This is a genomic window from Flavobacterium glaciei, from assembly GCF_003350545.1.
Classification (GTDB): domain Bacteria; phylum Bacteroidota; class Bacteroidia; order Flavobacteriales; family Flavobacteriaceae; genus Flavobacterium; species Flavobacterium glaciei.
This window is the reverse complement of sequence record NZ_QQBA01000006.1, coordinates 1-57,671: the sequence shown is the minus strand read 5'-3', so window position 1 is coordinate 57,671 and position 57,671 is coordinate 1. Positions and strand designations below refer to the sequence as shown.

Genomic DNA, 57,671 nt, shown 5'->3' with positions numbered 1-57,671 from the left:
TTCAGTCAAAATGGTTTTACAGCCGTTCGTTTTTGTGAAATGAACGAAAATTACGATCATCAACATCAAAACGTTCGAAAAGAAAATAACATACAATACGGTGATTTGGCTGAGTTTATGGACTTTGAATACATGAAGAAAGTAACCTGCTCTAATTTGGCTACATTCAGCAACTTAGCTTGGTCTCCTAAAGCACCTACAAACGTAGGGATTGAAGTAAAGGATTTGACTAATTTCTCTACTTTAGTTTGGACCGCTCCTGAAGGGAAATCAGTTTATGGATATAACATTCTGATTCGAGAAACGTCATCACAACATTGGGAAAAAACAATTTTTGTAAAAGATACAAAAGCTGAAATCCCATATTCTAAAGACAACTTTTTCTTCGCCGTACAAGCTGTAGATGCATTAGGACATTCTAGTTTACCAGTTTTTCCAGTGCCTATTCGTTAAATAGTAGAAGATTTTTAAACCATTCAGAAAAAGAGTTTTACTTATTGAATTTTAATCTAGGATAGGTTTTACAAACATCAAACAAAAAAGCGTTTGCCGAGGCAAACGCTTTTTTTTTGGTTACGATTTACTAATTAAGTATTAATTGTAAACACTTTCTTTTTTAAAATGAACGGCTAGTAAGTAGTAAATTACTGCTCTATATTTATTCCTATTAGAACGACCGTATTTTTCAATAACGGCATCTATTGCAGCATCTAATTCCGGTCCGTCGCTAAGTCCTAATTTCTTGATTAGGAAATTGTTTTTTACCGTGTCTAATTCGGATTGCTGACTTCCTGCTACCGTTGCTGAATCAGCATTATAAATTGACGGTCCACAACCAATAGTTACTTTTGTCAACAAATCCATATCTGGATTTACGCCACATTTTTCTGTTAAATCAGCAGCATACTTTACAATTAATTCTTCTCTTGCACTCATAAATTAAGGTTTTGTTATTGATTAATAGGTTTTTATTTAACCAAATTTAAACATTAATTCATCTCGTTTTACGAATTTGAAAAAAATATTAGACTAATTCTTTAAAATATTGCAGTAAAATGCTGTCATTTTTTAATGTAGGTGTAAAAACCTCCAAAATACTTGGTTTCTCATTTTGAGCATACAATGCAGCCAAACTTGTTGCTAAACTTGCTTCATCGCTCGCAATACTATATTCGAAACCATACATTTTAGCCAAATGTTCCGCCGTTAAACAATGAGAAGTTTCAAAAAATGTATTAAAAACAGGGCTTTCTTCGTGTCCTGGTAAAATCCTAAAAATTCCGCCACCTCCGTTATTGATTAGAATAATCTTGAAGTTTTTCGGGATATAATTGTTCCATAATGCATTGCTATCGTACAAAAATCCAATATCACCTGTTATAAAAACAGTTTGTTTATTATCTCGTCCTAAAGACGAGACAGCCGCGCCAATTGCCGTAGAAGTGCTTCCATCGATTCCGCTGGTACCGCGATTGCAATACACTTCAATGGAAGGATGTACGTCTATTAATTGGGCATATCGAATCGCTGAACTATTACTGATTTGCAATTGACTGTTGATGGGCAAACTCTGCATCACTTTTTCGAAAACTTTAAAATCCGAAAAAGGAATTTTGGCTAAATAAATATCGCTTTTCTGCTTTCGTAAGACTTTTACAGCGTCTAATTGATTAAAATAATTACTTTCTATTGCATTTGTAAGTGGCAAAAAAGTGTCAAAAAATACATTTGGATCAACTTCAAAATGTTTAGTCAAAGCACCAAAAGTATCATAAGCTCTCCAAGAATCAATATGCCAATGGTGTTTTGGTTTGTATTTTCTTAAAAAAGCCTTGATTCGCTTTGAAACGACCATCCCGCCAAAAGTGACTAAAATTTCCGGTCTAAAATTTTCAAAATCTTCATTCGTAAAAGGCGTAATTATCGTGTCTATATTATTAATAAAAGTATCATGATGCAAGTTAGAAGTAGTTTCGGTCAGCACTACAACCGACTCATCTTTGGCGAAAGCCTCAATTATATTTTCGTTAATGACATTCGGTTCATTCACACCAACCAGAATCATTTTTTTGGTGGAATTGTTCCAAATCGTTGCAAATTCCGAAACATCTTCAATTGAAATCGTCTGAGTAGCATTTGCGAAAGCGATAGTATTTACTTTGATTGAAAGTTCCGAAACAGTTTCGTACAAAGGTTCTTCAAAAGGCGCATTGATGTGAACGGGGCCTTTTTGAGTGATTGCAGCATTGATGGCTTCATTGATTTTTAAATCATTCTCGATTGAAACATCCTCAAGCAAATTAGCATTGTAAAGCGAATGATTTTCGAAAACATTTTCCTGCCGAATCGTTTGTCCGTCGCCAATATCAATTTTGCTTTGCGGTCTGTCTGCCGAAATCACAATCATAGGAATCTGGCTGTAAAATGCTTCCGCAAAAGCCGGATAATAATTCAATAATGCAGAACCAGAAGTACAGACCAATGCCACTGGCTGCTTGGTTTGTTGTGCGATTCCCAATGCAAAAAATGCAGCCGAACGCTCATCAGCAATACTGTAACATTGAAAGGCGGGATTGTTTACAAAACCAATTGTAAGCGGGGCATTTCGAGAACCCGGAGAAATAATTATGGTGGTGATTCCTTTGGCCAAACAAATTTCAATAATGCTTTGCGCTAAAGGTATTTTGGGGTAAATCATTGTGTAAATTTTCTGAAATACAAAGTTACAAACTTGCAACCCTTTTTCCTTTATTTTTAACGGTTATTTCTTAATTTTGAAGCAAATAAACAACACATGGAAATTAGATTAAGAGCTTACAAAACGGAAGATACACAGGCGATTTTGGACATCATTAATTACAATATTTTGCATTCCACAGCGCTATATGATTACAACATCCGAACATTTGAGCAACAAAAAGCCATACTCGAAGAAAAAATTGGAAAAGACTTCCCGGTGATTGTAGCGGAATTAGAAGGAACAGTTGTTGGTTTTGGAATGTATAGTGAGTTTCGCTTTCGGGAAGCCTATAAATTTACGGTGGAACATTCTGTTTATGTCAACCAAGACCACCATGGAAAAGGTATTGGAAAAATTCTTTTACAAGAACTAATCCGTTTGGCAAAAAATCAAAAATTACATACGATGATTGCTGTAATTGACGCTGAAAATCAAAGTAGTGTAGAGTTTCATGAAAAATTTGGTTTTAAAACTGTGGGAATCATCAAGGAATCCGGTTATAAATTTGATCGTTGGTTGCACTCTGTTTTCATGCAATTGATTTTAGAGTAAAACGAATTTTATTCTCTTGTAGCTCATTTTGTGCTATGTTCTGACTTTATGAATTTTATAACTTTAAGACTTGCTACTTTATAGTATATTTGCGCAACTAAAAATTTCATGGACTACACCTTACTATCCTCGCCTTTACAGGGATTTACCGACTTTCGTTTTAGAAATGCCCAAAACAAATTATTTGGAGGAATTGACACTTTTTATTCGCCTTACATTCGCTTAAACGGAAAAATGGTTATCAAACCGTCCTACGAACGCGACCTGCTTCCGGAGAATAATCTTGATTTAGAGGTAATTCCGCAAGTGATAACAAACGATGCCGATGAATTTTTATTTGTGGCCAAATATGTTCGAGAATTGGGGTATAAAGAACTCAACTGGAACTTAGGCTGCCCTTATCCGATGGTAACTAAATCTGGTATGGGATCTGGTTTGATTAGTAACACCGAAAAAATCAATCATATTCTAGAAAGAGCTCACACGGAATCAGATATTCTTGTCTCGATGAAAATGCGTTTGGGTTATGAAACGCCTCAAGAAATTATAGATGTACTCCCTATTCTTGACAAATATCCTTTGAAAAACATAGCTATTCACGCTCGTTTAGGAAAACAATTATACAAAGGCGGTGTAGATTTAGACGGCTTTCAAAAATGCATTGACACTACAAAGCACAAATTGTATTATAACGGAGATATAACATCTGTAGCAAAGTTTCATGAAATGCAAGAACGCTATCCTACTATTGACCATTGGATGATTGGCCGAGGATTAATTTCGGATCCATTTTTACCAAGCATGATAAAAAACAATTCCTTAGAATATCCTGCAAACAAAATGGAACTGTTCAGTGCGTTTCACGATACTTTATATGCTATTTATAGCGAATCTCTTTCTGGTTCAACTCATATTTTATTGAAGATGTACCATTTATGGGAATACTTTTCGGCTACTTTTTCAAATCCACATAAGGTTTTGAAAAAAATAAAAAAAGCCCAAAGTATTCGGAATTACGAAGCTGCTGTAGCTGAAATTTTCAAGAACGAAAAAATTTAATTTAAAATAAAACCATTAAGAAATTAAGGTTCATTAAGAATCGCTTAATGTTTCTTAATTTCTTAATGGTTAATTTTTATTTTACTCTTAAAAAAAAGAGATTTTCATTTGACTGAAAATCTCTTTTAAAATATTTTATTTTCTGAAATCAGAAATTATGCTTTAATCCAATTCAATACTTCTGGATCTGTTACTAAAGTCCTTGGAGCAATTACTTTTTCTAATTCTCCTTTTTCGTTGATTAGATATTTTTGAAAATTCCATTCAACAGTTGAATCTTGTAAACCGTTTTTTGATTTCTGAGTCAAAAACTGATAAATAGCCGCCATATCATCCCCTTTTACAGAAACTTTATCCATCATAGGGAAAGTTACTCCGTAGTTCATTTGACAAAAAGAAGCAATTTCTTCATTTGTTCCTGGCTCTTGTGAAGCAAAATTATTAGCTGGGAAACCAATAATTACTAATCCTTTGTCTTTGTATTCTTTGTAAACTGCTTCAAGATCTTTGTACTGTGGTGTTAATCCACATTTTGAAGCTGTATTAACAATCATAATTTTTTTTCCTTTTAAGGAAGCAAAATCGAAACTGTTTCCTGATAAATCTTCTACCTTGAACTGATAAATGTTTTCTTTAGCTGCTAATGGTGTACTCATATTACTTTCTGATTTTTGAGGTTGTGCCTGATTTTTACAACTAAATAATAATAAAGAGCAAGTTGCAATTAATAGTAAATTTTTCATGTTTAAAATTTTTTATAAAATTAGATAAAAATTTGTTTTATCAAAGCATTTTTTTGTTAAACAGTCGTTAAATAAAAAAGAAGACCTGACACTATAAAAATGCCAGGCTTCCAAACAAATAAACAACAAACCTTAATGTGGTATTTAAAACGTATAGGTTATTTTCCCTTTCATAAAAAAAGGAGTTCCTGGAGTAAAATGAATTTCCTCGACACTTTCAGGTTCATTTTGAAGCCTGGATTCAGTGGCAAATTGTGTTTCGTTCCATGCGGTATCAAAAATATTCTCAACTGCTATTCCAAAATTGATATTCTTATATTGGTAATTAATATTTAAATCCGAAATAAAATAACCTTTGGCAACAATAGAATTATCTTCATTCGCAGGGCGATTTTTAAGATAACGATAGCGAATTCCTCCTGAGAAACCATTCAACTTTTGGAAACTTAAACCTCCTGTAGTTGTAAAATCTGGTGCTAAAGGAATGTAATCCTGACCTTTTGGTTCATCAATACTTCTGGCATACGTATAATTTGCATCAGCATCAAAATACAACCAATCATTCAGTTGATAACGCAATCCAAGCTCTGCTCCCATACGTTTTGATTTTCCGCTTGGCTCAATGATTCCGGCATCTCCCACGTAAACAAACTCCTGTTCTAAAAATAAATACCATAATGCTGAATTCACAATCAACTTAGGAAATGGTTTCCAAATGGTACCAACATCTGTTCCTATTGCTGTTGGTAAAATTTGTTTTCCATTGTTTTGAACCACTACACGGGCATCATTTGAATGAAAACCCATTCCTGATTTTACAAAAAACTGTAAACTATTATTTTGCGAATAAATGAAATTCAGTTTTGGAGAAAACTTAACTTGAGATTCCGATTGTGTTTTGTAATTCTCCATCAATTTATCTTGATAATTGAATTTGAAATAATCCAATCTTATAGCAGGATTTATCATCAATTTCCCAAAATTGAATTCTGAATTCAAATAGGAAAACAAATTTGACTCATCAATATCTCCTAGTTTTATATTTTCAAGAACCGTTCTTCTGTTCAAAGTATGCGAAAGCTCTGTATCAGTTGTTGCATCGGCACGAAAACCAGCTCCAAACTGCAACAATACATCCGTATCATTTATTTTAGTTTTCTTATTCAACTCCGCATTCATTCCATATATATCGCGATTTTCTTTCTGTTTAATTTGGTCACCATTAATAGGATCATTTAAAAAGAAAGTAAAATTAGAATACAATTCAAATTGATAATTTGAATAAAAAGCATTGGTTTTCAAAAATGTATTTTCATCAATTGGTTTGCTTAAACTCGCATTAAAATTGGTTCGTGATGTAATTCCTCCTTCGGTATCATCAACAGCTCCAAATCTAGAAATCGTTCCATTATCAACCAAACGTTGCGGGATTTGTCCTGAAGCATCCCATTTGCTGGAAAAGCGAGAAGCTAAAATTGAAAACTTACTGTTGTCATTTAAAATAGCTGAGTATTTTCCTAACAGATTGATCCTATTAAAATTTTGGGGAGAATCAAAAGGACCATCTGTCAAGATATATTCTGTGGCAATGTAGGCACTTTGTGTTTTTTGGTTGCCCAAAAGATTAAATAACCCTACAGTTCTAATGGTATTGAATTGTCCTACTTCGACGCCAATACTACTTTTATCAATTTTATCTTTAGTTTGGAAGGTAACGTATCCTGCCGTCGCAAAATCCCCTTTGTTGGCATAATACGTCCCTTTTCCAAAATCTATTTTTTCTACCGTTTCCGGAATTACAAAATGCAAATCAGCATAGCCTTGACCATGTGCATGAGACACCATATTTACTGGCATTCCATCGACTGAAATGGCAATATCAGTTCCATGATCGATATCAAAACCTCTCAAAAATATTTGTTCTGCCTTACCTCCTCCTGCATGCTGCCCGATGAATAATCCAGGTACTTTTCGAAGAATTTCTTGCGAAGAATTTACCGGAGTAGTTTGTAAATCTATTTTTGAAATGACATTCATCGCCGAAAGTTTTGGTTGGATTACAATCTCATTTAATCTAAATATATCATCTTCCAAAATAATTATATCATCCGTAGAAACTATGGTAAAATTTGACTTTTTATATCCTAAAGCTGTTATTTTGATAACGTCTCCTAAAACGGTTTTATCTAAACTGAATAACCCAAATTCATTCGTGTGAGCATGGCTTTCAGAATTTGTATTCACTAAATATGCGTTTTCAACAGGATTACCATCACTATCCAACACTTTTCCTTTTTGGATTTGGCCGTAAGAAGACAACCCAAAAAGGGTTACTATCATTAAAATAAAACTTTTCATACGCTATAATTGATTTACCTTTTTCTCGAAATTAGGACCCAATTCATACAAACTAGTCAGTAATTCTACCTTGATAGGTTTCGTTTTGAGCGCTAAATTATTTGCTTTGTAAATCATTGCTAAGTGGTATTGAACGTTTGGTTCAAAAGATTTTTCAACCACATGTTTCTGAGCAATTTCCAATGCTTTTTTATTGTCGCCCACATTTAAGTAAGACCAAGCTAATAAATCATAAGACTCAGCTGTTGGCCTGTGATCAACTTCAGTTTTTGCAATTTCTAATGCTTTATGAGCGGTTTTTTTGTCATCAGCATAAATCAAAGTATTGTATTTATTATACATTGCACCATAATTATTCTTTTCTAACATAGAAAAATAGGCATTTCTATTTTTCATTTCCTCATTTTTATCACCTTCAAATTGAGCAATTTGAGATTTCAACAAATAAAAATCAGGAGTATTATGAGTGGCGACAATAGCATCAATAATTCTATTTGCCTCGTTTACATTACGTTCTTTTGAGAATACAATCCATGCAATTCCTTTTAAAGCATAGGAATAATTAGGATCTAACGCTAATGTTTTTAGGTAACTTTCATACGATTCCTTAATTCTTCCAGCATGACCGTAGAAATCTCCTAGGTTAGAATAGGACCAAATTTTTAGTACTTTATTATCATCTTTTTCAGCAATATCTCTTGCTTTTTCCATAAAAGTTATCGCCGTTTCTAAATCACCTTTATGATCGTTCCATTTAGCCAAACGAATCAAGTAATCAAAACTATTCATGTCTCTTATGGCATTCAAATTTTTAACTGCATCAGGATAATTTCCCAATTCCATTTGAACATCAAAAAGTAATTTTTGAGTTTCTTTTTTACCCTCGCCAATTGCTAATGCTTTATTTGCAAGTTCCAAAGCTTCCTTAAAACGGTGTTGCGAAATATAATTTCTGGCCAATGATCGAATCGTTGAAACCCGAGAATAATCATCTGCTTCATTTGATTTAGTTAATAAATCTTCAGACATATATAAGTTTTTGATATCACCAGTATATTCAAAAAGTGTGTTATAATTAGCCGCAAGTTGACTTAAATAACTAATTTGAGTTGGAGCAGCATCATATTTCTTCTGCCAAAAATCAATTTCCTTATGAGCAAAATCTAATGATTTATTGTCTGTTAAACTCAAATATTCAGCATAGTCTTCTGTATTAGTAATTTGTTCTGTTTTACTCTCGCAACCGAATATGAATAGGATTGAAAAAACTAAAAATGATATTGTTTTTAAAGTTTTCATACTCTAATTATTTTGTTTGTTTATTTGTTTGTTTGTTTAAAAAAAAACAGAGCGAATGGTTTTATAGCAAACGCTCTGTTTTTTTGAGGAAATACTACCAAGCAGAAGCTAGGTAAGGAAAAGATGCAGAAAATGCTTTATCATTTGCGTTTACATTATCTTTAGTAAGACCAGGATTAGAAGTTCCCATTGGTCCACCAAAAATCAATAACAATTCTACATCTATTACGTCATCTGCCAAAGCTCTTCCTGTTAAAACGTTTGTTCCGTCAAAGAAAGTTGTTGGTGCAGTTTTAGATACTCCTAATACATCTGTCGCCAAAAGACCAGTCAGCTGAGCAGCCGTTTGCCCTAAAGCATTTGTAGTGTATCCAGGATTCAAAGCCATTAATCTAGATTGAAAAATAGATTGATATTTAGCTCCCATTGCTGATGGAATTGCAGCATTAAAATCATCTTTAGGTTGTCCTGAAGCAACGAATACAGTGTTAATTGCCGGTCTTGCCATTTGATCTACCTGAACATAAGTTCCTGAAAAATCTAAGCTTATAGAAGAGTCACCGTTTGAATCGTCATTATCACAATTTACTGAAACAACTGCAGCTACTAGCGCGATTGTTATAATTTTGAATTTATTTGTTTTACTCATGATGTTTATATTTTTTTATTATTTAAAATCGTTAATCTTCGATTTCATGTTTTTTTTTAATAAAATTAATTATTGTTTTTTCTTCGTTTCAGCCCAAACACCAACAGTGCTTGATGAGCCTAACATTGATTTTGGAACCTCAACTACTATAGACATTACGTTAGTACCTGCAAACGTATCTGTTCCAGGATTTTTAAATCCTGTAGCCGTTCCTCCAAGAATTGCTTGAAACTGACCTAAATCAAAAAAGAAGGGATCATCTCTTGGACCTGCGAAAAATTTCATTCCGTTTTGTTCCGCTGTCAAAGCTGTAGCTCCATATTGAGATATAGTAACACTTCCAGATGCTGCTGCTGTTTTAACAGTACTTGAAGTTCCTGTTGTTCCCGGAGCAACCGGTCCAAAGAAATACATTTTGTCATCTCTTTTAATTGCCTGGATTACTAAATCTTCAACATTATCACCATTATTATCAATGTTGATTTCTACCATTACATTATCTTTAAATGTAGCAGCACCAGTTGCATTAGGACTTAACAATCCTTGAGTGTTTACTGCAAATACTAAATTATTAGCATTTTGCCCTTGAAAAGCATAGACATCCGTAATATCTAAAGCATCTCCTGACATTGTTGCGGGTGCATCTATGTGATCCGCAGCTACTAAAATCAAGCCTGAAATCGCCACTAGCGACAGACCTAAAATCATTTTTGTTTTTTTCATTTTGTTTTATATTAAAAGGTTATAAGAGCATTTACGGGAATACATTTGTTTTGGTTTTAAAAATGATAAAAAAAAATTAATTTTTTTTTTAAATATTTGATAAACACCATTTTAGATTATTAAAAAAAATCAAATTATTTTTATTTTAATTTTTTTATTACCTTGACATACGTTAAATCAATTCTTTATAAATAATAATATATAAATTTGTATAAGTAAAACATTAAAAATATGAGTCAAGAAGAGTTATTAGTTTTAATTTATAAAAAAGACGAAAGGGCATTTACACATCTATATGATATGTATTCCAAAAGTTTATTTTCGGTTATTAATGTTCTTGTAAAAAACAGAGAAGAAGCAGAAGACGTTCTTCAGGAAGTATTTGTAAAAATTTGGAAAAATATTGATTCGTACAATGAAAGCAAAGGAAGATTTTACACTTGGATTCTTAATATAGCCAGAAACACATCTATTGATAAACTACGCTCAAAAAATTTTAATAACAGTCAAAAAAACCTTTCTACTGATAATTTCGTAAATCACTTTGAAGACAGTTCTAAACTGGTTGACAAAATGGACACTATTGGATTACATGAGTTTGTAAAAAGACTTAAACCCAAATGTATTCAGATAATTGATTTACTGTTTTTTAAAGGCTATACCCAACAAGAAGCTTCTGATGAATTGGGAATTCCTTTAGGAACAGTAAAAACACAAAATAGGAATTGTATTAACGATTTAAGAAATTATTTAAAAGTATAATGGAAAAAAAAGAATATTTAGAATCAGGTATCCTTGAGCTTTATGTTTACGGACTACTAAGTGAACCTGAAAATGAGGAAATTGCTACTCAGGCAAAAAACAATCCGGAAATTAACAATGAAATTATTGCAATTGAAAAAGCGATTGTTGCTTTATCGTCGAGCTTTTCACCATTTCATTCTGTTGCTAATTATGAAAAAATTAAGGCTAAACTAGAGCTCAAACATGCTGATGTCATACAATTAGAACCTTCTAAAAATAGGTCACAATACATTGGATGGGCAGCAGCAGTTCTTTTATTGGTTGGTATTGGATACCAATACAATCAATTGAACCAAACATCTACTCAAGTCGCCAACACTCAAATTGAAAAAGCTAAATTAGAGAAGGAATTTAATGTCTTAAAATCAAAAAACACGGCTAACGATACTAGTTTAGCAGTTGTTAGAGACACTAAAAATACTGTTGTAGCACTTGGAGGGCAGGCAGTTGCTCCAGAATCTTCGGCTAAAGTATATTGGAATCAAGATACTAAAGTAGTTTATATTGATGCTGCCGGTTTACCAGAACCTCCTGAAGGAATGGTATATCAGGTATGGGCTCTGAAATTAAGCCCGTTGACTCCAACCAGTATTGGATTGTTAGAAGACTTTGATGTAAACGAGCAAAAATTATTTGCAGTTAATAATGCAAATGAAGCAGAAGCATTTGGAATTACACTTGAGCCAAAAGGCGGAAGTTTGACTCCTACAATGGAACAATTATATACGTTAGGAAAAGTGTAAAAACTCTTTTTCTGTAATACCAAAAAGGTTCAACTTTGCAGTTGAACCTTTTTTTATTGAAATTAAACAAGTCTTATTTCTTATAATACTTCTTATACTTTGGATAAGAAATTGCTCCAAACAACGTAATTGCTCCAAGAGAATACCAAATCCAACTCAATGAATGTGCTTCGCCACTTGCGTAAGAATGTAATCCAACTAAGTGAAAGTTTACCCCATAATACGTAAACAAAATGGATATAAAAGCATACATACTCATCAAATTGAAAATCCATTTTCCTCGTAAAGATGGAACAAATCGGGCATGAATCACAAACGCATACACCATTATACTAATTAAAGCCCAGGTTTCTTTTGGATCCCATCCCCAGTAACGTCCCCAGCTTTCATTGGCCCATTGTCCACCAAGAAAGTTTCCAATCGTTAACATAATCAAACCTATAGTTAGTGCTAATTCATTGATATAAGTGATTTCTTGAATATTTAAATCCATTTTGGCTTTGTTTTTTTCATTGGTAAAAGATATTAGCAATAATGAAACAGCACCTAAAATCATTCCTAATGCAAACGGACCATAACTAGCTACAATTACTGCAACGTGAATCATTAACCAATACGAATTTAAAACTGGTTGCAGATTTGCAATCTCCGGATCGATCCAGTTTAGATTTGCAGCCCAAAGAATCATTGCGGTCACAAAAGCTGATGATGCCACAGTAAGTTTTGATTTTCTGTCAAAAGCCAAACCAAAAAACATGGTAGCCCAAGCAATATATATAATTGATTCATACGCATTACTCCAAGGTGCATGTCCTGAAATATACCAACGAGCAATTAAACCCACAGTATGCAATGCAAATAATAATCCTACAATAATATGCATTGTATTTACTGCTATAGCTAATGCTTTACGTTCTTTGAAGATTTGCATAATTGCAAAAAACAACATCAAAATAGCTGCTAATACATACCAATAAAAAAGTTTATTGAAAACATCATATTTGTTATACAACACTTCTGATGTGATTCTATCCTCGCTAGGCATCACTTTACTACCAAATCGTTTTTGGAAACCATTGATACTTTCCAGTAATTCATCGGCAGTTTTGTAATCATTAGAAGTTGAAGCGTTTGCCAATGAACCAAAATACAAAGGCAATACATTTTTAGTGTAAGTAGCTTCCATTCCTTTGAAACCTGCTTCGTTAAGTTCTAAATAAGAAACCCACTTGTTGTTTTTATCTTCAGGAATTGGGAAAATTTTTAATATTCGGCCACTTAAAGCAGACTCCATCAAATTTACTCTTTTGTCTGTTTCGATAAAATCTTTCTCAAATTGATTAGGATTTGCCGCTTTAAATGATTCTTCTAAATATTTAGAAAGTTTATAATTTCCTTTGGCATCAAAGAAAGCTACGAAAGGAGCAAATTTTGCTTTTTTATCAACCCCAATTATTTTTCTTAAACTGTCATTACCTCTTCTTAAATGAATGATTGGAATTTCAATCCAGTAACTTGCGTATTGTGTCATAGACAAAAATACCTGATCAGAATTCATTTCATTATAGGAATCATCCTGACTTACTTTTCGCAACAATTCTGATGAAAACGTGTTAATCGGTTTCATTCTTCCGCCTCCATCTTGAATAACTAATCTTCCAAATTTTGCGGCATGTTCTGCAGGAACTTTATATTTAGAAATCAACGCATTTAATTCATCCTGACTCAATGCTTTTTTGGTATGATTCTCATGTGATGCAGGAGCAGCTTCAGCTTCCGTGTGTGCATGTCCTTCGTGATCCGCATGGTTGTGTTCCTGTTCTTGTGCAAAGCTATTAAAACTAAACATCAACACTAAAATGGTCAATAATTTAGCTTTTTTTGTTTTGACTACTTCCAGTTTGCGCTTGATATCCGCAAAACGAGAATATTTAGTAAACATAATCGCCATCATTGCAAAGTATAACATAAAGTAGCCAATATACGTTAACAAAGTACCCCAAAAATCGTGGTTTACAGATAGAATTGTTCCTTTTTCATCTGGATCAAATCCGGATTGAAAAAATCGATATCCATTATAATCTAAAACATTATTCATATAAATTCTGGCATCAAATGGTTCTTTATCTTCAACGGTTACTTTGCTTTCAAATGAAGAATAACTTTTATCCGTTCCTGGATATTTCTGTGCGATAAAATCATTCAGTTTTATTTTGAAAGGCAACACATACGCTTTACTTCCATAGAAAAAAGTGTAATCAATTTTCCCAATTTTCACTGTTTTGGCCTCTCCTACTTTACCTTTAGAACCTAAAACCGTAACTGTTCTTTCTTGACCGTCTGCCATAACTTTTACCGTCACTGCATCTTCATGATTCTTAGCTTTAAAATCATTATCCGATTCATAATCAACAATTCCTTTTACGGCAGGATCTGGAAATACAAATCGCATTTCGCCAATGCTGTACAAAGAACGCATCATCAAGGGTTGCGCATTATCTTTAGTTACTTTTCCTTGTAACTTATCCGCCATTCGCATAAAGTTTCCTTCAAAAGGCGTTTGAATGGTATAAGCACTTCCGGTTGTATTGATGTTTATGGCACCGTCCGTAAATTTATTTAATGAAAATAAAACATTGTGTATATTTTGTACTTCGCCCTCTTTCAAGAAATGCTCGTGACGACCACTATCGCCAGCTTCTACAATTTTTAAAAATACTGTGCCTTTAGGATCTGGTTTAATAAATTCTTTAGCTCCCATGATAAAATTTTCATAATCTACCTCAAATGGAGTATCTGCAAATTTTCCTGAAATGCTAAAATTATTATTCGTAGCAGGAGATAGAAGAACTTGTTTTTCAAAAACCCTACGTTTCATTTCCCCTTTAAATTCGCCGTCAACAAAAACTGTCAGAAAGGTTTTCTCTGAAAATATTTGATTTTCCGAAGCGCCTTCGCGAATGGGCATCATTCCTTCATAACTAATGTAACGGGTTACAAAAGCGCCCGCAATAATGAAGATAAAAGACAGGTGAAGCAATAAAGTCGCCCATTTTTCTTTTTTCAAGAGTTGGTAGCGCTTTATGTTTCCAATGAAATTGATGACAAAAAATACATGAATGGCTTCAAACCACCAGGCATTGTAAATTAAAATTTTTGCGGTATCGGTGTTGTATTTACTTTCGATAAAAGTTCCGGTAGCCATGGCAACGGCATAAGAAATAAATAAAAAGGCCATTAAACGTGTAGAAAACAAAAAAGAGAATATTTTTTTTTCCATTTTTATGGGATTATGTTTTTGTAAAAGTGCCACAAAAGTACTTAAAAATGTTGACTTTTATATTCTGACATTTGTTAATTAAATCCAAAATTAAGAAGCATTTGCAATCCCTGAAAAGGCTCGTTATTAGCTTGAAGTTTATTTTTTATGGGTGTAAATTTCAAATAAAACTCTTAATATTTTTTTGCTAATTTTGCACCATGGTCAAAATAGTTATTATTGGTTCAGGTAATGTAGCACAGCATTTGATTGCCGCTTTTCAAAATGTTCAAATTCAGGGTTCGGAAATCGAGTTAGTTCAGGTATATTCCAGACAAACAAGTAGTGTTTCCCACCTAGTCGATTTAGAACAGATTACAACTAATTTAGAATCTTTGGCGGAAGCCGACTTGTACATAATTGCAGTTTCTGACGATGCAATTGGGGCTATTTCGTCACAACTTCCGTTTAAAAATCGTTTGGTGGTGCATACTTCTGGCAGTGTCCCTTTGAATGCTTTGGATGAAGATAATCGTAAAGGTGTTTTTTATCCTTTGCAAACATTTACTAAAAATAAACCTGTTGATTTTAGAACTATTCCTATTTGTTTGGAAAGTGAAAATGCAACTGATTTTCAATTATTAGACAAAGTGGCCAAATCAATTTCTGAAAAAGTTTTTGCAATCAATTCAGACCAACGAAAAGCATTGCATGTAGCGGCGGTTTTTGTTAATAATTTCACGAATCATTTGTACCAAATAGGTCAGGAAATTTGCCAGGAACATCAGGTTCCTTTCGAAATTTTGAAACCTTTAATCACTGAAACCGCCCATAAAATAATGGTGCTTTCTCCTGAAGAGGCACAAACTGGTCCTGCAAAACGGAATGATTCTGAAACTATTGCGGCGCATGAAGCTATCTTATCGCAGCCAAATCATTTAGACATTTACAAAACACTAACACAATCAATACAAGAGAATGGCAAAAAGTTATAAAGAAATAATGAACGATATCAATACTTTTATTTTTGATGTTGATGGCGTATTAACCGATAGCTCAGTTTTTGTAACCAATGAGGGAGAAATTCTGCGTACAATGAACATTCGCGATGGTTATGCAATGAAAGCTGCGGTGGAAAGTGGTTATAATGTATGTATTATTTCAGGAGGAAGTAACGAAGGCGTTCGTATACGACTGAGAAATCTAGGTATCAATGACATTTATTTGGGCACACCCGATAAAGTACAAACATTTAATGAATATACGGATGTGCATCAGATAAATCCGGAACACGTTTTGTACATGGGCGATGATATTCCTGATTATCATGTCATGAAATTAGTTGGTTTAGCAACTTGTCCTCAAGATGCAAGTCCTGAAATCAAAGCTATAAGCAAGTATATTTCGCATAAAAACGGAGGAAAAGGTGCTGCTAGAGATGTCATTGAGCAAGTGATGAAAACACAAGGAAAATGGATGGCTTATTTTGACGGAAAACACGATTAATCAGAAATCCGTATTCAGTTTTTTTGCAATCAGTTACAATGATTATTATAAAGAAATTTAGTTCTATTTTTTTCTGAAAATTGCATTTTTCGTTAACCTTAAAAACTGACCCTTGATACTAAATCTTAGAATCAGTACACCGAAAAACTGCCACTGATAACTTAAATATGAAATACTTAAAACTCATCCGTTACCAAAACCTACTCATGCTTGCTTTTATGCAGCTTATTTTTAGGTACGGATTTTTTAAAATTCAAAATAGTTCTTTGGCATTAACGGATTGGCAATATGGATTATTAGTTTTTTCAACTATTTTGATTGCTGCTGGTGGTTATGTAATTAACAATATAATTGATCAAAAAACAGATACTATCAACAAACCCAACAGCGTTGTTGTAGGTAAAAAAATTTCAGAAACGTTAGCCTACAATATATACATTGGACTCACTATAACAGGGGTTGTAATTGGATTTTATTTGTCAAATATTATTGGCAAACCAGTTTTTGCATCTATCTTTATTATGATTGCAGCTACACTTTATTTGTATGCCACAAGCATTAAACAAATCATGCTTGTTGGCAATATAATAGTTGCATTACTGCTTTCAGTTAGTGTGATAATCATAGGTATTTTTGATTTTTATCCTGCCATAAGAATAGATAATCAACAACAAATGAGATTGTTTTTTTCAATCTTACTGGATTATGCTATTTTTGCTTTTATGATTAATCTACTTCGAGAAATTGTTAAAGATATTGAGGATACAGATGGTGACTATAATCAAGGAATGAACACCTTACCTATTGTTATAGGAAAATCAAGAACTGGAAAAATAGTTTTTGGATTGAGTTTTATTCCACTTTTTTTCATTTTGTATTACATAAATGAATACTTATTTGAATTACGATTCGTTACAATATATCTGTTGCTTTTTGTTGTAGGACCGCTGATTTTTTTCACTGTAAAAATGTGGACGGCTACAATTAAAAAAGAATTCCATTTTTTGAGTATACTTTTAAAATGGATTTTGCTTTTTGGAATTCTATCAATTGTTGTTATCAGTTTAAATATGAAATATAATGCTTAAAAATAAATTAAAAAAATACAGCTTAATTCTGGCATCGGGTTCACCGAGACGACAACAGTTTTTTAAATATTTAGACTTGGATTTTGAAATTAGATTAAAAGAAATCGAAGAAATTTATCCCCCAGAATTACAAGCGCAGGAAATAACTAATTATCTGGCAGTATTGAAAGCCAGCGCTTATGAAGGAGAGCTAAAACCAAATGAAATTTTGGTTACAAGCGACACCATTGTTTGGCACAACAATAAAGCATTAGGTAAACCAAAAGACGAACAAGATGCTTTTAGAATCCTCAAATCTTTATCGAATGCTACTCATGAAGTCATCACTTCAGTTTGCTTTAAAACTACTGAAAAAGTAGAAGTTTTAGACGAAATAACAAAAGTCACTTTCAATGAACTGAGCGACCACTCCATCCGCTATTATTTGGAAAATTACAAACCGTATGACAAAGCTGGTTCATATGGAATTCAGGAATGGATTGGGTTTATAGGTGTTTCAAAAATTGAAGGTTCTTATGCAAATGTTATGGGAATGCCCACGGATAAAGTCTACGAATATTTAAATAATTTAGCCTAGTCATTTTATGGAAATGTCGTTCATACAAGAATATACCCGAGAATTCATAGCAACTGGAGTATTAGGGATTCTGTTGATTTTATTGCGAGTAATTTCAACAAAATTGGTTCGCCGTTATGCAAAATCAAATCAAAAGCTGGAACACAGAACCAATCTAGTTATCAAATACATCCATTTGCTGATAAACATTTTGGTAATAATTGCTTTGATAGTCATTTGGGGAGTACAAACTAAGGATATTTTTATTGCACTTTCATCCATCACAACTGTTGTGGGTGTTGCTATGTTTGCCCAATGGTCTATACTAAGTAACATTACTTCCGGTATTATTTTGTTTTTTTCTTTTCCCTTTAAAATTGGCGATGTTATAAAAATCCATGATAAAGATTTCCCTATTGAAGCCGAAATTGAAGATATTGGTGCCTTTCATGTTTTCTTAAAAACAATTGATGATGAAAAAATTATTTATCCCAATAATCTGCTTCTGCAAAAGGGAATCTCCATATTAAAAAATCATTTTGAAGATAAAGAATTCGAAGATTAACCCATAACTTCTTGAATGTTAGTAATGGTTATTGTTGGTAAGCTCCATATACTAAGTAATAATTATATAACAATTAGTGAAAAATATATAATACTTTTATTCATATATTAACACATATTTGCTGGTCAGATATTAAATACTAAAAAATATAATAATAAAAAAGAAATGACTGAAATTCTTAAATTGCCCTTTTACGCTAAATTAGCATTGACTTTACTTGGATTGATATCAATTTTCTTTATTTTTTATATAGGTCAAGGTATCTTAGTGCCGGTAATGATTTCGTTTTTATTTGCCATATTATTATATCCTGTTGTTCAGTTTTTAAAAATCAAAATTCGTTTTCCACATGTTCTAGCGGTTATGATTTCCGTAATTTTATTCGTATTAATTTTCATAGGTCTATTTGTATTTCTTTCCTACCAAATTAGTGATTTTGCAGCAGATTTTGATAAAATTGAAAAAAACATCTCCATACATCTTAGAAATATTCAAGGTTTTATCAGAGACAATTTTCATTTGAGCTCTCGAGAACAAAAACAGTACATTGATTCTGCTACAAAAGATTCGATGGAAAAAGGAAAAGAAATAATAGGTACTACGCTGCTATCTCTTACAGATATTTTAGTTAATTTAACTTTAATCCCCATTTATACCTTTTTAATTCTTTTATACCGAACTCATTTTTTATTGTTCCTATCTAAATTAGTTAATAAGGAAAATCATGAACAACTTAAAGATATTTTAACGAATATACGAGTAGCAATCAATAGTTATATTGTGGGTTTGATAATCCAAATGGTTTTAATTGCAACAATGACAACACTGGGTTTTATGTTAATTGGTGTGAAGTATGCTATTTTGTTAGGTATAATAACCGGTATTCTAAACTTAATCCCATATATAGGAATTCTTCTTGCGGGTTTATTAAGTATAATTGCATCGTTGACGGGTACTCCAGATTTATCAATCATAATTGGTGTTATTGTAGTTACAATTGTTGTACAAATCATTGATAATAATATTGTTGTACCAATGATAGTAAGTTCTAAAGTAGAAATAAATGCATTCATATCAATTGTGGGAATTATTATTGGCGGAGCTATCGCGGGCGTTTCGGGAATGTTTTTAGCTTTACCAATACTTGCAGTGCTCAAAGTTATTTTTGATAGAATAGAATCTTTAGAACCTTGGGGATACCTGATGGGAGATCATCTGCCTAAAACATATACTTGGCGTAAAATTAAATTACCATTGTTTGATTCTGATGAGCCATCGGAAAAGATGATAATCAAAGCCGATGTTGTTGTTCCCATTTTTACCGAAACTACCACTGAAAACACCTCTAATCAAACAGATAAATAAGTTATCATTAACTACGTTTTTCTAATGTTATTTTTTTTAGTCTATAAATCTTTAAACGGTTTCTTGAGGTTTACATATATTTTTTAAGTTGATTATTTAACAATGTATAAAAAATTAGAACTCGTTTTGTTTCTTATGTTCATCTGTTGTTCTTCCATTTCTTATGGGCAAGAAGTAAAGGCCAAAAATGATTCTTCTAATGTGTACCATAAAATTCAAAACTATTCTAAAAAGAATAAGTTTACACGATTAATGCATAAAATCGTTTTTAGAGCACCCGTAATTAATAACAAATTAACAAAAGAAGTCCAAAAGGAATATAGCAGTTATGAAGGTAAAATAATAAGAAACATTACTATTATTACACTCGACCCTTTTGGTTTTTCTGAAATTGACACTTTAGGAAAGCCAAAAAATTGGGCAGAAAGAAGTGGAAATAAAATTCATATTAAAACCAACCGACATACAATAAGAAATTTACTGCTGATTAAAAAAAACAAACCGTTTGATTCCTTGTTAGTAAAAGAATCCGAACGTTTAATCCGAACACAACGATATATAAATCGGGTAGATATTGCACCAAAATTAATTCAAAATAGTCCTGATTCTGTTGATATTGCTATCCGAGTTTTGGATTCCTGGAGTCTAGTTCCTAAAGGTTCACTTTCGAGTTCAAGAGTAAGTTTTGAAATGAACGAACGTAATTTTTTAGGTTCGGGACATCAATTTGAAAATAAAATAAGAAACAGATTCAGTGACGTAAAAAGTGCCTATAACGTTGCCTATAGTATTCCCAACATAAAAAATACTTTTATAAATACCAGAGTCACTTACCAGATTGATTTAGACGGTTATTATGGAAAAAGCATAGCTATTGATCGACCTTTTTATTCACCATTGACAAAATGGGCTGGTGGAGTTTATTTAGATCAGCAATTTAGAAAAGATACTCTACCCGACTCCAACTTAGTCTTTGCGCATCAAAATTTCAAATTTAATACACACGATTTTTGGATTGGACGTGCTTTTAATATTTTCAAAGGAAATACCGAAAAAGAGAGAACTACAAATCTTGTTACTTCTGGCAGATTTTTAAATATTAAGTACCAAGAAAGTCCTGCTTTTGAATATGATCGAGATGATTTTTATTCAGATGAAAAACTAGCTTTGGTAGGAATAGGAATTTCATCGCGTAAATTTATAAGAGATCGTTTTATTTTTAGAAATGGAATTATCGAAGACGTACCCATTGGTAGAATATACGGATTAACTACTGGATACCAATATAAAAACGGTTTAGGGAGATACTATTTAGGAGCACAAGCATCTTTTGGTAATTTTTACAAATGGGGATTTCTAAGCGCTAATTTTGAGGTGGGTACTTTTCTAGAAAATTCAAATACGAAACAAAATGCTTTTTCTTTTCAAGCTAATTACTTTACGAACTTGATTAGTTTTGGTAAATGGAAATTGCGACAATTTATTAAACCACAACTAATTATTGGTTCTAATCGTGTGAATATTTTAGGAGATCAACTTAATATTAATGAAAATTACGGTATTCAAGGATTTAATAGTGCTTTTTATGGAACAGAAAAAGCAATACTAACTTTACAGACTCAAGCTTATTCTCCTTGGAATTTATGGGGTTTTCGATTGAATCCCTTTTTTAACTATTCGGTAGCAATGATGGGAAATCCTGAAAAGGGATTGTTAGAAAATAAAGCATATTCTAAAATTGGGATTGGATTAATTATAAACAATGATTTTTTAATATTTAGTTCTTTTCAAATTTCGCTTTCGTATTATCCATCAATACCAGGTAATGGCGAAAATATTTTTAAAACAAACTCTTTTGAAACCACTGATTTTGGTTTTCAAGATTTCGATTTAGGAAAGCCACGTACAGTGATATTTAAGTAACAAAGCTACAATCCTTAATACAAACTTTAGACTACACTATTTTAAATACTTAGTTTTAAACGCATTATAACCAGCACCGTAATCTAAAAGTGTAAATTATATAATTTAATATCGTAATTGTATAAGAATACATCTTTTAATTTTGCTTACATTTATATTATATAAAATAATAACTAAAACCTTAAAGAAATGAAAAAAGTTACCTTTTATTTAATGATGATGGTATTGTCATTAAGTATTGTTCCAACTCAAATGTTAGCTGCTGAAAAAAACCCAACTTCGGTTTCAAACAATCCAAAAGAAGTTCCTGCAGAGGTTAAAGTATTGCTTAATCGTCTTGACGAAATAAAAGCAATGGACAAATCTTCTTTAAATTCTTCGGAGAAAAAAGAATTGAGAAAAGAAGTACGTTCCATTAAAGCTGAATTAAAATCTACAGGAAATGGTGTATATCTTTCAGTAGGTGCAATTATAATAGTTATTCTTTTATTGATACTTTTATTGTAAATAAATTTATAACTGTAGAAAAAGGAAACGAATATTCGTTTCCTTTTTTTATGAAGTAAAATATCGTACTAAAATCATATAAATCAGGTAATGGCACAGTTATTGGCTTAATCATAAAAACGAAATTGTACAGTAAATAAAATTACTTTACACTAATTAATAATTTAAAATTTAGAAAATGAAAACATTAAAATTAATCATCGCGGGAATAATATTTTTTGCATCCACAAATACGATGCAGGCACAAGTATCAGTAAATGTAAATTTAGGTAGTCCTCCGGCTTGGGGACCCGCAGGTTACTCTGCTGTAGATTACTATTATTTACCTGATATTCAGTCTTATTATGATATTAGAAATACTCAATTTATTTATTTTGGAGGAGGAAAATGGAATCGTTCAAGAAACCTACCAAATCAATACAGAAACTATAACTTATACAATGGTTACAAAGTTGTATTAAATGATTATCATGGATCAAGACCATATAGCAACTTTAAATACCATAAAGTAAAATATTACAAAGGATACAAAGGTAAACCTCAAAAATCTATCGGGTCAAATCGTAATAATTACAAAAAAGTATACAAAAGTAATGGTAACAAAGGAAATGGTTACAAAGGAAAAGGGAATAAAGTTGGGAAAGGTAATAATGGAAATGGAAAACATTAATACAGATTTGATTTAATTGATACAGGGAGTCTTAGAAATAAGACTCCCTTTTTTTTGCCCGTTACGCTAATTTAATGTTAACATTTTCATTTTGGCACAGTTGTTGGCTTGACTTAAAAAACAAAAACTTGTTACAAAAAATTATTGTCAATTAAATTTAAAAAGATGAGAACACTAAAATTAATCGCCGTAGGAATTGTCCTTTTTGCCACTAGTACACTACAAGCGCAAGTTTCAGTAAATGTAAACATTGGTACAGCTCCCTCTTGGGGACCTGTTGGATATTCAAATGTAGACTATTATTATCTACCTGATGTAGAAGCTTATTACGACATTAGAGCTACTCAATTTATTTATTTTGGAGGTGGAAGATGGATTCGTTCTAGATATTTACCTAATCAGTACAGAAATTATGATTTACATAATGGATATAAGGTAGTGTTAAATGATTATCATGGTTCAAGACCTTACATCAACTTTAGAAATCATAAAATCAAATATTACAGAGGTTATCAAGGTCGCGAACAAAGAAATATTGGGTACTACAACGATCGTAGGGTATATGCGAATAATAGGCCAAATGATAATCGTAAATATTACAAAAATCGTAAAGGGAAAGATGATTACAGAGATCGCAGGGATTATGATAATGACAGAGGAAAAGGAAATAAAGGTCACGGGCGTGGACATGACCGTGATGACGACAGAGATTAAAATTTGATATATCAAAAAGAAAGGGAGAAAGCTATACTTAGTTTTCTCTCTTTTTTGTTAAATCAAACTATTATTCATTAAAGAAAAGTAAAAACATTTCTGAAAAAAATTTTTAATTCCTACATTTGAAGCTATTGCAAATTAAATTTAAAAGAATGCAAAAAAAAATCATCATAGCCATTGTAATAATTTTGGTTAGTTTTCAAGTTACAACTGGGCAACATCCACAAAAACCAAATTCTGTTGAAATTTACAATCAAATCGAAAAGCTTAATTTTCTTGGTTCTGTACTCTACATAGCAGCGCATCCTGATGATGAAAATACGAGATTAATTTCTTATTTGTCCAATGACCAAAAAGCAAGAACCGGATATTTGTCTTTGACACGCGGTGATGGTGGACAGAACCTAATAGGAACGCAATTAAGGGAATTATTGGGAGTCATAAGAACCCAAGAACTTATTGAAGCCCGAAAAATTGATGGAGGAGAACAATTTTTTTCCCGTGCCAATGATTTTGGATTTTCAAAAAATCCTACAGAAACCTTAGAGATTTGGGATAAAGAGAAAGTATTGTCAGACGTTATTTGGGCCATCCGAAAATTTCAACCCGATGTTATTGTAAACCGATTTGATCATCGCTCTCCGGGAACTACACACGGACATCACACTTCATCTGCAATGTTGAGCGTAGAAAGTTTTGAACTGGCCAATAATCCTACTATTTTTCCTGAACAATTACAATATGTAAAACCTTGGCAAACCAAACGCCAGTTTTTCAATACCTCTTGGTGGTTTTATGGAACTATGGAAAAATTTAATGCTGCTGATAAAACGAATTTAATTGCACTTGAAACCGGTGTTTATTATGCCGGATTAGGGAAATCAAATCAGGAAATAGCAGCACTAAGTCGTAGCCGCCATCAATCACAAGGTTTTGGAAGCACTGGTGCGCGTGGTGAAGAAACGGAATATTTAGAGTTTATAAAAGGCGATGCTTTAAAAGAAAAAAAATCGCTTTTTGAAGGAATTGATACTTCTTGGAACCGTGTAAAAGGTGGTAAAGCAATTGGAGAATTATTGACAACTATTGCAACTGAATTCGACCATAAAAATCCTTCTGCAAGTATTCCAAATTTGGCGAAAGCCTACTCCATGATGAAAACTTTGGACGAAAATCATTGGGCACCACTCAAATCCGCAGCCATACAAGAAATTATCGCAGCTTGTTCCGGTTTGTATCTTGAAGCCGTTGCCCAAAATCAAGAAGCAACTCCCGGAAGCACTATTAAATTGAAACTCGAAGCAACAAACAGAAGCTCCGCACCCATACAATTAATTAGTGTTACTACTTTACCCAATCAAATTACCACGCATCAAAATCGTGAATTAAAGAACAACATCCTAAATAACATAAACTTAGATGTAAAGTTACCAGAATCAATTAACTATACACAACCGTATTGGTTAAAAGAAAATGGGACTGTTGGGATGTATGCCGTAAATGAGCAAAAAAACATAGGGATTCCAGACATCATTAGGGAAACTAAAGTGGTTTTTAACGTATTAATCAACGGAATCGAAATCCCTTTTGAGCGAACAGTAGTTTATAAATATAATGATGATGTAAAAGGTGAAGTGTATAATTATCTCGACATTGTTCCTGAAGTTACTACTTCAATCATTGACAAAGTATTACTCTTTAAGGACACCAAAATAAAATATGTAGGCGTAAAAGTTAAAGCTGGTAAAGATGCTGTAAAAGGAAATTTACAACTTGAGCTGCCTCAAAACTGGAATGTTTCTCCAAAATCGATTCCTTTTAACCTTCAAAAAAAGGGAACAGAACAAATCGTTTATTTTGAAGTAACAGCGCCTAAAAATCCAGATGAAGCAATAGCAAAAAGTATTGCAATCATTGATAACAAGAGATTTGATAAAGAACAAATTATTATTAATTATGATCACATTACCAAACAGCAAGTTTTAAAATCAGCTGAAGCCAAATGTATCAAAACGGATTTAAAAACCAACGAAGAGAGGATTGCATATATAATGGGCGCCGGAGATGAAGTGCCTAGTAGTCTGACGCAATTGGGCTATACTGTAACACTGCTTAAACCTGAGGAAATAACACCCGAAAAATTAGAGAATTTTGATGTAGTTATGACAGGAGTTCGTGCTTATAATACCGTTACAGCATTAGCGAATAAGCAAAATATACTTTTTGATTTTGTAAAAGGCGGAAAAACAATGCTCGTTCAATACAATACTGCTGGTGATCTTGTAACCGAGAATATTGCACCTTATCCATTGAAACTATCCCGTGACCGTGTAACAGAAGAAAATGCCGAAGTCCGATTTCTAGCACCAAATCATCCCGTTTTGAATTTCCCAAATAAGATTACCGCTAAAGATTTTCAAGGATGGAAACAAGAGCAAGGATTGTATTATCCAGGTGAATACGACAAAGCCTTCACTCCTATTCTATCTTCAAATGATAAAGGAGAAGCACCTAAAAATGGCGCTTTGCTGATTGCACCTTACGGAAAAGGACATTATATCTATACAGGCTTAAGCTTCTTTAGAGAATTACCCGAAGGCGTTACTGGTGCGTATAAATTAATTTCGAATATCATCTCATTAAAATCAACCGAAACTATTCCTGCTCAAAATATTAAGCAATAAAGCTACCAAAAATGGAAACAAAAAAAATAAAAACCTGGAAAAAGAACTACACTTGGGTACTTGTGGCTAATGCGATATACATTTTGATTTTTTGTCTAATCATGAAATTATACTCTTAAATTATGCAATTATTTGATTGGATTATACTTATAGTTACTTTACTCTTTATCGTTATTTATGGTGCTTGGAAAACCAAAGGAAGTAAAAATGTAGAGGACTTTATTCTGGGAAGTAATGAAACGCCTTGGCATGTTGTGGGACTTTCTGTGATGGCAACGCAAGCAAGTGCCATTACGTTTCTTTCCACTCCTGGACAAGCGTATCATGATGGAATGGGTTTTGTGCAATTCTACTTTGGACTGCCTATTGCCATGGTGGTAATTTGCGTCACCTTTATCCCTTTATACCACAAATACAAGGTGTATACTGCTTACGAATACCTCGAAAAAAGATTTGATTTAAAAACCCGTTCCCTTGCTGCTATTCTTTTCTTGTTCCAAAGAGGTTTAGGAACCGGATTAACCATTTATGCTCCAGCGATTATTTTGTCAGCAATATTGGGTTGGAATCTTACTTACATGAATATTATTATTGGTGTGCTGGTCATTATTTATACCTTTTCGGGAGGAACTAAAGCTGTAAACGTAACACAAAAACAGCAAATGTTTGTGATCATGTCGGGAATGTTTATCACCTTTTTTCTGATATTACGCTATCTGCCTAATGATATGACATTTACCAGTGCGCTACATATTGCTGGTGCAAATGACAAAATGAACATTGTTAATTTCTCTTTTGATCCTGAAGAAAAATATACATTTTGGAGCGGAATCACTGGAGGTTTTTTTCTGGCATTAGCCTATTTTGGAACTGATCAATCGCAGGTAGGACGTTACTTATCTGGGAAATCCGTTCGGGAAAGTCAAATGGGACTGATTATGAATGGGCTACTAAAAGTTCCTATGCAGTTCTTTATTTTGTTGACCGGAGTAATGGTTTTCGTCTTTTTTCAATTCAATCCTGTTCCGTTAAATTTTAATCCAAACAACAAAGCCATGATTGAAAAATCAGCATATAAAGGTGAATACAATGCTTTGGAACAAAAATTAGACGGTTTATCGGAAGATAAAAAAGTAATCAATCTGTTGTACATCGATCAGCTGAATCAAGATTATGACAATCCAATCCTTAGAAAAGAATTAGTGGCTTTGTCCAATAAAGAAAAAGACTTGAGAGATCGTGCTAAAGAAATCATCATGAAAGCCGATAGCAATAGTGAAACTAACGACAAAGATTATGTATTTTTTCACTTTATCCTAAATTATTTACCCAAAGGACTTATCGGATTATTACTGGCTGTAATTATCTCAGCTGCTATGTCATCAACTGCTTCCGGACTAAATGCATTGGCATCAACCACCGCAATAGATATTTACAAAAGGAATATCAAAGAAGAAAAATCAGAACGTCATTACCTTTACGCTACTAAATTTTTTACCTTATTGTGGGGAGTAATTGCCATACTTTTTGCTTGTATTGGGACTTTGTTTGAAAATTTGATTCAATTAGTAAACATCATTGGTTCTATATTTTATGGAACTGTACTGGGGATTTTCTTAGTGGGTTTTTATATACACAAAGTACAATCAAAAGCTATTTTTTATAGCGCCGTGATTAGTCAACTTACTATTTTTATTATATACTATTACGCCATTTATATCTTCCCTAGCGGTGAGGAAAAACTGGGGTATTTATGGCTTAATTTCATTGGAGCAATGTTGACGATTGTAATTTCGTTGCTGTTGCAGTGGACTATTTTTAGAAAACAAAAAGTAGTTGTAGCCTAAGATAAACTCGTTTATTTTTCATTTATATTAGTGAAATATATTTGTCATAATTAATTGACCGCAGATTCGCAAATTATATTGATAATACCATTTTATTTTTAAAATACTGGAATGTTTATTGGTAGTATTGTCATTTCGACGAAGGAGAAATCTCATTAGTTATTCTTGCTATGTGATTTCTCCTTCGTCGAAATGACAAGTTGTGGAATTGTTTATTATAGTGATTACAAAAGCAAAATGGTATCATATTCAATAGTCTAAAACTAACTGTGTTTATTAATTAATCCAATTATCAGTTCGAGCGCAGTCGAGAACCCTTTTAGCATCTTGACTGCGGTTGTTTCCTCTCGCTATAGATGTAGCTTTAATCCAAATATAATCTACGAATAGATAGTAAAAAACCTAAATGAAATGCAAAAAAAATCCCGTATCGATAATTACCGAGACGGGATTGTACATTAAAATTGAGTGAATTAATTCTTACTCCACTCTGAGATACTGTCTTTATTCATCTTTACGTAATCTTGATTTTTAGCAATTTCAGCAGCTGCAAGAGATAATTTTGCAGTTTCGATTGCTCCTTTTTTATCACCAAGTTTTGCTTGAATCAATGACTTCAATCTGTTATACCAAAATGGTTTTTCCTTTGTCATATCCAATGCTTTGTTTACATAAACCAAAGCTTTTGCATTGTCACCATTCGATTGAAATAAAAATTGAGCTGCAGAAAAATAATCTGCTGCACCAGGTCCAGCTAATGCTTTCTCGATATTAGCTGTTGCTTTTTGTTGTGTAGGCACTTCAAATTTTACAGCAGCATAAGAGTTCTCCCAATAAATTTCTAAAAAGGCAAAATTATTATCTAAACCACTAATTCCTATAGTAAATGTTTCCACACTTCTATTTACGGTCTCTGGTTTTACATTCGCTTTAAGCGCTACATTTTCTTCTTTCCACTCTTCTGGATTACCCCAATTATCTGTAGTTTTATAGAAAATTATATCCCAACTTTCAATTCTTGGAATTGTGAACAACGAATATTTTCCTTTTTTCAACGTTTTACCATCAATTACAACATCATCACTAAATGATACTGTTGTGTTATCATTAGCTCCAGTTCTCCAAACTTTTCCAAAAGGAATTAAATTACCAAAAACGGCTCTTCCTCTTGCGCTTGGTCTTGAATAATTAATCTCTACATCTGTCAAACCTACTGTTTGCATAATTGTAGATTTTGGACTGGATTGAGGAGTTTTTACTTGTGCCTCAATGGTGAAATTTGCTATAATAATGGCAAATACAATGATTATTTTTTTCATGTTTTAAATTTTTATGTTTTCCAAATTTACAAATTCAGTGGCTTTCAAATGTTAATTATTCCTTAATTTAGATTCAATATTCGTAACAACATCATAACCCAATTCGTTAAAATGATTAATTACAAAATCTGCTTCTGATAAATCTTGTGCATCAGAATGAATACTGTTGTAACCCACACAAAAAATACCGGCAGCTTTGGCCGCTTTTACCCCATTTGTACTGTCTTCAATAACGATACAATTTTCTTTTGGCGCAATTGATAAACTCGCCGCATGTTCAAAAATCGCTGGATGTGGTTTCGATTTAGGAAAATCTTCCCCGCTTACCACATGCGTAAAATACTCATGCAACTTAAACCTGCTAAATACACGTTCAATAGTAACTTTAGACGCCGATGAAGCTAGAATCAGCTGCATTCCGTTTTGATGCAATTCTTTGATTAAGTTTTCGACACCTTCTAATAATTCCAAATCAGCTTTACTATCAAAAGCATCATTAAAAATGGTCCGTTTCCTTTGAATTAAATCCTCCACTTCGTTTTCTATCACAAAAACCTCTTTCAGTTTCTGAAACGTATTTCGAGTAGAAAAACCGGTAAATGAAGTGTACATTTCCTCCGTAACTGGAATATTCAACTCATCAAATTGTTTAAAATAAGCATAACGATGTACAGGTTCAGTATCGACAATTACACCATCCATATCAAAAATTACGGTTTGTATCATTTTTTTTTTAGATTTTTAGACTACTTAGATTATTGGACTACTTAGATTATTAGATTTCTGCACTGATATACTGAGACTGATTACTGAGACTGAATACTGCTACCTAGACTGAGACTGAACACTTCTCACTACTTCTTAAGCAAATAGCGAATCACGGTTTCTGCAGCATACAAACCAAATAATCCTGGCATATAACTATTAGTTCCATAAAATGATTTTTTAAAATTGGATCCGTCAGTCATTTTCAAACTCGATTCGTCCTGAATTTCCGAAGAAAAAACAACTTTCAGTTTATCAATTTTCACTTCTTTCAATCGTCTTCTGATGGTTTTAGCAAAATAACAATTTACGGTATTCGTGATATCCGTCACTTTTACTTTTGAAGCTTCCATTTTCCCGCCAGCGCCCATACTGCTTATGATTTTTACTCTTTTTCGTTTGGCACCAATGATCAAATTTAGTTTTGGAGTCACGCTGTCAATGCAATCTAAAACATAATCAAATTCCTCTGAAACAATTTCGAAAGCTCGTTCCGGCGAAAGAAATTCCTGAACACGAGTCAATTTTAATTCCGGATTGATATCCATTAATCGATCTCCTACAACAGTCACTTTGTATTGCCCCACAGTCGAATGTAAAGCTGGTAATTGTCGATTTATATTGGTAATATCAACCACGTCACCATCAACAATTGTCATGGTTCCCACTCCTGCTCTAGCCAAAAATTCAGCTGCAAAAGAACCTACACCACCCAATCCTACAACCAATACATTTGCATTTTTTAAATTATCTAAACCTTCTTTTTTGAATAAAAGTTCGGCTCTTTCTGTCCACTCTGCCATTATTTTTTTGTTTAAAGTTTAATGTTTTTGAAAAATTTTGAAATCAAAAACTTCATTAAAATTTGTATTCACTATCTCCTGTATTTCCTTAACAGAAATTCCTTTATATTTCGCTGCCAATTCATAAACTGCCTCAATTCCTTCCTCAACCGTATCTGTTTCTAAAAAAATTCGATTAACAGGAACGCTTTTAAAAACTGTTTCCAGTTCTGAATTGAGAAATAAATATTTCCCAAAAGAAATATAAAATCCATTGTCTACTAATTGTTTAGCGACTTGTGCATTTTTTGAAAATCCATGAATAAGCATTGGAACTGAAATATTCAATTTTTTCTTAATGGCTATCAATTCCTGAAAAGCCGCAACACAATGTATTACAACCGGTTTTTGATATTTTTGTGCCAAAAGCAATTGTTTTTCGAAAACCATTTGCTGTAATTCCATTGAAACTTCGATACGTTTGTCCAATCCGCATTCGCCCACAGCGAGACAATTTGCCTCTTGTAATTTACTTTCTATTATCGCCAAGTCAGCTTCTTGTCGTTCTTCTACAATAAACCACGGATGAATCCCGATGGAATAATAAGGAATCGTGGCATCAAATTCCTGTGGATATTGATTCACTAATTCCAGCACATTCGGTTGATTAGTCCATTTATGCGTATGCAAATTAAAGAATTCCATTAGTCGTGAAATTTTTTAACCCCCGCTTTTATTTCGATATCCAAATCATTTTCCAAAGGGACTTTTGGACAAGAATACTTATGATTATAAGCGCAATACGGATTGTAAGATGTATTGAAATCAATCTCAATCGTATCTCCTTTTGGGATTCGTAAATCAATATATTTGCCACCAATGTAACTTTCTTTTCCTGAAGTCAAATCAGAAAAAGGCAGAAATAAATAGTCTTTATATTCCTTCTTTTTGGAAAGTTCAATGTTTTTATAGACATTCAGTTTAAATTCACGACCATCAATTGTAAAAAAAAGTTCACCATATTTTACATACAATGGTTTTCTATCTGTTGACGTTTCCATTTCAAATGGCTTCTCATTTTGAGTTCTAACCAATTTAGCCACAACAAAAAAAGTTTCGTTTGCAGGATAAAAATCAAGTGTTTTGAATTCCGCTAAATCTTCTGCAGTCAACGGACTTGTCTTAGCATCAGCATACTCCTCGTTGAGTTCCTTCTGAAATTTGGCTACAGCCGAAACGTCAAATTTTTCTTGTGCAAAGCCTAAATTAAATTGAACCAAAAGAAATAAAGTAAATAGCGTTCTCATATTTATAATTTTTTGAATATCAGTTATTACTAATAATCGGAATTTTGTTGGTCTAAAAAAAATAAAGTTATTTTCTCTTGAACCATTAAGAAATTAAGGCTTATTAAGGGTAAAAACTTAAATTTCTTAATTTCTTAATGGTTAAAAAAAAAGTATTTTTTTGTCTGATTAGCGGACAATCATATATAATTTGATGCAAAAATAGTTTAAAAGTTACTAGGACACAAAGACGCATCCGTACAAAGTTTTCTACCTTTGCAAAATTATAACTCATTATATGTTTCAAACTGCTTTTCAACGTTACATTAATAATTTCAAAGGCTTTACCAGAGAAATTTGGATTCTAACCCTAATTACTTTTATCAATCGTGCTGGTACAATGGTTTTGCCGTTTTTATCCAAGTATTTAAAAGAAGATTTGAGTTTTTCCTATGCTCAAGTGGGATGGATTATGGTTGCTTTTGGTTTTGGTTCCATGTTAGGTTCGTGGTTAGGCGGAAAATTATCTGATAAAATAGGCTTTTACAAAATCATGGTTTTTAGTTTATTCACCAGCGGAATACTGCTGTTTTTAGTACAATATATTCGAACATTTTGGGGATTATGTATTGGAATGTTTGTCATAATGACCGTTGCAGATATGTTTCGTCCCGCAATGTTTGTGTCTTTGGCGACCTACGCAAAACCAGAAAATCGCACCAGAGCACTGACTCTAGTTCGACTCGCAGTAAATTTAGGTTTTACTGCAGGACCAGCCTTAGGAGGTTTAATCATTATGAATTTAGGCTACAGCGGATTATTTTGGGTTGATGGAAGCTCCTGTATTATTTCGATATTAATTTTTACATTGTTAGTAAAAGAGCGCAAAAAACCAGCCGATTTAGACTCCGCAAATAGCGAAACCGAAATCCCTGCTTCCGTTTTCAAAGACAAGATATTCTGGATCTTTCTTTTTGTATGTTTTATTACAGCCATGCTTTTCTTTCAACTTTTCACCACTTTACCCTTGTACCATAATGAAAAATTTGGCTTGACCGAGTTTCAAAGCGGACTTTTATTATCCTTAAATGGATTATTGATTTTCTTTCTGGAAATGCCAATTGTAAGCATAAGCCAAAGAAAAAACATTGATAAACTCAAAATTATACTTTGGGGTTCCTTATTGATGTCTCTTAGTTTCTACGTTTTAATGCTTAATATGTGGGCTGGCATCCTAATCGTCAGCATCCTTTTTATCACTTTTGGCGAAATGTTCATCTTCCCTTTCTCCAATTCCTTTGCGCTAAGCCGAGCACCAAAAGGACACGAGGGACGCTATATGGCTTTGTTTACTATGAGTTTTAGCTTGGCACACATTGCAAGTTCTAAAACGGGGCTAGAAATCATTGCTTCATTTGGTTATCAAGCAAACTGGTTTATCATGGGAAGTTTAGGAATTTTATCTGTCGCCGGTTGTATCTGGCTGCAAAAACTAGTTCAAAAAGAACAAAACTAATTCCAATATCATTCTTTGGGCGTGACCCTATAAAAAAAGGGGCTTAGTAACATCATCCTTACTGGCCCCTTTTTTTTATAGCGTCGGGCTATACGCGCTACTTCGGTAGCTAGCTTTTATCCCTCACGCAACCTCATTTTCATAATTACTTCTGTGATTTAAAGATTTTTAAGTTACTAAAAAACTTTGATAAAAATTAAAAAACTAAAAAAATAGTTAATAAACTAGATTTATAGTTGCGTAACTAAAAAATTAGTTGTAAGTTTGATTCAAATAAAAAGAATCATGCAAAAACTGACTAATAAAGAAGAGGAAATCATGCACATTTTATGGAAGCTCAAAAAAGCATTCGTAAAAGAAGTCCTTGCTGAAATCACAGAAGATCAACCACATTACAACACACTTTCAACCATAGTGCGCAATCTGGAAGAAAAAGGTTTTGTATCGCACAATGCCTTTGGGAACACCCACCAATACTTTCCAATAGTTAGTTTAGAAGACTATAGAAAACGCTTCATGAACACGGCTATCGACAACTACTTTGATAGTTCGTATAAAAATATGGTCTCCCATTTTGCCAAAGAAGAAAAAATTTCTGCAGCTGAATTACGGGAAATTTTAGCCATGATTGAAAACCAAAAAGAGGAAATATAAACTATATAGTAACAATATTTATGGAAGCATTCTATATTTATCTTATCAAATCCAGTGGATTAATTGCGCTGTTTTATTTGGCTTATCATTTTATGTTGCGAAAAGAAACCTTTTTTACCAGCAATCGTTGGTTTCTGTTATTGGGTTTATTTACTTCCGCTATTTTGCCCGTAATTGTATTTACAAAAATAATATGGGTCGAACCTACTCCAGTTAATTATGATTGGTCATCATTACCCATCACAACAACTATAAATGAAGATCATACAGAAGAATATATTTTTCTGGGGTTAGCAGTGCTGTACAGTATAGGTGCACTGTATTTAATAACTAAATTTGGTTTTGATTTTTACAGTTTACAAAAAGTGTTAAAAGGGAAAACAATAAAACGCCAAGCTGATTTCAAATTTATTGACCTACAAAACAACCTGGCTCCTTTCTCTTTTTTTAATACTATTGTTTATAATTCATCCTTGTACAGCAGTTCAGAACTAGAAAATATATTGGAACACGAAAAAGTACACAGCGAACAAAATCATACTATTGATGTATTGATTTCCAGAATTTTTTGTATCCTTTTTTGGTTCAATCCATTTATCTGGTTATACAAAAAAGCCATCTTACAAAACTTGGAATTCATTGCTGACAGCGAAGCCACAAAAAAAATATTAGACAAAAAAGCATATCAGTTCACATTATTAAAAATTACAACTCACGAAAATTGTGTTGGAATTACCAATCATTTTTATCAATCATTAATCAAAAAACGAATCGTTATGTTAAACAAAAATCAATCAAAAAAATCGAATTCCTGGAAGTATACCCTTGTTCTGCCGGCTTTAGTAGCATTTGTATCTTTGTTTCAAATTGAAGTAATTGCTCAGGAAAAAGTAGATTTCCAAGCAACAACAAAAATTATAAAAACAGAGGAACAACCAAAAGATGTTTATGAAATAGACAAAAACACCACTGATGAAGAACTAGAAGAAAAATCTAGGAATTTAAAAGAAAACTATGCCATTATAGCTGATTTTTCCGGTATCAAAAGAAATTCTAAAAACGAATTAACCGCAATTAAAGTTAATTTAAAAAAAGGAAAAGAAATTGCACAGAAAATGGAAACAAAAGGAAATGAAGCAATAAATAAATTTGCCATTATAGTGTCTAAAAATAATAATGGGATACTTACTGTAAATTTTGGTTCAGATGAAAATAGCAACAATCAAAAAAGTACGCCTATTGCTCCTAATGCCCCGTCCATAATCGAAAAGGAAATTTATATCGACGGTAAAAAAGTGAGCAACGAAGAATTAGATAACACTAATCCGGATGACATAGCCACAATGAATGTCATTAACGAGAATAACAAATCTATCATTAAAATTGTAACAAAAGAAAAAAGAACAGAAAATACTAGTCTATTTAATTTTAATACTCCAGCAACTGATTTAGATTTAGAAAATGTAGATCCTATTAGTTTAAAAATTCTTCAAAAACCAAAAAGCACGTATACAATTACAAAAAAAACTACTGAAATAAATGGTGTTCCTGGTGATGCAGAATATTTTATTGACGGAAAAAAAGTAAGTCCACTAGAAGCTGAAAGTATGAATCCAAATCATATCAGCACCGTTAATGTAGAAAAAGAGGGGACTTCTACTAAAAACTCAATCCGTATTATTACTAAAAGCTATATAAATGGGAAAGAAATGATGCCAGAGCCACCAACACCTCCCATTGCTCCAACTTTTAAATTTAAAGCTCCGAAAGCACCTGTTTTTCCTAAAGCTCCAAAAGCACCAAAAGGAAATCCTATAACAGGTGACAAAAAAGCTTGGAAAGAATTTGATAAAAAAATGTTAGAGTTCGATAAAAAAATGGAGGCTTTAGCGCCGGAAATTAAAGCCTTTGATAAAAAAATGGCTGAATTTGATAAAAAAATGGAACCTTTTGATGCTCAAATGGAAGATTTTGAAAAGAAAATGAAAATCTACGAAAAGCAAATGGAAGAATATCAGTCTAAAATTAACGGTAGAAAATAAATAGCAATTCACAATTTAGACGGTCTCAATCAAGACCGTCTTTTTTTATATCTTTGTCCAAAATAAAACCGCATGTATAAAATCTTAGCCCAAATAAACAAAGTCATTTTACCCAGTTTCACTAAGCAACGTTTGGACTTGGCTAAAGCCAAGAAATGGCAAATGGCTATTATTGGTTATAGGTATTACGTAACGACTCGTGCGTTGAATTAATACGTAATTGCAGCAAAAATTTCATTTTCTTTAATTTTAGCCCTGCCATTTAAGAAAGTCAATTCCATCAAGAAATTACATTGCACGATTTCACCACCCAATCGTTCCACTAATTCACAAACTGCTTTCGCCGTTCCACCTGTTGCCAAAACATCATCGTGAATCAGGATTCGGTCTCCTTTTTGAATTGCATCGATATGAATTTCTAAAGTATCTGTTCCATATTCTAAATCATAAGTAGCTGAAATGGTTTCATAAGGCAACTTGTTCGGCTTTCTTACCGGAATAAAACCAACATTCAATTCCTGAGCAATCAGCATTCCAAAGAAAAATCCTCTACTTTCTACTCCTATTACCTTGTCAATTTTTTTATCTTTCAAAGATGACATCAGTTTTTCGAGGCATTCCTTCCTAGCAATTGGGTCAATTAACACCGGTGTAATGTCTTTAAATAAAATTCCTTCTTTAGGAAAACCCTGAATATCACGGATATAATTTTTCAACGCCATATTTTTTTATTTTTTTATTTTTTTACACTTGCAAATTACACATTTATACCTATATTTGCACCCGCAAGCACGATAATATATCGGTTTACGAAATGGCCTTGTGGCGCAACTGAATAGCGCACTTGATTACGGCTCAAGAGGTTACTGGTTTGAATCCAGTCAAGGTCACAAAACCCCAACAAACGTTGGGGTTTTTTTATGGTTATACCTCAGTATTCTTACTACATTTTCATTAGTACTACCCATTTTAAAAAGTAAACCAAGAAATAAATACGATTCCTTTTTCAAAAGATAGAGCTGCAATCCAAACATATAAATAATAATTTTACAGCATAAATATATAAAACTATGTTATTTCTAATCTTAAGTATTATTTGCAGTGTAACCGTGGGCGTGATATTTAAAGTCGCTCGTAAATATTCCATCAGCTTCACTCAAGTTGTAGCCTGGAATTACGTGTTTGCATGTATCCTTTGTTTTGTGTCATTCAAACCTGACTTGAACACCATTGACTCAACAGCACCTTGGTCGCTTTATGTAACCATTGGGGTTTTATTACCTTCTATATTCCTCTTTTTGGTTGAATCCATTAAACACATGGGAATTGTCAAAACCGACGCTGCCCAAAGACTCTCTTTATTTATACCTATACTTGCATCTTGGCTACTATTTAAAGAAGAATTCAGCATACTGAAAATTTCGGCTTTTGTAGTAGCAGTACCAGCACTATTGCTTATTCTCACTAAAAACACCGAAAACACTAAAAACAAATGGGGATATCCAGCAATCGTTTTGATTGGTTTTGGGATGATTGACATTCTATTTAAACAAATTGCCACTTACACCAGTTTGCCTTATACAAGTTCATTATTTGTGATTTTGGGAATTGCAATGTCTATAATGATTACTGTAGTTTCCTGTGAAGTAGTTTTAAAAAAAGTAAAAATAAATATAAATAACATTCTTATAGGTGGATTAGTTGGTTTTTTCAACTTTGGAAATATTCTTTTCTACCTCAAAGCACATCAAGAATTTTCAGAAAGTCCTTCAACTGTTTTTGCTGGTATGAACATGGGTGTGATTATTATAGGTAGTCTTGTAGGTGTTTTAATTTTCAAAGAGAAACTGAGCAAAATGAATTTTATAGGATTGATTTTGGCTTTAATAGCCATTGTTTTAATCGTGATTTCACAACAATAAAATAAGGCAGTAAATCCCATTCATCAAACTTCTTACAGTATGATGCATAACTATCAAAAAGTTATAAAGTCTACCTATTTATTATGCTTTTACAGTTCAAAACTTCTTTTTATTTATAACTAAAACGCGAAAAAAAACCGTCACGTTTTTTAAACGAGACGGTTATTAAAAAAAAATCTTAATATTTTTTATATTTTCACACCATTCAACTTACTGTTTTTACGGCTAAAGCTAAAATAGATTACCAAACCAATTAAAAGCCATACACCAAAATAAATCCAGTTCCAAACGCTAAGTTCTGCCATCATATACAAACAACATATCAAACCTAACAAAGGAATAAGTGATAAGTTAGATTTAAAAGACCAAACCGTTAATCCTAGTAAAACAATAAGGAAAATCCACATTGGAATTTTATGTTTAAACAAACTAAAACCACTTTCGTATTTCACAGTGTCAGCAATTGGTAAACCTGCTATAATATTAGAATATTTAGTTTCATCTTGTTGGTATTGACTCAACAAAAGCTCTAAATCCGGTGTTTCAGTGGTACTATTTTTAGCATCAACAGAAACCAAATAATCGTATACTTTTTGAGATTCATCTTTATTAAGAGATGTTATAATATCTGCCGAATTATTAATTTGGGTTTCATTAGTAATAAAATCCATAGTTGCTTTTTTATTATATCCAAAAGCAAATACCAATCCGATAAGAAGTAAAACAGGCATAATATATTTTGAATTTACATACGGAGTTTTAAACTTTCCCCTTGGGATATCAGTCTTGTTTTGCAAAACTAAAACTCCAGCACAAACCAAAACAAAAGCAAATAAAGTACCAATACTACACAAATCTGTAACCAATGTTAAGTTCAAAAATAAAGCTGGAACTGCTACCACAAAACCAGTAACAATAGTTGCGAAAGAAGGTGTTTTGAATTTTGGATGCACTTTTGAGAAACGTTTTGGTAACAATCCATCACGACTCATGCTCATCCAAATACGCGGTTGTCCCATTTGAAAAACTAACAAAACACTAGCCATAGCCACAACTGCACTAACCGCAATAATGCCCGACATCCATTTAAGGTCTAATTTTTCAAAAACAAAAGCTAATGGATCACCTACATTTAATTGGTCATAACTAACCATTCCTGTTAATACTAATGCTATTGCAATGTATAAAATGGTACATATAATAATGGCCCACATCATTCCTTTTGGCAAATCACGTTGTGGGTCTTTACATTCTTCAGCAGTTGTTGAAATTGCATCAAATCCTATATAAGCAAAAAATACTGCAGAAACTCCTTTCAAAACTCCTGTAACACCATTAGGTGCAAATGGATCCCAATTAGCAGTATCTACGTAAAAAACACCTACAGCAATTACTAAAAGAACGATACATAATTTGACAACCACCATGATATTACTCGCATTTCGAGATTCCTTCATCCCGCGATAAATCAATGCGGTAATCAAAACTATGATTAATAATGCCGGAAGATCAGCAACAAAATGAAACGAACCTATAACTGGTGCTGTTGTCCATGCGGTATAAGCATCCTGTAATGCAGGACTCAAATTGGCAAACTCTTTTCCGCTTTGCATAAGTGCTGTAGCATCATCAAAACCTCTGGAAGCAGACAAGAAATCCATCTGGACCCATTGAGGCAAATGAAGACCTCCACTTGCTAGTAAACTTGTAAAATAATCACTCCAAGATATAGCAACGGTTATATTCCCTACAGAATATTCCATTATTAATGCCCAACCAATTATCCAAGCTATAATTTCACCAAAAGCAACATAGGAATACGTATAAGCACTTCCAGAAACAGGAACCATCGAGGCAAACTCTGCATAAGCAAAAGCAGCAAAACTACATGCTATAGCGGTAAATAAGAATAAAAAGATAACTGCAGGACCTCCATCGGCACTTGCTTTTCCAATAGTACTAAAAATACCTGCTCCAACAATAGCAGCAATTCCAAAAGCAGTTAAATCTCTTGCAGTTAAATGCTTACCTAAAGCATTATGTCCATCAGTATTATTTTTTTCTACTTGTTTTAAAATATCTTGTACTGTCTTTTTTCTGAATAAACCATTTAATGCCATATTGTAAATTTTATCATTAAAAATTAATATACTGTAAATTTTATGTTTTTTTGTTAGATATTGTGCAAATAATCTTCAAAAATCAAAAGTATAAAACAAATCGAATTAAAGCCGTTTCTACAACTATTTTTTTTTATTATTTTTTAATACATCAAAAATGATTTATTTTTTAATTATAAAAGTCAAATAAAACTATTTTTGACATTAAAAAAGAAAATCAATTTTAAACGAAAAGTAAATTTCAGTACTGCTTAAAACTATTTTGTTTTGCTATCTATTTCAAACAACTTCTTAAAATGGTCACCGGATGTAATGCTTTTCTGGTCGTGCCATCAAAAATCTGGTGACGACAACTGGTTCCTGCTGCTGCAATAGCCGTTGTAGGTTCAGTTGCTCTAATTTTTGGAAACAAAGTGTCTTCTCCCATTTGCATGCTGATTTCATAATGTTCTTTTTCATATCCAAAAGAACCTGCCATTCCACAACAGCCCGAATTATAAATGGTAACTGAACTATTTTTCGGCACATTCAACATCGCAAAAGTTGGCTCCATCGAACTTAATGACTTCTGGTGGCAATGCCCGTGTATTTTTATTATTTTCTCCTCTTCAGTAAATTGTTCCGCATGAATTTTACCTTTTGTAATCTCATTTTTGAAAAACTCTTCAATCGTAAATACGTTTTTGGCTAATTTTTCAGCTCCTTCTTTATCATCTGCTAATCGAATATATTCGTCTCTAAAGGTCAATATCGCCGAAGGTTCTATTCCTATCAAAGGGAATTCTGCCGTAATATAATCCGAAAAAACAGCCACATTTGTATTCGCAATCGCTTTTGCTTCTTCGAGAAATCCTTTAGAAATAAAAGCTCTTCCACTTTCTTCATGATCCACCAGAATCACCTCGTATCCGAGTGTTGTTAGTAACTCGTACGCATCAATTCCTATTGAAACATCATAATAATTAGTGAATTCATCACAAAACAAACACACTTTTCCGTTGACAAAAGAATCACTTGGCGCCTGATTCCAATTTTTTTCGTACCATTTCCTGAATGTCTTTGGAGCCAAAAGCGGTACTTCTCTTTTGGGAGCAATACCCATACTTTTTTTTACCAAAGGCAAGTTTGCCATAAAATTTGTAAACTTCGGAGTGATGCTTCCCAGACCATTCAGTTTAGCATTAAAAGCAAATATTTTATTGCGCCATGAAAATCCATTTGCTTTTTGGTATTGGTACAAAAACTCCGATTTCAAAGCCGCAACATCCACATTACTGGGGCATTCACTGGCGCAAGCTTTACAACTCACACACAATTCAAATACATTATATAATTCTTCGTGGTCGAACTTATTGTCTTTTTCTGAATGTGTCAGATATTCTCTCAGCGCATTGGCTCTGGCACGCGTCGTGTCTTTTTCATTTCGGGTAGCGCGGTAACTTGGACACAAAGTCCCACCAGCCGAAGGTAATTTTCTACAATCACCGGAGCCATTGCATTTTTCCGCGGCACGCAAAATTCCCATACTATCTGAGAAATCCTGAATGGTTTGCACATCAGGTTCCACTCTGCCCGCTTCTACCCTAAGGTTTTCATCCATTTTGAAAGCGTTTACAATTTTCCCCACGTTCAAGACGGTATTCGGGTCAAAAGCATGTTTGATTCTTTTCAACAATTCATAATTCTGCTCTCCAATCATAAATGGCAAAAACTCACCACGCACAATTCCGTCTCCGTGCTCCCCGCTCAAGGATCCTCTATATTTTTTGACTAGAATAGCCACTTCGGTTGCGATGTTTCTAAATTGATGCAGTCCTTCTATAGTTTTTAAATTTAAAACCGGACGCAAATGCAATTCTCCTGCTCCGGCATGTGCATAATAAATAGCGCTTTGACCATGACGCTCCATCATAGCGGAGAATTCTGCAATATAATTGGGTAAATCACTCAACTCAACAGCGGTATCTTCAATAGAATCGGCGGCTTTATTATCTCCAACAATACTTCCTAAAAGTCCAAGTCCTGCTTTTCGTAATTCATTTATTTTATCAATATCAGATCCATATATTTTTGGCAAAGCATACCCAAAATTGTTTCTTTCTAAATCAGCGATTAAATCATTAGCTTGTCTTTCGCCATCTTCCATACTTATATGTGAAGCTACTTCGAGCATAATAACCGCTTTTGGTTCCCCTTGAATAAAAAATCTGTTTTTAGCTTGTTCTCGGTTGGTTTGGGTACAATCTAATATTGTGTCATCCATCATTTCACAAGTATACAAATGATGTTTCATCGCGGTAACCACAGCTTCTAAACTTTCTTTAATGGTATGGAAATGGGCCACGACCATCACATTATTTGTTGGTGGCAGGTCGTCGACTTTCAACGTGATTTCAGTGGTAAAAGCCAGTGTACCTTCGCTTCCGCAAAGAAGCTTCCCTAAATTTATCGTATTTTCTGTACCTCCAAAAAGTTCTGATTTCAATAATAAATCAATCGCGTATCCCGTATTTCGTCTGTGAATTTCAGGTTTTGGAAATTCCTTAATAATCTCTTGTTGGTTTTCTGTATTCGAAAGTTCCTCATAAATCGTTTTGTAAATAGAACTTTCGAGTGTGTTTCCTTTTGTTTTCTCAATGAATTCGGCTGAAGTTATTTCATTAAATACTGCCGAAGTCCCATCACTCATAATGGCTTTAATTTCCACGATTTTATCTCGGGTAACACCATACCGAATTGATGTAGTTCCCGATGAATTATTACCTACCATCCCTCCTATCATACAGCGATTTGAGGTTGAAGTATTGGGGCCAAAAAACAATCCGTGAGGTTTTAGATACAAATTCAGTTCATCCCGAATTACTCCTGGCTGAACGGTAACTATTTTTTTTTCAGAATCAAAAGAGACAATCTTGTTAAAATGTTTCGAAACATCCACAATTATTCCGTTACCTACTGTTTGACCAGCCAGTGAAGTTCCAGCGGTTCTAGGTGTAATTGAAATCTTATTTTTTGCTGCAAAGCGAATAATTTTGACAATATCGTCCTCTGATTTTGGAACTGCTACAGCAACTGGCATAATCCGATACGCCGAAGCATCCGTAGAATACAATGTCTTGTGGAGAGCATCATAAAAAAGTGTTCCTTCTAACGACTGAGATAATTCTTGTAATTGCGGCGTAATTGACATGTAGTGGAGAAAATTGCTGTTATTTTCACAAATATAAATATATAGCGGTTTATACCTTAAAAACTGATAAGAAAAATTTAAAACCTTTCATAACTGATAAGAAAGTATTCTTTATTCTCATTCTAAAAAAAGTGGCAAAGAAATTGAACTAGTAAAATAAGTCAAATTTTAAAACCTTTTTAAATGGTAAATTTCACTAAAAAAACTATTTTTGAACACTTTATAAACGATACTCTGATGAAAAATTTCAAGCGCACCCTTTTGCTTACTACGTTCCTCTTACTTTCATTTTGGAATAGTAACGCACAAGCATTGGCTACAAATCCAAAAAATGAATTTAGAGCCGTTTGGATTGCTACCGTGGTAAATATTGACTGGCCTAAAATGAATACTGATGATGTTGCCAAACAAAAAGCGGATTATATTGAAATTTTAGAAACCTACAAAAAACTAAATTATAATGCTGTAATTGTTCAGATTCGAAGTGTTGGAGATGCTTTTTACCCTACAGAATTAGCGCCTTGGTCTCGTTTTTTGACCGGTAAAGAAGGACAAGCTCCTAAACCTTATTATGATACATTAGCCTGGATGATTGCTGAAACTCACTCCAGAGGATTTGAGTTTCACGCTTGGATGAATCCGTATAGAGCTACAATGGATTATAATACATCTATTTTGAGCCCAAATCATGATTTTTTCAAACACCCAGATTGGATGATTAAATATGGTGGAAAATATTATTACAACCCAGCATTACCCGAAGTACAAAATCATTTATTATCTATTGTAGAGGAAGTTGTTGAAAAATACGATATCGATGCCATACATTTTGATGATTATTTTTATCCGTACAGAATAAAAGGAGAACTATTTAATGATACTGCTTCGTATAAAAAATATGGAAATGGACTAAGTATCGAAGATTGGAGGCGTTCGAATGTGAATAATTTTGTACGTTGTGTTTCCCTTTCGATAAAAAACATCAAACCTTGGGTGCAATTTGGCATCAGTCCATTCGGAGTATGGAGAAACAAATCAGTAGATCCTAGAGGTTCTGAAACCGAAGCGGGACAAACAAATTATGATGATTTATTCGCTGATCCTTTAGCTTGGATGGAAAACAAATGGATTGATTACCTAGTTCCGCAACTGTATTGGAGTATGGATCATCGAAAAGCTTCTTATTCAAAACTATTGCGTTGGTGGTCTGAAAACTCAACAAATACCGCAATTTACATTGGAAACGGAACCTATAAAATCAATGCAGATTCTGATAAAAGATGGAATAATCCACAAGAAATACCAAATCAAATAGATATTACCAGATCTTATAAAAATATTCAGGGAAATGCTTTTTTTAGTGCCAAATCATTTTTGAACAAAAACCAAACTGTGACTAAATTATTAGCTGAAAATCAATACAAATATCCTGCTCTTCCTACAGTAGTTCCCGGATCTATAAAAAAGATGGTGATTGTTCCTAAAGCAAAAAACATTTTTATAGATCCAAACGCGTTACGATTTAATGTCACCTATCCGATGTACAGTAAAGTACGTTATGTTATGGTTTATGGGGTAAAATCTAATTCAGTAATTAATGTAAATGATCCAAGTCAAATTATTGACAAAATTGCGTTTAAAGATGATAATGATACCGTAGAAGTGGTGATTCCATCCTATAAATTAGACAAAAGTACAACCTGCGCAATTACCTTTATTGATTTTTATGGTAATGAAAGTGACCCAACTTTAGTAAACATTCCGTTATAAAATTAAATCGAATATAATACGCTAGAAATGAAAATAGACAATAGACCTTGGTATTGGATTCCTGTTTTAAACTTTGCTTCCGGTTTGCCTTATGCCATCATTATTTCGGTATCGGTAATCATGTATAAAAACCTCGGAATCAACAATGAAGACATCGGAATTTATACCAGTTTACTCTATTTGCCTTGGGTTATCAAACCTTTGTGGAGTCCGTTTATTGATCTCTATTCTACTAAAAGAAAATGGTTTTTGAGCATGCAATTGTTAATTTCTCTTGCTTTTTTAATTGTAGGCTTAACGATTCCTTTAAGTAATTTTTTTGTTATCAGCTTGGCCGTTTTCTGGGTTGCTGCATTTGCATCGGCTTCTAATGATGTGGCTAGTGATGGTTTTTACTTGTTAGCTTTAGAAAAAGACCAACAATCTTTTTTCCTTGGAATTCGAAGCACTTTTTATAGACTTTCGATGTTAACTGGAAATGGTTTAATGGTATTTATTGCTGGTTATTTAGAACAAGAATATGGTGATAAGCAAAAAGCTTGGTCCTACACAATGATAATTGTGGGTTTAATTATGACCATAATTACGATTTACAATTATTTTTCTACACCAAAAACAGAATCAAAAATCGTAGAATCATATACAGAAACAGTTTCTAATAAAAGCTTTACTGTTGTTTTCGCTACTTTTTTTCAAAAGAAACAAATTGGTTTAGTATTGGCTTTTATTTTATTATTTAGATTAGGAGAATCGCAACTACTAAAAATGCTGACTCCATTTTTGATTGATCCTGTAACTGCAGGCGGAATGGGTTTAACCACACAAGATGTGGGCGTGATTTATGGAACTTTTGGCGTTATTGCTCTTACTGTTGGCGGTATTTTAGGCGGCATTGCCATTTCAAGAGATGGACTCGGAAAATGGATGTTACCCATGATTTTGGCTATGCACATACCAATAATTGGGTTCATATTATTGTCACATTTCCATCCCGGTTCTGTTTTGTATGTATATGCAACGGTAATCGCAGAACAATTCGGTTACGGATTTGGTTTTGCCGCTTTCATGATGTATTTAATCTATGTCGCTGATGGTGAATCAAAAACGTCCCACTACTCTATCGCAACCGGATTTATGGCCTTAGGAATGATGCTTCCAGGAATGGTTAGCGGTTATATCCAGGAATATTTAGGATATGGAAATTTCTTTATTTGGGTGTTTTTAGCAACGATTCCTGGAGTAATTTTATCCCGATTTTTGATTTTCCCAGCCGATTTTGGAAAGAAGACAACCTAAAATAATTATCAAAGATTAATGCGAAAATTTAACCGCAGATTCGCAAATTATTTTAAAAAACTTATAATCTGTGAATCTGCGGTTAAAAGTATTCCAAGCTTTATCTGATATTAGTAAACTAACAAAATGACATTAGAACAAAAAATAGGTCAATTTTTCTTTCCTGCCGTTTTTATCAATGATACAGAGGAAAACATTCAGGCAACTGAGCGATTGATTAGAGATTACAATATAGGCGGATTGACTTTTTTTCATAGTAGAGCAAGCGCTGCAACGAATTATGAAACCAAAAAAAAAATAGTCCTGAATGATGACAGTTTTCAGCGTTTAAAAGAACTCATCATCAGGTATCAAAATTGTGCTACAACTCCTTTATTAATGAGTATTGATGCCGAATGGGGTTTGGCCATGCGCGTCGAAAAAACACCGCAATATCCCTATGCCATAACCCTTGGCGCATTGCCGAACAATCAAAAAAAATTGGTTTACGAAGTTGGGAAACAAATAGGATTAGACTTAAAATCCGCTGGGATCCATTATAATTTGTCACCACTGGCAGACATCAATAACAATCCAAATAATCCTGTTATTGGGTACCGTTCTTTTGGTCAAAACAAAGAAAAAGTAGCTGATTTTGCGTTGGAATATCTCAAAGGAATGAATGATGTTGGGATTTTAGGATGCCTCAAACATTTTCCTGGTCACGGAAATACCAATGTAGATTCGCATTTAGGTTTACCGATTTTAAAAGAAACTCTCGAAGAATTATTAGCCAATGAATTAGTTCCATTTATAAAAGGAATCGAGAATAATGTCGATTCAATTATGATAGGTCATTTAGCCGTTCCCGCTTTGAATGATGGAAAAGAAACTTCGGCAACCTTATCAAAATCTGTGATTGAAACACTTTTGCGAAAGCAACTAGGATACGATGGATTAGTGATTTCGGATGCATTGAATATGCACAGCGTATCTAAATTATACGATCAAAAAGGACAACTGGAATGGGAAGCCTTTAATGCAGGAAATGATGTGTTATGCTTTACCGAAAATGTTCCAGAAGGAATCCAGGAAATCCTAAAAAATGCAACTCCGGAGCGAATTGAAGCTAGTTTTCAACGCATCTGGAAATGCAAAGAAAAAGCAGGAATTTTAGATGGAAAACTAAGTTTACCAGACCTCTCCAAAAGTGAATTTGATTTTGAAACTACTTCAAAATTAAACTTAAAAATTGCACAAAATTCGATTACAAAAATTAAAGACGGAAACAATTCCAAAACTGTTTTTGATGCCAATAAAAGCAATACACTCGCAAAAATAAGCCTTTATAAAAACACAGATAATCCATTTTTCAAAGGTTTAGCTGCTGATTTATCTTCACCAGAATTTAATTATGAAACTGGCGGCGCAACCGTTTTGAATGAATTAGAAAAAGAACTGAGTACATTTGACACACTAGTCATATCCTTATTTGTTCCAAAGGCAAAACCTTTAAACAATTTTGACATTGAAGATTCTGTACTTCAATTTTTAGGCAAGGTATTCACCACTAAAAAATGTATACTTTATGTTTTTGGGAATCCTTATGCCCTTCAAGTAATACCCAATCTGAAACATGCATTGGGCATTATAGAAATGTATCAGGATTTTACAGAATTTCAGGCAACCGCTGCGATACAACTTTTAGAAAATTCAGAATGTAAAGGAGCTCTTCCTGTTGAGATTAACTTCTTGTAAATAATAGATTCAATCTTAAATAAATTTTATCATAGTAATTGCCTATTTTGAGATAAGTATTTATAATCAAAATTTAATGAATTTACTTAAAGTATGACTACTTTTGCACCATCAAAAAAAAACAACTAAAAAGTAAATAAAAATGTCATTAGTAGGTAAAAAATTTCCAAGTATTGCAGTAGACGCTATCTCTGAAATGGGTGATAATTTAAAAATCAACATTTTCGATGAAGCTGTAAATAACAACAAAAAAGTACTTTTATTTTGGTACCCAAAAGATTTTACATTCGTTTGCCCAACTGAGTTACATGCTTTTCAAGCTGCATTACCAGAATTCGAAAAAAGAAATACAATAGTTATAGGTGCTTCTTGTGATACTAACGAAGTGCACTTTGCATGGTTAAATACTCCTAAAAATAACGGTGGAATTGAAGGTGTTACTTACCCAATTCTTGCTGATACTAACAGGAACTTATCTAATATCTTAGGAATTCTTGATATCGATTCAACTGAATATTCTGAAGAAACAGATTCTGTGATTGTTGAGGGTTCTAATGTAACTTTTAGAGCTACTTACCTTATCGATGAAACTGGAAAAATTTTCCACGAAAGTGTAAACGATATGCCACTTGGTCGTAATGTAAACGAATACTTACGTATGGTTGATGCTTACACACACATCCAAGAAAAAGGCGAAGTTTGTCCTGCAAACTGGGAAGCTGGAAAAGAAGCAATGAGCGCTGACAGAATAAGCACTGCTGAATATTTAAGTTTAAACTAATTCACTAACAATATCAATTGCAATACCAAAGTTCAATTCAAAATATTGATTATTGTTATTGCAATTGCATTTTTAAATTTAAAAAATATGTTAATCGAATTAACCGAAGATACGTTACAGGATTTAATTGCAAAAGACGAAAAAGTAGTCGTTCAATTTTCGGCATCATGGTGCGGAAATTGCCGAATTATGAAGCCAAAATTCAAAAAATTAGCTTCAGAAAACGAATCAATTACTTTTGCACTTGTTGATGCTGAAAATTTTCCAGAATCCAGAAAATTAGCGAATGTTAGTAATTTACCAACTTTTGCCACATTTGTAAATGGTAAATTAGTTAATGAAACTCAAACCAATAAACAAGAAGTACTAATTGATTTAGTAAATGAAATTGTTTAGTTAGATCACCAGACTAGCTTAGATTTTTTTGACTTTTAGATAACAGATTCCTCGAATCTTTTACTCTAATACCTAAAGAATTTAAGAAGTCTAAAAATTCTAAATAACTAAAAATCTAAGAAGTCTAAATATGAAATTACCTGTAATTAAGCATTTAACGCAGTTTATAGAGGAGAATGATGAAGATTACATCATAGAAACAATCGAAGTACTAGAAGCTATGACTGAAATTTCATCATTAAAAGATGAAGAATTAGATGTTATAGGTGAATTAATTTCTAACATGTACGGCGCATTAGAAGTAAACAAATTAGTAAAAACCGGAACTGATAAAAAAGAAGCTTTAAACAGTTTCATGAAACGTGTTTTAGGTTCTATCGATAAATAAAAGAATTGTTTATTTAATTCTTCTTAAACGCACTCCGCAACGAGTGCGTTTTTTTATTGATTAAAATCAAAACCCAAAAGAAATTTACAGTTAATCATTTGAGTAAAATGGTAAACTTTAAACCACAATTTGAAGACAAATTCTTAAATAATTTTCATACTTTTGAACCTCACAAAAAAAACAAACATCATGGCTTCAATAACATTAGGAGGAAATCCGATTCACACTTCAGGAGAATTACCAAAAGTAGGTTCAAAAATAGCTGATTTTAAATTAGTTAAAACAGATCTTTCTGTAGCTTCATTAAATGATTTTGCTGGTAAAAAATTAGTTTTAAATATTTTTCCAAGTATTGACACTGGAACGTGCGCAGCATCTGTTCGCAAATTTAACGAAAGTGCAAGTGCTTTAGAAAATACAACCGTTTTGTGTGTTTCAAGAGATTTACCTTTTGCACAAAAACGTTTTTGTGGAGCTGAAGGTCTAGAAAATGTTGTCAATTTATCTGATTTTCCTGAAGGAAGTTTTGGTAAAGCAAATGGTTTAGAAATTACTGACGGACCATTAGCGGGTTTACATTCAAGAGTTATTATTGTTCTTGATGAAAACGGAACAATCCTTCATACAGAACAAGTTGCTGAAATTGCAGACGAACCAAACTACGAAGCTGCATTAGCGGTGCTTTAATCATATCTTGATGGAGTTTCAAAAAGATAATACTTTCATTACCGGAAGATTAAAAAGTGTTTCTTACGCTTTTAAGGGTGCCGTAAAATTAATAACTACAGAACACAGCATTATGGTACAATTTTCAATAGGAATATTGATTACCATTGCTGGTTTTTATTTTGGCATATCTAAAACTGAGTGGCTTTTTCAAACAATAGCCATTGGTTTGGTTATGAGTATTGAAGGTGTAAATACAGCAATTGAAAAAGTTGCTGATTTTATCCATCCTAATTATCATGAAAGAATTGGATTCATTAAAGATATTGCCGCAGGAGCAGTATTTTTTGCCGCTTTAACAGCAATAGCAATCGGTTTAATCATATATATCCCAATATTACTCTAGATAATAGTATCATCAAGAATGGCAAAAATAAAAAAAACAGCACCTCTAGATAAAAAAAACGACGCTAAAGCTGAGGGAAATAATCAATTAAAAATGACCAAACAACATAAAATTGTATTTGGTTTTCTTTTAGTATTGTTCTCAGCAGCTTTATTATTTGCGTTTATTTCCTTTTTCATTTATGGACAACAAGACCAAAGCGCTGTTAGTGAATTAAGTAACCGATCTGAATCAGTTCATAATTGGTTGGGGAAATTTGGTGCGTTTTTAGCTGATTTACTAATCTATAAAGGTTTTGGAATTGCTGCATTTATATTCGTACGCTTATTTTTCCTTAGCGGAATATATATGGTTATTGGTATTTCTTTGGGAAAACTAAAAAACATTTGGTTTTGGGATTTATTCGTGATTATTATCTTATCCATTTTATTTGGATTCTTTGCGACTTCTGCACCGGAATTAGGTGGGACAGTGGGTTTTGAAATGAATTTATTTCTACAAGACTACATTGGAAAAACAGGCACATTATTGACTTTGATATTTGGACTAATTATTTATATCATTTTCAAAATTAAACTTTCACCGGAAAGTATTCAGTCGTTTTTTGATACTACCAAAAAAGAAACGAAAACTGCTCCAATTACCAATCCGTTAAATAATGGAAAAAGTGGTTATAATCTGGAAGAATTTGCTGTTGTTGAAGACGAACTGGACGATATTCATTTAAAAACCAATGGAACGCAATTCGAAATTAACAAAGAAGCGTTGAAACCTACTATCAGTAATTCATCAGAAATCAATAGAGAGCCAGTTGCAAAACCGCTTGCTATGCAAGTAACACCTGTTGTAACTCCAGAAGTTATTGCGAATGCTGATGAATCGTTTGTAATAGAAACCGCTCCTGAAGAAGATATTATCGAAGAAAATCTAGCATCAAGATTGGTTGCTGATTTTGGATTATTCGATCCAACTTTGGATTTATCCAATTACAAATTTCCCACTATTGATTTATTAAAAGAGTATTCAACAGGAGGAATAACTATAAACCAAGAAGAGTTAGAAGAAAATAAAAACCGAATTGTAGACACCCTTCGCAATTACAAAATAGAAATAGCACAAATAAAAGCGACCGTTGGACCATCGGTAACATTATACGAAATTGTACCGGAAGCGGGAATTCGTATTTCTAAAATCAAGAGCTTAGAAGATGATATTGCTTTGTCACTTTCGGCATTAGGAATTCGTATCATCGCTCCTATTCCAGGAAAAGGAACCATAGGAATCGAGGTCCCAAATAAGAATCCAACTATGGTTTCGATGAAAAGTGTTATTGGCTCTGCCAAATTTCAAGAAGCTGAAATGGAATTGCCAATCGCTCTTGGAAAAACAATTTCGAACGAAACATTTGTGGTTGATTTAGCTAAAATGCCTCACTTATTGATGGCGGGAGCTACCGGACAAGGAAAATCAGTTGGTTTGAATGCTGTTCTGACTTCCCTTTTGTACAAAAAACATCCAGCTGAAGTTAAATTTGTTTTGGTTGACCCTAAGAAAGTCGAATTAACCCTTTTTAATAAAATTGAAAGACACTATTTAGCGAAACTTCCAGATATGGATGACGCTATTATTACAGACAATGCAAAAGTGGTCAATACTTTGAATTCGCTTTGTGTGGAAATGGATAACCGTTATTCGTTATTGAAAGACGCAATGGTGCGAAATATCAAAGAATACAACGATAAATTTAAGGCTCGAAAACTGAATCCTGAAAATGGTCACCGATTTTTACCATACATCGTTCTTGTTGTTGATGAGTTTGCCGATTTGATTATGACTGCAGGTAAAGAAGTTGAAGTCCCTATTGCAAGATTGGCACAATTAGCGCGAGCCATTGGAATACACCTAATTATAGCGACACAAAGACCATCTGTAAATGTAATTACTGGATTAATAAAAGCAAATTTCCCTGCGAGAATAGCGTTTAGAGTAACTTCAAAAATAGATTCAAGAACAATTCTCGATACTCAAGGTGCGGATCAATTGATTGGTCGTGGTGATATGCTTTACACTAACGGTAATGATGTCGTAAGGGTACAATGTGCATTTATCGATACCCCAGAAGTAGAGAAAATCACTGATTTTATTGGTTCCCAAAAAGCATATGCGACTGCTTATTTACTTCCAGAGTTCGTTGGAGAGGAAAGTGGCATTAATCTTGATATGGATATCTCAGAAAGAGATACTTTGTTTAGAGAAGCCGCAGAAATAATTGTTAATGCACAACAAGGTTCGGCTTCATTGTTACAAAGAAAACTAAAATTAGGCTACAACAGAGCTGGACGATTGATTGATCAACTCGAGGCAGCTGGAATCGTAGGCCCTTTTGAAGGAAGTAAAGCACGTAGTGTAAACATTCTAGATATGAGTTCTCTTGATCAATTTTTCAACAATGAACAAAATAATTAATACCATGAAATCACAAATTCAAGAATCTAAAAAAAACAATACAGAAAATATGGTCAAAAAATTTCTTTTAATAGTAGCATCAATATTTTTTAGTTTGTCAATACAAGCTCAAGACAAAAAAGCTAAAGAACTTTTAGATCAAGTTACCGCAAAAGTTAAAAGTTACAATTCTATTGTAATTGACTTCAAGTATTCGTTGAATAACGCTAAAGAAAACATCAATCAGGACAGTAAAGGAAATGTTACTATGAAAGGAAATCAATACGTTTTGAATTTCATGGGAGTGACTAAAATTTTTGATGGTAAAAAAACATACACTATTGTTCCAGAAGATGAGGAAATTACAATTTCTAAAATCAACGAAAAAGACGACAATGCAATTACTCCTTCAAAAATGCTAACCTTTTTCAATACGGGTTACAAATACAATATGGATATTTTACAGAACGTAAAAGGCCGAAAGATTCAGTACATAAAATTAGTTCCTACCAATTCAAAAGATCAGAGAAAAGAGGTATTATTAGGGATTGATATTCAAACTAAACACATCTATAACTTGATAGAAGTAGGTAAAAAAGGCACAAAAACAACATTAACGGTTAATTCTTTTAAAACCAACCAACCTTTGTCAAAAAATCAATTTACATTTGCGGAAAGTAAATATCCAAATTACTACATCAACAAATTAGATTAATCTATTAGGTGAAAATTCTTGACAAATACTTATTAAAAACATTCTTGACTACATTTGCTACGGTATTTGTAATCTTATTTTTTATTTTCATACTTCAAACTGTCTGGTTATTCATCTCTGAATTAGCAGGTAAAGATTTAGATTTACTGATGATTATCAAATTTTTGGCATTTTCTATGCCTAGAATTGTGCCATTAGTATTGCCCCTTTCTATATTATTGGCTTCCATTATGACTTTTGGTAATTTGGCTGAGAATTATGAATTTGCGGCAATGAAATCATCTGGTATTTCATTACAAAGAGCCATGAGAAGTTTGACTGTATTCATTATTTTATTGAGTATTGTTGCCTTTTTCTTTTCGAATAATGTTATTCCGTATGCTGAATACAAATTCATCAATTTCAGAAAGAACATTGCGCAGGTTAAACCAGCATTAGCTATCGCCGAAGGTCAGTTTAACGATGTTGGATTTTATAACATTAAGGTGAATAAAAAATCAGGTGAACAAGGAAGCATTCTTACAGGTGTTACTATTCACAAAAAATCTAAAATTGGCGATGGCAGTAAAACTGTAATTAAAGCAAAAAATGGAGAATTAATCAGCAGTGAGCAATCTAGTATTTTACAATTAGTCCTAAACGATGGATACTATTACGAGGATATTATACCTAAAAAATATGAAGATCGGAGTAAAATGCCTTTTGCTAAAAGTTCCTTTAAAAAACACATCATCAACATAGACTTATCAGAGTTAAATAAGACGGATGTTACGGATGAAAGTGTTGCGAATACTAACACAATGCTTAATATTAATGAATTAAATTACACTTTAGATTCATTAAACAAAAATATTAAAAATGATATTATTTCATTTTCTGAAAATAGTAACATACGAGTTGGTATTCCTTTGAATAAAAAACTCGAAAAATCAAAAAAAAGTAAACCGCTTCCTAAAGATATTTTATCATTATATACGTTAGAACAAAAATCGGAAATTTTAAAAATAGCAGTAAGTAATCATGCTAGCACAACCTACTCTATAGATTCTATTAAATCCGAATTAGACAATAAACAAAAGAATATCAACAAACATTTGTTGGCCTTTTATGATAAATTTGTAATTGTATTTGCTTGCTTTCTTATGTTTTTTATTGGAGCACCATTAGGAGCAATCATCAGAAAAGGTGGTTTGGGGCTTCCTATTGTTTTTGCAATTTTAATATTTATAACCTTTCACTTTATAAACACTTTTGGAAAAAGAATTGCTCAGGAAAATGGAATGAGTCCATTTATGGGAGCATGGTTATCCTCATTTATTCTAACTCCATTAGCAATATTATTAACATACAGAGCTACAAACGATATAGGATTAATAAATATGGACTCAATTTTAGCTCCATTCCAAAAAATAATTAAAAAAATATTACCATCACAAAATTAACAATAAAAATGGTTACAAATAACATACAACTCAACACAATAGAAGAGGCGATTGAAGATATTAGACAAGGAAAAGTAATCATTGTTGTTGACGATGAAGATCGTGAAAATGAAGGTGATTTTTTGGCTGCAGCCGAAAAAGTGACACCTGAAATGATTAATTTCATGGCTACACACGGTAGAGGATTAATTTGTGCACCACTGACAGAAAGCCGATGTAAAGAATTGGGATTGCATGTAATGGTAAGCAACAATACAGATCCTATGGAAACCGCTTTTACGGTTTCGGTAGATTTAAAAGGAAACGGAGTGACAACAGGAATATCAGCTGTAGATAGAGCAAAGACGATTTTATCATTGGTTGATTCTAAAACTAAACCACATGATTTAGCGCGTCCGGGTCATATATTTCCACTTATCGCAAAACAAGGTGGCGTATTACGTAGAACAGGGCACACAGAGGCTGCAATAGATTTCGCAAGATTAGCCGGATTTAAATCAGCAGGTGTGATTGTAGAAATTATGAACGAAGATGGTTCCATGGCGCGTTTACCACAATTAGTAGAAGTAGCTAAAAAATTCGATTTGAAATTAGTTTCTATTGAAGCGTTAGTGGCCTATAGAATGCAACACGATAGTTTGATTATTAAAAAAGAGGATTTTGACATTGAGACCCGTTTTGGTTCATTTAGACTACGTGCATACCAACAAACAACTAATAAACAAATACATATTGCTTTGACTAAAGGAACTTGGAATTTGGGAGAATCAATTTTAACTAGAATCAATTCTTCTCAAGTAAATAATGACTTGTTAGGCACATTGACCAATAACGCAGACCAACAATTGGATGACATGTTTCAGGTTATAAACGAAGCTGGAAAGGGTGCTGTTATTTTTATTAACCAAGATATGCAATCCGTAAATTTGTTGAACCGTATCGCTGAACTTAAATCACTACAAGCTCAAGGTGAAATGAAAGCTCCCAAAATTGTTATTGACAGTAAAGATTTTGGAATTGGCGCACAAATATTACATGACATCGACATTTCAAAAATCAGATTAGTTTCTAATACTGAAGGAACAAAACGAGTAGGAATGATTGGATATGGGTTAGAAATAACCGAATATGTAAAGTATTAAACCTATTCATTACTATTTTACAAAAATAAGTTTCTTCTAAAGTAAAGAAAATGAAACCTTTAAAAATTAGCTCTAAAAATAGATGCTTTTTTTCTAAAAATAGATTTGCATAACCAAAAAAGGTTCTTATATTTGCACTCGCAATCAGGTAATGAAAGCGACATACTGGAGAAATGGCAGAGCGGTCGAATGCGGCAGTCTTGAAAACTGTTGACTGTAACAGGTCCGGGGGTTCGAATCCCTCTTTCTCCGCCAGCTGGAAAGCAAATTAAACTAAAACCCTTTAAATCATACGATTTAGAGGGTTTTTTCGTTGGCAACATATAAAAATATTCATTAAATCTCAAAACTTAGATGTATTTTAAGGTATCGCTAAAAATCAATTGCAAAATTTGACATCAAAAAGTTTCACGACGCCATTTTGCAAGTTGGTTCTGTGGGATCAATCCTAAAACCTGTGGGGAAGCAAAAATTAAGCATAAATATTAGTTAGCCTAAAAAGGAAAAACGCAACGTTTCTAACGCCTCTAAATT

50 protein-coding genes and 2 tRNA genes (1 of these 52 running past the window's edge) are annotated in these 57,671 nt (G+C 33.0%); 36 read left to right on the top strand and 16 right to left on the bottom strand.

What is annotated here, in order from left to right:
- Nucleotides 1-453: the end of a M28 family metallopeptidase gene (locus DFR66_RS06995; RefSeq protein ID WP_114754130.1), read on the top strand. Its footprint begins 900 nt before the window's first position; the window shows 453 of its 1,353 coding nt (coding positions 901-1,353); its start codon lies beyond the left edge, outside the window; the stop codon is at nt 451-453.
- A 141-nt stretch (nt 454-594) separates the two neighbouring features.
- Here the strand turns inward: DFR66_RS06995 and DFR66_RS06990 are convergent, their stop codons facing one another.
- Together DFR66_RS06990 and menD are read right to left on the bottom strand one after the other, a co-directional pair.
- Nucleotides 595-936 carry a DUF2853 family protein gene (locus tag DFR66_RS06990; protein ID WP_114754129.1) on the bottom strand — a complete coding sequence of 114 codons (342 nt, stop codon included), beginning with the start codon at nt 934-936 and terminating at the stop codon, nt 595-597.
- Between the two features lie 88 nt (nt 937-1,024).
- Nucleotides 1,025-2,698 carry a 2-succinyl-5-enolpyruvyl-6-hydroxy-3-cyclohexene-1-carboxylic-acid synthase gene (menD, locus tag DFR66_RS06985; protein ID WP_114754128.1) on the bottom strand — a complete coding sequence of 558 codons (1,674 nt, stop codon included), beginning with the start codon at nt 2,696-2,698 and terminating at the stop codon, nt 1,025-1,027.
- A gap of 96 nt (nt 2,699-2,794) precedes the next feature.
- Between menD and DFR66_RS06980 the strand changes: the two genes are divergently transcribed.
- Nucleotides 2,795-3,292, top strand: coding sequence for a GNAT family N-acetyltransferase (locus DFR66_RS06980; RefSeq protein WP_114754127.1), 498 nt, complete (start codon nt 2,795-2,797; stop codon nt 3,290-3,292).
- A 108-nt stretch (nt 3,293-3,400) separates the two neighbouring features.
- Nucleotides 3,401-4,351 carry a tRNA dihydrouridine synthase gene (locus tag DFR66_RS06975; RefSeq protein ID WP_114754126.1) on the top strand — a complete coding sequence of 317 codons (951 nt, stop codon included), beginning with the start codon at nt 3,401-3,403 and terminating at the stop codon, nt 4,349-4,351.
- 155 nt (nt 4,352-4,506) lie between these two features.
- On the opposite strand, the gene DFR66_RS06970 is transcribed toward DFR66_RS06975, so the two are convergent.
- The 5 genes from DFR66_RS06970 to DFR66_RS06950 all read right to left on the bottom strand — a co-directional run bounded on the left by DFR66_RS06970 (nt 4,507) and on the right by DFR66_RS06950 (nt 10,123).
- Nucleotides 4,507-5,094: a glutathione peroxidase gene (locus tag DFR66_RS06970; protein WP_114754125.1), complete on the bottom strand. Its 588-nt coding sequence runs from the start codon at nt 5,092-5,094 to the stop codon at nt 4,507-4,509.
- Between the two features lie 144 nt (nt 5,095-5,238).
- Nucleotides 5,239-7,452, bottom strand: coding sequence for a TonB-dependent receptor (locus DFR66_RS06965; RefSeq protein ID WP_114754124.1), 2,214 nt, complete (start codon nt 7,450-7,452; stop codon nt 5,239-5,241).
- A gap of 3 nt (nt 7,453-7,455) precedes the next feature.
- Complete coding sequence (locus tag DFR66_RS06960) at nt 7,456-8,751, bottom strand: tetratricopeptide repeat protein (protein WP_114754123.1); 1,296 nt, start codon at nt 8,749-8,751, stop codon at nt 7,456-7,458.
- 94 nt (nt 8,752-8,845) lie between these two features.
- On the bottom strand, nt 8,846-9,400 hold the full coding sequence (locus DFR66_RS06955; protein WP_114754122.1) for a DUF4331 family protein: 555 nt from the start codon (nt 9,398-9,400) through the stop codon (nt 8,846-8,848).
- Nucleotides 9,401-9,469: 69 nt separating this feature from the next.
- Nucleotides 9,470-10,123 carry a DUF4331 family protein gene (locus tag DFR66_RS06950; RefSeq protein WP_114754121.1) on the bottom strand — a complete coding sequence of 218 codons (654 nt, stop codon included), beginning with the start codon at nt 10,121-10,123 and terminating at the stop codon, nt 9,470-9,472.
- A gap of 231 nt (nt 10,124-10,354) precedes the next feature.
- Here DFR66_RS06950 and DFR66_RS06945 point away from each other — a divergent pair, with 231 nt between their 5' ends.
- Together DFR66_RS06945 and DFR66_RS06940 are read left to right on the top strand one after the other, a co-directional pair.
- On the top strand, nt 10,355-10,885 hold the full coding sequence (locus DFR66_RS06945; protein WP_114754120.1) for an RNA polymerase sigma factor: 531 nt from the start codon (nt 10,355-10,357) through the stop codon (nt 10,883-10,885).
- Complete coding sequence (locus DFR66_RS06940) at nt 10,885-11,670, top strand: anti-sigma factor (protein ID WP_114754119.1); 786 nt, start codon at nt 10,885-10,887, stop codon at nt 11,668-11,670. The genes DFR66_RS06945 and DFR66_RS06940 overlap by 1 nt, the downstream gene beginning before the upstream one ends.
- 73 nt (nt 11,671-11,743) lie before the next feature.
- On the opposite strand, the gene ccsA is transcribed toward DFR66_RS06940, so the two are convergent.
- Entirely contained in the window at nt 11,744-14,950 is a 3,207-nt protein-coding gene (gene ccsA, locus DFR66_RS06935; RefSeq protein WP_114754118.1) for a cytochrome c biogenesis protein CcsA, read from the bottom strand.
- 200 nt (nt 14,951-15,150) lie between these two features.
- Between ccsA and DFR66_RS06930 the strand changes: the two genes are divergently transcribed.
- The 12 genes from DFR66_RS06930 (at nt 15,151) to DFR66_RS06875 (ending at nt 28,357) form a co-directional block, all read left to right on the top strand.
- Nucleotides 15,151-15,924: a Rossmann-like and DUF2520 domain-containing protein gene (locus tag DFR66_RS06930; RefSeq protein ID WP_114754117.1), complete on the top strand. Its 774-nt coding sequence runs from the start codon at nt 15,151-15,153 to the stop codon at nt 15,922-15,924.
- Nucleotides 15,908-16,435 (top strand): KdsC family phosphatase, encoded by a 528-nt coding sequence (locus DFR66_RS06925; RefSeq protein ID WP_114754116.1) that lies wholly within the window; start codon nt 15,908-15,910, stop codon nt 16,433-16,435. The genes DFR66_RS06930 and DFR66_RS06925 overlap by 17 nt, the downstream gene beginning before the upstream one ends.
- Before the next feature lie 167 nt (nt 16,436-16,602).
- Nucleotides 16,603-17,523, top strand: a complete 921-nt coding sequence (locus tag DFR66_RS06920; protein WP_114754115.1) for a geranylgeranylglycerol-phosphate geranylgeranyltransferase — start codon at nt 16,603-16,605, stop codon at nt 17,521-17,523.
- Nucleotides 17,516-18,100: a Maf-like protein gene (locus DFR66_RS06915; protein WP_114754114.1), complete on the top strand. Its 585-nt coding sequence runs from the start codon at nt 17,516-17,518 to the stop codon at nt 18,098-18,100. Before DFR66_RS06920 ends, DFR66_RS06915 begins: the two co-directional genes overlap by 8 nt.
- Nucleotides 18,101-18,113: 13 nt before the next feature.
- Nucleotides 18,114-18,644: a mechanosensitive ion channel domain-containing protein gene (locus DFR66_RS06910; RefSeq protein WP_114754227.1), complete on the top strand. Its 531-nt coding sequence runs from the start codon at nt 18,114-18,116 to the stop codon at nt 18,642-18,644.
- Between the two features lie 165 nt (nt 18,645-18,809).
- Nucleotides 18,810-20,009 (top strand): AI-2E family transporter, encoded by a 1,200-nt coding sequence (locus DFR66_RS06905; RefSeq protein ID WP_114754113.1) that lies wholly within the window; start codon nt 18,810-18,812, stop codon nt 20,007-20,009.
- A 102-nt stretch (nt 20,010-20,111) separates the two neighbouring features.
- Nucleotides 20,112-21,932 (top strand): BamA/TamA family outer membrane protein, encoded by a 1,821-nt coding sequence (locus DFR66_RS06900; protein ID WP_114754112.1) that lies wholly within the window; start codon nt 20,112-20,114, stop codon nt 21,930-21,932.
- Nucleotides 21,933-22,121: 189 nt separating this feature from the next.
- Nucleotides 22,122-22,439 carry a hypothetical protein gene (locus DFR66_RS06895; protein WP_114754111.1) on the top strand — a complete coding sequence of 106 codons (318 nt, stop codon included), beginning with the start codon at nt 22,122-22,124 and terminating at the stop codon, nt 22,437-22,439.
- 178 nt (nt 22,440-22,617) lie between these two features.
- Nucleotides 22,618-23,109: a hypothetical protein gene (locus DFR66_RS06890; RefSeq protein ID WP_114754110.1), complete on the top strand. Its 492-nt coding sequence runs from the start codon at nt 22,618-22,620 to the stop codon at nt 23,107-23,109.
- Nucleotides 23,110-23,274: 165 nt separating this feature from the next.
- Complete coding sequence (locus DFR66_RS06885; protein ID WP_114754109.1) at nt 23,275-23,823, top strand: hypothetical protein; 549 nt, start codon at nt 23,275-23,277, stop codon at nt 23,821-23,823.
- A 155-nt stretch (nt 23,824-23,978) separates the two neighbouring features.
- The gene (locus DFR66_RS06880; RefSeq protein ID WP_114754108.1) at nt 23,979-26,510 is read left to right on the top strand and encodes a PIG-L family deacetylase; all 2,532 of its coding nucleotides are present in this window, start codon (nt 23,979-23,981) and stop codon (nt 26,508-26,510) included.
- 122 nt (nt 26,511-26,632) lie between these two features.
- A complete protein-coding gene (locus DFR66_RS06875) occupies nt 26,633-28,357 on the top strand; it encodes a sodium:solute symporter (protein ID WP_114754107.1) in 1,725 nt (574 codons plus the stop codon).
- A 473-nt stretch (nt 28,358-28,830) separates the two neighbouring features.
- Here DFR66_RS06875 and DFR66_RS06870 read toward each other — a convergent pair whose 3' ends face one another.
- The 5 genes from DFR66_RS06870 to DFR66_RS06850 form a co-directional block, all read right to left on the bottom strand.
- Complete coding sequence (locus DFR66_RS06870; RefSeq protein WP_114754106.1) at nt 28,831-29,676, bottom strand: DUF2911 domain-containing protein; 846 nt, start codon at nt 29,674-29,676, stop codon at nt 28,831-28,833.
- Nucleotides 29,677-29,727: 51 nt separating this feature from the next.
- Nucleotides 29,728-30,402, bottom strand: coding sequence for an HAD family hydrolase (locus DFR66_RS06865; protein ID WP_114754105.1), 675 nt, complete (start codon nt 30,400-30,402; stop codon nt 29,728-29,730).
- Nucleotides 30,403-30,530: 128 nt separating this feature from the next.
- A complete protein-coding gene (locus DFR66_RS06860) occupies nt 30,531-31,244 on the bottom strand; it encodes a tRNA threonylcarbamoyladenosine dehydratase (RefSeq protein WP_114754104.1) in 714 nt (237 codons plus the stop codon).
- Nucleotides 31,245-31,262: 18 nt separating this feature from the next.
- Entirely contained in the window at nt 31,263-31,928 is a 666-nt protein-coding gene (locus DFR66_RS06855; protein ID WP_114754103.1) for a TatD family hydrolase, read from the bottom strand.
- Nucleotides 31,928-32,530 (bottom strand): DUF1684 domain-containing protein, encoded by a 603-nt coding sequence (locus DFR66_RS06850; RefSeq protein WP_114754102.1) that lies wholly within the window; start codon nt 32,528-32,530, stop codon nt 31,928-31,930. Before DFR66_RS06850 ends, DFR66_RS06855 begins: the two co-directional genes overlap by 1 nt.
- A gap of 277 nt (nt 32,531-32,807) precedes the next feature.
- Between DFR66_RS06850 and DFR66_RS06845 the strand changes: the two genes are divergently transcribed.
- The 4 genes from DFR66_RS06845 to DFR66_RS06830 all read left to right on the top strand — a co-directional run bounded on the left by DFR66_RS06845 (nt 32,808) and on the right by DFR66_RS06830 (nt 36,934).
- Nucleotides 32,808-34,025 carry an MDR family MFS transporter gene (locus DFR66_RS06845; RefSeq protein ID WP_114754101.1) on the top strand — a complete coding sequence of 406 codons (1,218 nt, stop codon included), beginning with the start codon at nt 32,808-32,810 and terminating at the stop codon, nt 34,023-34,025.
- Between the two features lie 285 nt (nt 34,026-34,310).
- Entirely contained in the window at nt 34,311-34,679 is a 369-nt protein-coding gene (locus tag DFR66_RS06840) for a BlaI/MecI/CopY family transcriptional regulator (protein ID WP_114754100.1), read from the top strand.
- Between the two features lie 20 nt (nt 34,680-34,699).
- The gene (locus DFR66_RS06835) at nt 34,700-36,721 is read left to right on the top strand and encodes a M56 family metallopeptidase (protein WP_114754099.1); all 2,022 of its coding nucleotides are present in this window, start codon (nt 34,700-34,702) and stop codon (nt 36,719-36,721) included.
- Between the two features lie 72 nt (nt 36,722-36,793).
- Entirely contained in the window at nt 36,794-36,934 is a 141-nt protein-coding gene (locus tag DFR66_RS06830) for an SsrA-binding protein (RefSeq protein WP_114754098.1), read from the top strand.
- Here the strand turns inward: DFR66_RS06830 and DFR66_RS06825 are convergent.
- Nucleotides 36,931-37,443, bottom strand: a complete 513-nt coding sequence (locus DFR66_RS06825; protein ID WP_114754097.1) for an adenine phosphoribosyltransferase — start codon at nt 37,441-37,443, stop codon at nt 36,931-36,933. The two genes, DFR66_RS06830 and DFR66_RS06825, sit on opposite strands and share 4 nt — an antisense overlap.
- Nucleotides 37,444-37,537: 94 nt before the next feature.
- On the opposite strand from DFR66_RS06825, the gene DFR66_RS06820 reads away from it, so the two are divergent.
- Together DFR66_RS06820 and DFR66_RS06815 are read left to right on the top strand one after the other, a co-directional pair.
- A tRNA-Arg gene (locus DFR66_RS06820) sits at nt 37,538-37,611 on the top strand.
- A 180-nt stretch (nt 37,612-37,791) separates the two neighbouring features.
- A complete protein-coding gene (locus tag DFR66_RS06815) occupies nt 37,792-38,643 on the top strand; it encodes an EamA family transporter (RefSeq protein ID WP_114754096.1) in 852 nt (283 codons plus the stop codon).
- Nucleotides 38,644-38,831: 188 nt separating this feature from the next.
- On the opposite strand, the gene DFR66_RS06810 is transcribed toward DFR66_RS06815, so the two are convergent.
- Together DFR66_RS06810 and DFR66_RS06805 are read right to left on the bottom strand one after the other, a co-directional pair.
- Nucleotides 38,832-40,763 (bottom strand): amino acid permease, encoded by a 1,932-nt coding sequence (locus tag DFR66_RS06810; protein WP_114754095.1) that lies wholly within the window; start codon nt 40,761-40,763, stop codon nt 38,832-38,834.
- A 274-nt stretch (nt 40,764-41,037) separates the two neighbouring features.
- The gene (locus tag DFR66_RS06805) at nt 41,038-43,953 is read right to left on the bottom strand and encodes an FAD-binding and (Fe-S)-binding domain-containing protein (protein WP_114754094.1); all 2,916 of its coding nucleotides are present in this window, start codon (nt 43,951-43,953) and stop codon (nt 41,038-41,040) included.
- A 183-nt stretch (nt 43,954-44,136) separates the two neighbouring features.
- On the opposite strand from DFR66_RS06805, the gene DFR66_RS06800 reads away from it, so the two are divergent.
- From DFR66_RS06800 to DFR66_RS06740, 13 genes are all read left to right on the top strand, one after another.
- A complete protein-coding gene (locus DFR66_RS06800; RefSeq protein WP_244199329.1) occupies nt 44,137-45,723 on the top strand; it encodes a glycoside hydrolase family 10 protein in 1,587 nt (528 codons plus the stop codon).
- 27 nt (nt 45,724-45,750) lie between these two features.
- Complete coding sequence (locus DFR66_RS06795) at nt 45,751-47,019, top strand: MFS transporter (protein ID WP_114754093.1); 1,269 nt, start codon at nt 45,751-45,753, stop codon at nt 47,017-47,019.
- 126 nt (nt 47,020-47,145) lie between these two features.
- On the top strand, nt 47,146-48,756 hold the full coding sequence (locus tag DFR66_RS06790; protein ID WP_114754092.1) for a glycoside hydrolase family 3 protein: 1,611 nt from the start codon (nt 47,146-47,148) through the stop codon (nt 48,754-48,756).
- Between the two features lie 142 nt (nt 48,757-48,898).
- Nucleotides 48,899-49,537 carry a peroxiredoxin gene (locus DFR66_RS06785; protein WP_114754091.1) on the top strand — a complete coding sequence of 213 codons (639 nt, stop codon included), beginning with the start codon at nt 48,899-48,901 and terminating at the stop codon, nt 49,535-49,537.
- An 87-nt stretch (nt 49,538-49,624) separates the two neighbouring features.
- Complete coding sequence (locus tag DFR66_RS06780) at nt 49,625-49,933, top strand: thioredoxin family protein (RefSeq protein ID WP_114754225.1); 309 nt, start codon at nt 49,625-49,627, stop codon at nt 49,931-49,933.
- Nucleotides 49,934-50,063: 130 nt separating this feature from the next.
- Nucleotides 50,064-50,321 carry a DUF6952 family protein gene (locus tag DFR66_RS06775; protein WP_113637306.1) on the top strand — a complete coding sequence of 86 codons (258 nt, stop codon included), beginning with the start codon at nt 50,064-50,066 and terminating at the stop codon, nt 50,319-50,321.
- A 189-nt stretch (nt 50,322-50,510) separates the two neighbouring features.
- Nucleotides 50,511-51,008 carry a thiol peroxidase gene (tpx, locus tag DFR66_RS06770; protein WP_114754090.1) on the top strand — a complete coding sequence of 166 codons (498 nt, stop codon included), beginning with the start codon at nt 50,511-50,513 and terminating at the stop codon, nt 51,006-51,008.
- Nucleotides 51,009-51,018: 10 nt separating this feature from the next.
- Nucleotides 51,019-51,393: a diacylglycerol kinase family protein gene (locus DFR66_RS06765; RefSeq protein ID WP_114754089.1), complete on the top strand. Its 375-nt coding sequence runs from the start codon at nt 51,019-51,021 to the stop codon at nt 51,391-51,393.
- 18 nt (nt 51,394-51,411) lie between these two features.
- The gene (locus DFR66_RS06760) at nt 51,412-53,859 is read left to right on the top strand and encodes a DNA translocase FtsK (protein ID WP_114754088.1); all 2,448 of its coding nucleotides are present in this window, start codon (nt 51,412-51,414) and stop codon (nt 53,857-53,859) included.
- 4 nt (nt 53,860-53,863) lie between these two features.
- Nucleotides 53,864-54,553 carry a LolA family protein gene (locus DFR66_RS06755; RefSeq protein WP_394336348.1) on the top strand — a complete coding sequence of 230 codons (690 nt, stop codon included), beginning with the start codon at nt 53,864-53,866 and terminating at the stop codon, nt 54,551-54,553.
- Nucleotides 54,554-54,561: 8 nt separating this feature from the next.
- The gene (locus tag DFR66_RS06750) at nt 54,562-55,995 is read left to right on the top strand and encodes an LptF/LptG family permease (RefSeq protein WP_114754086.1); all 1,434 of its coding nucleotides are present in this window, start codon (nt 54,562-54,564) and stop codon (nt 55,993-55,995) included.
- Between the two features lie 8 nt (nt 55,996-56,003).
- Nucleotides 56,004-57,137: a 3,4-dihydroxy-2-butanone-4-phosphate synthase gene (gene ribB, locus DFR66_RS06745; protein WP_114754085.1), complete on the top strand. Its 1,134-nt coding sequence runs from the start codon at nt 56,004-56,006 to the stop codon at nt 57,135-57,137.
- A 167-nt stretch (nt 57,138-57,304) separates the two neighbouring features.
- Nucleotides 57,305-57,392: transfer RNA gene (locus DFR66_RS06740), tRNA-Ser, on the top strand.
- Nucleotides 57,393-57,671 lie beyond the last annotated feature (279 nt).

What these genes read in the sequence shown, in the direction of transcription:
- DFR66_RS06845 (WP_114754101.1), top strand. Translation starts at nt 32,808, where the DNA reads ATGTTTCAAACTGCTTTTCAACGTTACATTAATAATTTCAAAGGCTTT.
- DFR66_RS06760 (WP_114754088.1), top strand. Translation starts at nt 51,412, where the DNA reads ATGGCAAAAATAAAAAAAACAGCACCTCTAGATAAAAAAAACGACGCT.
- DFR66_RS06945 (WP_114754120.1), top strand. Translation starts at nt 10,355, where the DNA reads ATGAGTCAAGAAGAGTTATTAGTTTTAATTTATAAAAAAGACGAAAGG.
- DFR66_RS06860 (WP_114754104.1), bottom strand. Translation starts at nt 31,244, where the DNA reads ATGGCAGAGTGGACAGAAAGAGCCGAACTTTTATTCAAAAAAGAAGGT.
- DFR66_RS06850 (WP_114754102.1), bottom strand. Translation starts at nt 32,530, where the DNA reads ATGAGAACGCTATTTACTTTATTTCTTTTGGTTCAATTTAATTTAGGC.
- DFR66_RS06965 (WP_114754124.1), bottom strand. Translation starts at nt 7,452, where the DNA reads ATGAAAAGTTTTATTTTAATGATAGTAACCCTTTTTGGGTTGTCTTCT.
- DFR66_RS06955 (WP_114754122.1), bottom strand. Translation starts at nt 9,400, where the DNA reads ATGAGTAAAACAAATAAATTCAAAATTATAACAATCGCGCTAGTAGCT.
- DFR66_RS06780 (WP_114754225.1), top strand. Translation starts at nt 49,625, where the DNA reads ATGTTAATCGAATTAACCGAAGATACGTTACAGGATTTAATTGCAAAA.
- DFR66_RS06990 (WP_114754129.1), bottom strand. Translation starts at nt 936, where the DNA reads ATGAGTGCAAGAGAAGAATTAATTGTAAAGTATGCTGCTGATTTAACA.
- DFR66_RS06810 (WP_114754095.1), bottom strand. Translation starts at nt 40,763, where the DNA reads ATGGCATTAAATGGTTTATTCAGAAAAAAGACAGTACAAGATATTTTA.
- DFR66_RS06800 (WP_244199329.1), top strand. Translation starts at nt 44,137, where the DNA reads ATGGTAAATTTCACTAAAAAAACTATTTTTGAACACTTTATAAACGAT.
- DFR66_RS06790 (WP_114754092.1), top strand. Translation starts at nt 47,146, where the DNA reads ATGACATTAGAACAAAAAATAGGTCAATTTTTCTTTCCTGCCGTTTTT.
- tpx (WP_114754090.1), top strand. Translation starts at nt 50,511, where the DNA reads ATGGCTTCAATAACATTAGGAGGAAATCCGATTCACACTTCAGGAGAA.
- DFR66_RS06785 (WP_114754091.1), top strand. Translation starts at nt 48,899, where the DNA reads ATGTCATTAGTAGGTAAAAAATTTCCAAGTATTGCAGTAGACGCTATC.
- DFR66_RS06885 (WP_114754109.1), top strand. Translation starts at nt 23,275, where the DNA reads ATGAGAACACTAAAATTAATCGCCGTAGGAATTGTCCTTTTTGCCACT.
- DFR66_RS06805 (WP_114754094.1), bottom strand. Translation starts at nt 43,953, where the DNA reads ATGTCAATTACGCCGCAATTACAAGAATTATCTCAGTCGTTAGAAGGA.
- DFR66_RS06830 (WP_114754098.1), top strand. Translation starts at nt 36,794, where the DNA reads ATGTATAAAATCTTAGCCCAAATAAACAAAGTCATTTTACCCAGTTTC.
- DFR66_RS06895 (WP_114754111.1), top strand. Translation starts at nt 22,122, where the DNA reads ATGAAAAAAGTTACCTTTTATTTAATGATGATGGTATTGTCATTAAGT.
- DFR66_RS06765 (WP_114754089.1), top strand. Translation starts at nt 51,019, where the DNA reads ATGGAGTTTCAAAAAGATAATACTTTCATTACCGGAAGATTAAAAAGT.
- DFR66_RS06940 (WP_114754119.1), top strand. Translation starts at nt 10,885, where the DNA reads ATGGAAAAAAAAGAATATTTAGAATCAGGTATCCTTGAGCTTTATGTT.
- DFR66_RS06900 (WP_114754112.1), top strand. Translation starts at nt 20,112, where the DNA reads ATGTATAAAAAATTAGAACTCGTTTTGTTTCTTATGTTCATCTGTTGT.
- menD (WP_114754128.1), bottom strand. Translation starts at nt 2,698, where the DNA reads ATGATTTACCCCAAAATACCTTTAGCGCAAAGCATTATTGAAATTTGT.
- DFR66_RS06855 (WP_114754103.1), bottom strand. Translation starts at nt 31,928, where the DNA reads ATGGAATTCTTTAATTTGCATACGCATAAATGGACTAATCAACCGAAT.
- DFR66_RS06915 (WP_114754114.1), top strand. Translation starts at nt 17,516, where the DNA reads ATGCTTAAAAATAAATTAAAAAAATACAGCTTAATTCTGGCATCGGGT.
- DFR66_RS06975 (WP_114754126.1), top strand. Translation starts at nt 3,401, where the DNA reads ATGGACTACACCTTACTATCCTCGCCTTTACAGGGATTTACCGACTTT.
- DFR66_RS06875 (WP_114754107.1), top strand. Translation starts at nt 26,633, where the DNA reads ATGCAATTATTTGATTGGATTATACTTATAGTTACTTTACTCTTTATC.
- DFR66_RS06815 (WP_114754096.1), top strand. Translation starts at nt 37,792, where the DNA reads ATGTTATTTCTAATCTTAAGTATTATTTGCAGTGTAACCGTGGGCGTG.
- DFR66_RS06870 (WP_114754106.1), bottom strand. Translation starts at nt 29,676, where the DNA reads ATGAAAAAAATAATCATTGTATTTGCCATTATTATAGCAAATTTCACC.
- DFR66_RS06775 (WP_113637306.1), top strand. Translation starts at nt 50,064, where the DNA reads ATGAAATTACCTGTAATTAAGCATTTAACGCAGTTTATAGAGGAGAAT.
- DFR66_RS06835 (WP_114754099.1), top strand. Translation starts at nt 34,700, where the DNA reads ATGGAAGCATTCTATATTTATCTTATCAAATCCAGTGGATTAATTGCG.
- ribB (WP_114754085.1), top strand. Translation starts at nt 56,004, where the DNA reads ATGGTTACAAATAACATACAACTCAACACAATAGAAGAGGCGATTGAA.
- ccsA (WP_114754118.1), bottom strand. Translation starts at nt 14,950, where the DNA reads ATGGAAAAAAAAATATTCTCTTTTTTGTTTTCTACACGTTTAATGGCC.
- DFR66_RS06755 (WP_394336348.1), top strand. Translation starts at nt 53,864, where the DNA reads ATGAAATCACAAATTCAAGAATCTAAAAAAAACAATACAGAAAATATG.
- DFR66_RS06920 (WP_114754115.1), top strand. Translation starts at nt 16,603, where the DNA reads ATGAAATACTTAAAACTCATCCGTTACCAAAACCTACTCATGCTTGCT.
- DFR66_RS06795 (WP_114754093.1), top strand. Translation starts at nt 45,751, where the DNA reads ATGAAAATAGACAATAGACCTTGGTATTGGATTCCTGTTTTAAACTTT.
- DFR66_RS06980 (WP_114754127.1), top strand. Translation starts at nt 2,795, where the DNA reads ATGGAAATTAGATTAAGAGCTTACAAAACGGAAGATACACAGGCGATT.
- DFR66_RS06950 (WP_114754121.1), bottom strand. Translation starts at nt 10,123, where the DNA reads ATGAAAAAAACAAAAATGATTTTAGGTCTGTCGCTAGTGGCGATTTCA.
- DFR66_RS06905 (WP_114754113.1), top strand. Translation starts at nt 18,810, where the DNA reads ATGACTGAAATTCTTAAATTGCCCTTTTACGCTAAATTAGCATTGACT.
- DFR66_RS06970 (WP_114754125.1), bottom strand. Translation starts at nt 5,094, where the DNA reads ATGAAAAATTTACTATTAATTGCAACTTGCTCTTTATTATTATTTAGT.
- DFR66_RS06925 (WP_114754116.1), top strand. Translation starts at nt 15,908, where the DNA reads ATGGCAAAAAGTTATAAAGAAATAATGAACGATATCAATACTTTTATT.
- DFR66_RS06825 (WP_114754097.1), bottom strand. Translation starts at nt 37,443, where the DNA reads ATGGCGTTGAAAAATTATATCCGTGATATTCAGGGTTTTCCTAAAGAA.
- DFR66_RS06960 (WP_114754123.1), bottom strand. Translation starts at nt 8,751, where the DNA reads ATGAAAACTTTAAAAACAATATCATTTTTAGTTTTTTCAATCCTATTC.
- DFR66_RS06910 (WP_114754227.1), top strand. Translation starts at nt 18,114, where the DNA reads ATGTCGTTCATACAAGAATATACCCGAGAATTCATAGCAACTGGAGTA.
- DFR66_RS06865 (WP_114754105.1), bottom strand. Translation starts at nt 30,402, where the DNA reads ATGATACAAACCGTAATTTTTGATATGGATGGTGTAATTGTCGATACT.
- DFR66_RS06890 (WP_114754110.1), top strand. Translation starts at nt 22,618, where the DNA reads ATGAAAACATTAAAATTAATCATCGCGGGAATAATATTTTTTGCATCC.
- DFR66_RS06930 (WP_114754117.1), top strand. Translation starts at nt 15,151, where the DNA reads ATGGTCAAAATAGTTATTATTGGTTCAGGTAATGTAGCACAGCATTTG.
- DFR66_RS06840 (WP_114754100.1), top strand. Translation starts at nt 34,311, where the DNA reads ATGCAAAAACTGACTAATAAAGAAGAGGAAATCATGCACATTTTATGG.
- DFR66_RS06880 (WP_114754108.1), top strand. Translation starts at nt 23,979, where the DNA reads ATGCAAAAAAAAATCATCATAGCCATTGTAATAATTTTGGTTAGTTTT.